49 protein-coding genes (1 of these 49 only partly in view) are annotated in these 56,886 nt (G+C 67.8%); 29 read left to right on the top strand and 20 right to left on the bottom strand.

From position 1 onward, the window contains the following. Positions 1-1,547: the 3' portion of an autotransporter outer membrane beta-barrel domain-containing protein gene (locus tag EDC25_RS01905; protein ID WP_132577185.1), read on the top strand. Its footprint begins 397 nt before the window's first position; the window shows 1,547 of its 1,944 coding nt (coding positions 398-1,944); the start codon falls outside the window, past its left edge; its stop codon occupies positions 1,545-1,547. 363 nt (positions 1,548-1,910) lie between these two features. Here EDC25_RS01905 and EDC25_RS01900 read toward each other — a convergent pair whose 3' ends face one another. Both EDC25_RS01900 and EDC25_RS01895 read right to left on the bottom strand, forming a co-directional pair. Beyond that, a complete protein-coding gene (locus EDC25_RS01900; protein ID WP_123520953.1) occupies positions 1,911-2,525 on the bottom strand; it encodes an ABC-type transport auxiliary lipoprotein family protein in 615 nt (204 codons plus the stop codon). Beyond that, entirely contained in the window at positions 2,522-3,469 is a 948-nt protein-coding gene (locus tag EDC25_RS01895) for an MlaD family protein (RefSeq protein ID WP_123520954.1), read from the bottom strand. Before EDC25_RS01895 ends, EDC25_RS01900 begins: the two co-directional genes overlap by 4 nt. A gap of 148 nt (positions 3,470-3,617) precedes the next feature. On the opposite strand from EDC25_RS01895, the gene dnaB reads away from it, so the two are divergent. The 6 genes from dnaB (at position 3,618) to EDC25_RS01865 (ending at position 10,929) form a co-directional block, all read left to right on the top strand. Next, the gene (dnaB, locus tag EDC25_RS01890; protein WP_123520955.1) at positions 3,618-5,012 is read left to right on the top strand and encodes a replicative DNA helicase; all 1,395 of its coding nucleotides are present in this window, start codon (positions 3,618-3,620) and stop codon (positions 5,010-5,012) included. Between the two features lie 137 nt (positions 5,013-5,149). Next, a complete protein-coding gene (alr, locus tag EDC25_RS01885; RefSeq protein WP_123520956.1) occupies positions 5,150-6,229 on the top strand; it encodes an alanine racemase in 1,080 nt (359 codons plus the stop codon). A 25-nt stretch (positions 6,230-6,254) separates the two neighbouring features. Beyond that, on the top strand, positions 6,255-7,031 hold the full coding sequence (locus tag EDC25_RS01880; RefSeq protein WP_377599936.1) for a HipA family kinase: 777 nt from the start codon (positions 6,255-6,257) through the stop codon (positions 7,029-7,031). Next, positions 7,018-7,425, top strand: coding sequence for a DUF3037 domain-containing protein (locus tag EDC25_RS01875; RefSeq protein ID WP_123520958.1), 408 nt, complete (start codon positions 7,018-7,020; stop codon positions 7,423-7,425). Before EDC25_RS01880 ends, EDC25_RS01875 begins: the two co-directional genes overlap by 14 nt. An 84-nt stretch (positions 7,426-7,509) precedes the next feature. Then, positions 7,510-8,724, top strand: coding sequence for a M12 family metallo-peptidase (locus EDC25_RS01870; RefSeq protein WP_240639575.1), 1,215 nt, complete (start codon positions 7,510-7,512; stop codon positions 8,722-8,724). 324 nt (positions 8,725-9,048) lie between these two features. Then, complete coding sequence (locus EDC25_RS01865) at positions 9,049-10,929, top strand: MFS transporter (protein ID WP_123520960.1); 1,881 nt, start codon at positions 9,049-9,051, stop codon at positions 10,927-10,929. A gap of 190 nt (positions 10,930-11,119) precedes the next feature. Here the strand turns inward: EDC25_RS01865 and EDC25_RS01860 are convergent, their stop codons facing one another. Further along, complete coding sequence (locus EDC25_RS01860) at positions 11,120-12,631, bottom strand: aminotransferase class III-fold pyridoxal phosphate-dependent enzyme (protein ID WP_123520961.1); 1,512 nt, start codon at positions 12,629-12,631, stop codon at positions 11,120-11,122. 705 nt (positions 12,632-13,336) lie between these two features. On the opposite strand from EDC25_RS01860, the gene EDC25_RS01855 reads away from it, so the two are divergent. The 5 genes from EDC25_RS01855 (at position 13,337) to EDC25_RS01835 (ending at position 17,866) form a co-directional block, all read left to right on the top strand. Then, positions 13,337-14,227, top strand: a complete 891-nt coding sequence (locus EDC25_RS01855) for an ABC transporter ATP-binding protein (protein WP_123520962.1) — start codon at positions 13,337-13,339, stop codon at positions 14,225-14,227. Next, positions 14,224-15,021 (top strand): ABC transporter permease, encoded by a 798-nt coding sequence (locus EDC25_RS01850; RefSeq protein WP_240639572.1) that lies wholly within the window; start codon positions 14,224-14,226, stop codon positions 15,019-15,021. Before EDC25_RS01855 ends, EDC25_RS01850 begins: the two co-directional genes overlap by 4 nt. A 19-nt stretch (positions 15,022-15,040) precedes the next feature. Further along, complete coding sequence (locus EDC25_RS01845; protein WP_123520963.1) at positions 15,041-16,216, top strand: sensor histidine kinase; 1,176 nt, start codon at positions 15,041-15,043, stop codon at positions 16,214-16,216. Next, positions 16,213-16,815 carry a response regulator transcription factor gene (locus tag EDC25_RS01840; protein WP_123520964.1) on the top strand — a complete coding sequence of 201 codons (603 nt, stop codon included), beginning with the start codon at positions 16,213-16,215 and terminating at the stop codon, positions 16,813-16,815. The genes EDC25_RS01845 and EDC25_RS01840 overlap by 4 nt, the downstream gene beginning before the upstream one ends. Positions 16,816-16,963: 148 nt before the next feature. After that, entirely contained in the window at positions 16,964-17,866 is a 903-nt protein-coding gene (locus EDC25_RS01835) for a phosphoglycerate mutase (protein WP_132577184.1), read from the top strand. 325 nt (positions 17,867-18,191) lie between these two features. Here the strand turns inward: EDC25_RS01835 and EDC25_RS01830 are convergent, their stop codons facing one another. Both EDC25_RS01830 and serA read right to left on the bottom strand, forming a co-directional pair. Further along, on the bottom strand, positions 18,192-18,707 hold the full coding sequence (locus EDC25_RS01830; RefSeq protein ID WP_123520966.1) for a hypothetical protein: 516 nt from the start codon (positions 18,705-18,707) through the stop codon (positions 18,192-18,194). A 1,069-nt stretch (positions 18,708-19,776) separates the two neighbouring features. Next, entirely contained in the window at positions 19,777-21,012 is a 1,236-nt protein-coding gene (gene serA / locus EDC25_RS01825; protein WP_123520967.1) for a phosphoglycerate dehydrogenase, read from the bottom strand. Positions 21,013-21,121: 109 nt separating this feature from the next. Between serA and EDC25_RS01820 the strand changes: the two genes are divergently transcribed. From EDC25_RS01820 to EDC25_RS01810, 3 genes are all read left to right on the top strand, one after another. Next, a complete protein-coding gene (locus EDC25_RS01820; RefSeq protein ID WP_132577183.1) occupies positions 21,122-22,516 on the top strand; it encodes an FAD-binding oxidoreductase in 1,395 nt (464 codons plus the stop codon). Between the two features lie 21 nt (positions 22,517-22,537). Next, a complete protein-coding gene (locus EDC25_RS01815; RefSeq protein ID WP_123520968.1) occupies positions 22,538-24,304 on the top strand; it encodes an SLC13 family permease in 1,767 nt (588 codons plus the stop codon). Positions 24,305-24,435: 131 nt separating this feature from the next. Beyond that, a complete protein-coding gene (locus EDC25_RS01810; RefSeq protein WP_123520969.1) occupies positions 24,436-26,982 on the top strand; it encodes an Ig-like domain-containing protein in 2,547 nt (848 codons plus the stop codon). Between the two features lie 43 nt (positions 26,983-27,025). Here EDC25_RS01810 and EDC25_RS01805 read toward each other — a convergent pair whose 3' ends face one another. The 4 genes from EDC25_RS01805 to EDC25_RS01790 form a co-directional block, all read right to left on the bottom strand. Beyond that, positions 27,026-28,462: an aldehyde dehydrogenase family protein gene (locus tag EDC25_RS01805; protein WP_123520970.1), complete on the bottom strand. Its 1,437-nt coding sequence runs from the start codon at positions 28,460-28,462 to the stop codon at positions 27,026-27,028. 228 nt (positions 28,463-28,690) lie between these two features. Beyond that, positions 28,691-29,938 carry an inorganic phosphate transporter gene (locus EDC25_RS01800; protein WP_123520971.1) on the bottom strand — a complete coding sequence of 416 codons (1,248 nt, stop codon included), beginning with the start codon at positions 29,936-29,938 and terminating at the stop codon, positions 28,691-28,693. Positions 29,939-29,981: 43 nt separating this feature from the next. Then, positions 29,982-30,659: a TIGR00153 family protein gene (locus tag EDC25_RS01795; protein WP_123520972.1), complete on the bottom strand. Its 678-nt coding sequence runs from the start codon at positions 30,657-30,659 to the stop codon at positions 29,982-29,984. Between the two features lie 416 nt (positions 30,660-31,075). Then, on the bottom strand, positions 31,076-31,486 hold the full coding sequence (locus EDC25_RS01790) for a hypothetical protein (RefSeq protein WP_123520973.1): 411 nt from the start codon (positions 31,484-31,486) through the stop codon (positions 31,076-31,078). Positions 31,487-31,691: 205 nt separating this feature from the next. On the opposite strand from EDC25_RS01790, the gene EDC25_RS01785 reads away from it, so the two are divergent. Together EDC25_RS01785 and EDC25_RS01780 are read left to right on the top strand one after the other, a co-directional pair. Next, the gene (locus tag EDC25_RS01785) at positions 31,692-32,048 is read left to right on the top strand and encodes an MGMT family protein (protein WP_123520974.1); all 357 of its coding nucleotides are present in this window, start codon (positions 31,692-31,694) and stop codon (positions 32,046-32,048) included. Between the two features lie 21 nt (positions 32,049-32,069). Next, on the top strand, positions 32,070-32,750 hold the full coding sequence (locus EDC25_RS01780) for a rhomboid family intramembrane serine protease (protein ID WP_123520998.1): 681 nt from the start codon (positions 32,070-32,072) through the stop codon (positions 32,748-32,750). Positions 32,751-32,753: 3 nt separating this feature from the next. On the opposite strand, the gene EDC25_RS01775 is transcribed toward EDC25_RS01780, so the two are convergent. Further along, a complete protein-coding gene (locus EDC25_RS01775) occupies positions 32,754-34,811 on the bottom strand; it encodes a M13 family metallopeptidase (protein ID WP_123520975.1) in 2,058 nt (685 codons plus the stop codon). A 126-nt stretch (positions 34,812-34,937) separates the two neighbouring features. Continuing rightward, positions 34,938-35,105, bottom strand: coding sequence for a hypothetical protein (locus EDC25_RS14625; RefSeq protein WP_164483898.1), 168 nt, complete (start codon positions 35,103-35,105; stop codon positions 34,938-34,940). Between the two features lie 194 nt (positions 35,106-35,299). Here EDC25_RS14625 and EDC25_RS01770 point away from each other — a divergent pair, with 194 nt between their 5' ends. Further along, positions 35,300-35,836 carry a hypothetical protein gene (locus tag EDC25_RS01770; RefSeq protein WP_123520976.1) on the top strand — a complete coding sequence of 179 codons (537 nt, stop codon included), beginning with the start codon at positions 35,300-35,302 and terminating at the stop codon, positions 35,834-35,836. 37 nt (positions 35,837-35,873) lie between these two features. On the opposite strand, the gene EDC25_RS14975 is transcribed toward EDC25_RS01770, so the two are convergent. Beyond that, complete coding sequence (locus EDC25_RS14975; RefSeq protein WP_240639573.1) at positions 35,874-36,122, bottom strand: EF-hand domain-containing protein; 249 nt, start codon at positions 36,120-36,122, stop codon at positions 35,874-35,876. 223 nt (positions 36,123-36,345) lie between these two features. Between EDC25_RS14975 and EDC25_RS01760 the strand changes: the two genes are divergently transcribed. Then, complete coding sequence (locus EDC25_RS01760; RefSeq protein WP_132577182.1) at positions 36,346-37,611, top strand: sialidase family protein; 1,266 nt, start codon at positions 36,346-36,348, stop codon at positions 37,609-37,611. Positions 37,612-37,754: 143 nt separating this feature from the next. After that, a complete protein-coding gene (gene pgi, locus EDC25_RS01755) occupies positions 37,755-39,395 on the top strand; it encodes a glucose-6-phosphate isomerase (protein ID WP_240639574.1) in 1,641 nt (546 codons plus the stop codon). A gap of 3 nt (positions 39,396-39,398) precedes the next feature. Here the strand turns inward: pgi and EDC25_RS01750 are convergent, their stop codons facing one another. Together EDC25_RS01750 and EDC25_RS01745 are read right to left on the bottom strand one after the other, a co-directional pair. Continuing rightward, on the bottom strand, positions 39,399-40,070 hold the full coding sequence (locus EDC25_RS01750) for a glutathione S-transferase family protein (protein WP_123520979.1): 672 nt from the start codon (positions 40,068-40,070) through the stop codon (positions 39,399-39,401). 124 nt (positions 40,071-40,194) lie between these two features. After that, positions 40,195-40,611, bottom strand: coding sequence for a DUF4124 domain-containing protein (locus tag EDC25_RS01745; protein ID WP_164483899.1), 417 nt, complete (start codon positions 40,609-40,611; stop codon positions 40,195-40,197). A gap of 206 nt (positions 40,612-40,817) precedes the next feature. Here EDC25_RS01745 and EDC25_RS01740 point away from each other — a divergent pair, with 206 nt between their 5' ends. The 3 genes from EDC25_RS01740 to rimI are packed head-to-tail and all read left to right on the top strand — an operon-like array spanning position 40,818 to position 42,467. Continuing rightward, positions 40,818-41,591, top strand: a complete 774-nt coding sequence (locus EDC25_RS01740) for a CDP-alcohol phosphatidyltransferase family protein (protein ID WP_123520981.1) — start codon at positions 40,818-40,820, stop codon at positions 41,589-41,591. Continuing rightward, positions 41,588-41,992 (top strand): hypothetical protein, encoded by a 405-nt coding sequence (locus tag EDC25_RS01735; RefSeq protein WP_123520982.1) that lies wholly within the window; start codon positions 41,588-41,590, stop codon positions 41,990-41,992. Before EDC25_RS01740 ends, EDC25_RS01735 begins: the two co-directional genes overlap by 4 nt. A gap of 1 nt (position 41,993) precedes the next feature. Next, positions 41,994-42,467 (top strand): ribosomal protein S18-alanine N-acetyltransferase, encoded by a 474-nt coding sequence (gene rimI / locus EDC25_RS01730; RefSeq protein WP_123520983.1) that lies wholly within the window; start codon positions 41,994-41,996, stop codon positions 42,465-42,467. A gap of 3 nt (positions 42,468-42,470) precedes the next feature. Here rimI and EDC25_RS01725 read toward each other — a convergent pair whose 3' ends face one another. The 5 genes from EDC25_RS01725 to gshB form a co-directional block, all read right to left on the bottom strand. After that, positions 42,471-43,397 carry an aspartate carbamoyltransferase catalytic subunit gene (locus EDC25_RS01725; protein WP_123520984.1) on the bottom strand — a complete coding sequence of 309 codons (927 nt, stop codon included), beginning with the start codon at positions 43,395-43,397 and terminating at the stop codon, positions 42,471-42,473. Then, positions 43,394-43,861, bottom strand: coding sequence for a Holliday junction resolvase RuvX (ruvX, locus tag EDC25_RS01720; RefSeq protein WP_123520985.1), 468 nt, complete (start codon positions 43,859-43,861; stop codon positions 43,394-43,396). Before ruvX ends, EDC25_RS01725 begins: the two co-directional genes overlap by 4 nt. A 3-nt stretch (positions 43,862-43,864) precedes the next feature. Next, positions 43,865-44,434 carry a YqgE/AlgH family protein gene (locus EDC25_RS01715; RefSeq protein WP_123520986.1) on the bottom strand — a complete coding sequence of 190 codons (570 nt, stop codon included), beginning with the start codon at positions 44,432-44,434 and terminating at the stop codon, positions 43,865-43,867. 63 nt (positions 44,435-44,497) lie between these two features. Further along, the gene (locus EDC25_RS01710; RefSeq protein WP_123520987.1) at positions 44,498-45,358 is read right to left on the bottom strand and encodes a TonB family protein; all 861 of its coding nucleotides are present in this window, start codon (positions 45,356-45,358) and stop codon (positions 44,498-44,500) included. Positions 45,359-45,407: 49 nt separating this feature from the next. After that, positions 45,408-46,379: a glutathione synthase gene (gshB, locus tag EDC25_RS01705; protein ID WP_123521000.1), complete on the bottom strand. Its 972-nt coding sequence runs from the start codon at positions 46,377-46,379 to the stop codon at positions 45,408-45,410. Between the two features lie 173 nt (positions 46,380-46,552). Between gshB and pilG the strand changes: the two genes are divergently transcribed. Genes pilG through EDC25_RS01675 form a run of 6 tightly spaced genes read left to right on the top strand, consistent with a single transcriptional unit; the run spans position 46,553 to position 56,536 of the window. Beyond that, entirely contained in the window at positions 46,553-46,945 is a 393-nt protein-coding gene (gene pilG, locus EDC25_RS01700; RefSeq protein WP_123520988.1) for a twitching motility response regulator PilG, read from the top strand. A gap of 35 nt (positions 46,946-46,980) precedes the next feature. Beyond that, complete coding sequence (locus tag EDC25_RS01695; protein WP_123520989.1) at positions 46,981-47,346, top strand: response regulator; 366 nt, start codon at positions 46,981-46,983, stop codon at positions 47,344-47,346. Positions 47,347-47,359: 13 nt separating this feature from the next. After that, positions 47,360-47,914, top strand: coding sequence for a chemotaxis protein CheW (locus tag EDC25_RS01690; RefSeq protein WP_123520990.1), 555 nt, complete (start codon positions 47,360-47,362; stop codon positions 47,912-47,914). A 36-nt stretch (positions 47,915-47,950) separates the two neighbouring features. Next, positions 47,951-50,074 (top strand): methyl-accepting chemotaxis protein, encoded by a 2,124-nt coding sequence (locus EDC25_RS01685; RefSeq protein ID WP_123520991.1) that lies wholly within the window; start codon positions 47,951-47,953, stop codon positions 50,072-50,074. A 27-nt stretch (positions 50,075-50,101) separates the two neighbouring features. Beyond that, positions 50,102-56,056 carry a FimL-related protein gene (locus EDC25_RS01680; protein ID WP_132577181.1) on the top strand — a complete coding sequence of 1,985 codons (5,955 nt, stop codon included), beginning with the start codon at positions 50,102-50,104 and terminating at the stop codon, positions 56,054-56,056. Between the two features lie 15 nt (positions 56,057-56,071). After that, complete coding sequence (locus EDC25_RS01675) at positions 56,072-56,536, top strand: chemotaxis protein CheW (protein WP_123520994.1); 465 nt, start codon at positions 56,072-56,074, stop codon at positions 56,534-56,536. 59 nt (positions 56,537-56,595) lie between these two features. Here the strand turns inward: EDC25_RS01675 and EDC25_RS01670 are convergent. After that, the coding region (locus tag EDC25_RS01670; protein ID WP_132577180.1) for a transposase domain-containing protein at positions 56,596-56,886 on the bottom strand (291 nt) is incomplete at its 5' end.

Raw genomic sequence — 56,886 nt, 5'->3', positions numbered from 1 at the left:
CCAATGGCGTGGCCACATCCGGTCGCCTGATCGACATCTGGGAGTCCTTAAACCCACCGGCGCTGATGCAGGTGACGCTGAAAAACCTGCGTATCCGTCGCGGCGGTGCTGGCGGCATCACGGTAGAAGGCCAACTCGGTCGACTGGCCGTATCGTTGGAGAATGTGACACTCCAGCTCAACAATTCCGCCACCCGTGGTGGCGGCATCTATGTCCGCGCCGTTGGCGCGACCATCAGCAACGCCACCACCGCGCCGCTGTTGACGGTGGACAACACCAGTATCCTGATCGACAACAGCAGCAGTTCGTTCGGCGGTGGCATCGCCTGCGAATCGACGCTGGACCCCACCTCGCGGACCATGGTGCGGGTCGGCTCGGCGTTGATCTTCCGCAACTCGGCACAGGACGGTGGCGGCCTGGCCAATCTTGGATGCCACAACATGTTTCTATACACCGGCTCGCCCATTGTCCTGATCCTTCCTTCGGGCGGCTTCTATCTCAACACCGCCAGCGGGAACGGCGGCGCCATCTATGCAGCCGGCGGCTCCACCCGCGTTCGCGGCGCCAGTTTCTTGGGCATGGGTGAGGTCAATCACGCCGCCATCCTCAGCGGCAACACTGCCGGCAACGGCGGTGCCGTCTATGCCACTGGCGCATCGACACAGGTCGAACTGATCAGCACCGTGGTCGTCGGCAACAGCGCCGACAACGATGGTGGTGGCGTGTTGCTGCTCGACGGTGCCGAGCTGGTGATGCGCCCGTTGTACGATGATGAGCCGGCCTGCCTGCCGGCACAGGTCGGTGGCGGCGTCTCCGCGCAGCCACGCTGCAGCGTCTTCCGCGACAACGAGGCCGGCGGCTTCGGTGGCGCGCTGCGCCTGCTCAATGGTGCCACCGCCAACGTGGTCCGAACCGCGTTCCATGACAACGCGGGCAACAGCTCGTGGGGCGGCGCCGCGGTCGCGGTCAACACCAACAACACCGTCGTGCAGGAGGCGTCGACTTTGAGTATCGAAGGTGCGCTCATCACCGGCAATGCCAGTACTGCCATCGTCTATGCCGGCAACCGGGCACGGGTGCAGCTGCGCTGGAGCACCATCGCCGGCAATACCGCCGATGTGATCGGCCGGATGTGGTCGCCGTCCGGTGTTACCGGGCGGTTCGATTTCCTGGGCAGCATCGTCTACGACAACGGCGGCGCCGAACTGATCGCCACCGACGGCGATGGTTCGATCGCCTACGCCGACTGTGTCATCGGGCCGCAACCCGTCGCCGAAACCGGATTGACCAGCAACAGTTACTACCGTTTCATCGATCCACTGTTTGTCAACGCCGCCGATGGCGACTACCGGCTGGCAGCGGGATCCCCGGGCATCGACTTCTGTGACGATGTGTACGGGCCGACCACCACCGACCTGGACGGCAACGAGCGCGGTGAGACCTGGACCGGTCCGCCTCCGGGCGCCAATCCCGACCTGGGGCCCTTCGACCTGGGCGCCTGGGAAGCGAAGTACAGCGACGTGATCTTCGCCAACGGCTTCGAGTAAGCCGCGGCACAGGCGTGGCAGCCCACAAAGGGCTGCCACGCCCCTGCAACGCAAAGAGCGGTCACCGCACAGTCACCGCCCCGTGCTCTTGCAGGCGGGTAGCTTGCTGCCCGCTGCGGCCGCCAGGCCGCTGTCGAACCCCCTGCACACTGCAACCCCGTCTTGCTCGCGCAGGCGGGCATCCAGCGACCCGCCGAAACCTTTCCGCAGCAGATGCGCGCCGGCCATGCCGCGAACCGCGCCGATCCCGCAACGCCACTGGATACCCGCCTGCGCGGGTGTGACGAGTGATGATGGCGCCGTCACCACATGCAACCCCGACAAAGAGCGTGTGCAGCAAGCCGCACATACGAACTATCCACGCTACGGGGTCGCCGTGCGTTCGCCTTCGCGGATTGTCCATGCCAGCAACTGCGTGCTGAGCTCGGCGGTGGCCGCTTCCAGCGCCTGCACCGCGGCCTGCGCCGAGTCGTCGCGCACCGCCACCCGCGACCGGAACGGTGCCTGGGCGAGGTTGCGCCGGCTGCCGGCGTCGACGAGTCGTGCCTGCACGGCGATCACCGCTTCGCTCTGGCTGCCGTGGTGTTCGATCTGGAAGGCCACCAGGTCGGTCGCCAGCACACGTTGCGCCAGCGTGCCGCTGGGATGGCGCACCACGACACCGATGCGACCGTCGGCTTCAAAGGTGCGCAACCACAGGTCCTGCAGCAGCGCCGGCGCGCTTTCATTCCAGCGCGCGCCGGCAAAGGCCAGGCGTTCGTTGGCATCGGGGGCCACCACCAGGCGGTCACTGGCGAGCAGGCCCAACGCATGCGGCTCGTCGATCGCCAGCTGCCAGTCGACAGGTGCCGCCGCCGCTGCCGTTTGTGCAGGCGGCGGATTGAGGGTGAATACGGTGAACTGGCTGCGCGGGCCGGTGATCGCCGAGCAGGCGCCCAGCAAGGTGCACAGCGTCGCGACGAGGGCAGGGCGGATCATTTCGGCGTGTACTCCCGGGGCCGTTCGCGGCCGAGCAGGTAACCGGAGGGGTTGTCGCGCAGTTCGCGGGTGATCGCCTGCAAGGTGACCAGCACCGCGCGCAGCTCCGCCATCACCTGCGTCAGCTCGCCCAGTCCGTTCTGCGCAAAGTTGTCGATGGCGCCGCGGTTGCCGGTCAACAGGGCTTCGAGTTCACTGGCGGCGCTGCCGAGCGAGGCCAGTGCCTCACGCGCCTCGCCGTCGATCAGGCCGCGGGTATCGGCAATCGTGCGCTCCAGGGTCTGCACGGTCGAGCGCACTTCGGCCAGCGTCTGTGCCAGCTCGGTGGCCGAGCGTGCGCCGTCGCGAAGCAACACACCGATGGCGTCACCTTCGGCGGCGACGGCGCTGGTGAACTGGTTCAGCCCTTCGATGGCGCCGGCGATGCGCTCGGCGTTTTCGTCGCTGAGGATGGACGACACCCGCTGCAGCACCTCGTTGACCGTCACCACGATGTCGGCGCCGGATTCGAACAGTTTGGCCAGGTCCGACGGCTGCGCGCGGATGACCGCGAACTGCCGGCCCGGTCGCGGCTGCAGGCGTGACGCCTCGACGGTGCCGCCGCTGAGCTGGATGAAGGCCACGCCGGTCACGCCAAGATAGCCCAGCTTGGCCTCGGTGTCGGTCTTGATCGGGCTGCCACCGCGGACGCGTATGCGGGCGATGACGCGGCCGGGATTGACGCGGCTGAGGCGCAGGCTCTGCACTTCACCGATCTGGATGCCGTTGTATTGCACCGGGCTGCCCTTGGCCAGTCCGGTGACGGCTTCCTGGAAATACACCTCGTAGAGGTCGAACTCGCGGTCCAGGCTGTGCTTGCCGAGCCAGAGCACGGCGAGCAGGGCGAGCGAGGCGATGCCCAGCACGAAGGCGCCGATCAGGACGTAGTGGCCGCGGGTTTCCATAGGATGGACACTCTAGCAGGGCACCGGCTGGCGACGGCAGCGGGCGGGCCTTCCACACAAGTTGTCCACAGGCTGGGCACAGGTTTGTTGAATGGCTTGAGACGGCCCGGGCGTATATCGTGGACGACCTGATCCGCCGCTCCCGACCATGCCAAGCTCGCTGTCCTACCACGCCGACCGTCCCGCGCCCGACAACGTCGAATCGCTGCGCGTCCCGCCCCATTCCATCGAAGCCGAGCAGGCCGTGCTCGGCGGCCTGATGCTGTCCGGCCAGGCCTGGGACCGCGTCGCCGACAAGCTGAGCGAGGAGGACTTCTACCGGCACGAGCACAAGCTCATCTTCCGTGCCATCGGCGAGCTGTCGGGCAAGAACATGCCCTGCGATGCCGTGACGCTGGGCGAGTGGTTCGAGCACAACGGCACCTCCGACCTGGTCGGCGGCGTCGCCTATGTGGTCGAGCTGGCCAATTCGACGCCCTCGGCCGCCAACATCGAGGCCTACGCGCAGATCGTCCGCGAGAAGTCGGTGCTGCGCCAGCTCATCGACGCCGGCACCGAGATCGCCGGCGACGGCTTCAATCCCAAGGGCCGGACCACGCCGGAACTGATCGAGTCGGCCGAACAGAAGGTCTTCCGCATCGCCGAATCCGGCAGCCGCGGCAGCCGCCAGTTCGTGCGCGTCAAGGATGCGGCCCGCGAGGCGGTGCAGCTGCTGCACGACCGCGCCGGCAGCGACAGCCCGATCACCGGCCTGGCCACCGGTTTCACCGATTTCGACCACATGACCTCCGGCCTGCAGCCGGGCGACCTGGTGATCCTTGCCGCGCGCCCGTCGATGGGCAAGACCGCGCTCTCGGTGAACATGGCCGAGTACGCAGCCATCCGCGAGAAGAAGGCGGTGGCGATCTTCTCGATGGAAATGTCGGCGGTGCAGCTGACTTTCCGCCTGCTGTCCTCGCTGGGCCGCATCAACCAGCAGAACCTGCGTTCGGGCAAGCTGGAGGAAGAGGAATGGCCGCGCGTCACCTCGGCGATCTCGCTGCTGGCCGACGCCAGGATCTTCATCGACGACACGCCCGGCCTGTCGCCGACGGAGCTGCGCGCGCGCGCGCGTCGCCTGAAGCGCAGCAACGACCTGGGCCTGATCGTCATCGACTACCTGCAGCTGATGACGGTACCGGGCAACAAGGAGAACCGCGCCACCGAGATCTCTGAGATCAGCCGTTCGCTGAAGGCGCTGGCGAAGGAACTGTCGGTGCCGGTGATCGCGCTGTCGCAGCTCAACCGTTCGCTGGAGCAGCGCCAGGACAAGCGTCCGCAGATGTCCGACCTGCGCGAATCCGGCGCAATCGAGCAGGACGCCGACCTGATCGTCTTCATCTACCGCGACGAGTACTACAACAAGGAATCGCCGGACAAGGGCGTGGCCGAAGTCATCATCGGCAAGCAGCGTAACGGTCCGACCGGCACAGTGAAACTGACCTTCCGCGGCCAGTACACCAAGTTCGAGAGCCACGTCGGCGAGGATGGTGGCTACTACTGACCGCCGCCGGTAGCGCCGTGCTCCCTGGAAAATTGCCCATGCGCGCCCGACCGGTGGACGCGGGACCGACGGGCGGGCCTGACACGCGCCGCCGTCATGCCCGACAATGACGCACCGCAACCGGGGCCTGCTCGCCGATGAGCCGTCGCGTCACCGCCACCATCCACCTTGATGCCCTGCGCCACAACCTGGCGCAGGTGCGTGCGCGGGTGCCGCATTCGAAGGTCATGGCCGTGGTCAAGGCCGACGGCTACGGGCATGGACTGGAACGCGTCGCGCGCGCGCTGTCCGACGCCGATGCCTTTGGCGTGGCCTCGATCGCCGACGGTGAACGCATCCGCGCCATTGGCCTGCCGCATCGCGTCGTCGTGCTGTCCGGCATCGATGAACCCGGCGACGTCGCGACCATGCACGCGCTGGCGCTGGAGCCGGTGATCCATCACGAAAGCCAGTTGCCGTGGCTGGAAGCCGACACCGATCCGCGGCCGATGCCGGTATGGCTGAAGGTCGACAGCGGCATGCACCGCCTCGGCTTCGAACCCTCGGACGCCGCCGCCGTGCATGCGCGGCTGTCGGCACTGCCGCATATCGCCGGCCGCATCCAGCTGCTCAGCCACTTCGCGCGTTCCGACGAGTTCGGGATCGACGCCACGGCGAAGCAGATCGAGACCTTCAGCAACGCGACGCGGCCGTTCGACGGCGAGCGCTCGCTGGCGAACTCGGCGGCGATCCTCGGCTGGCCGGCGGCGCATGCCGACTGGGTGCGCGCCGGCGGCGTGCTCTATGGCGTGTCCGCGGTCGCCGGCCGCAGCGGCAGCGAGTTCGGCTTTCGTCCGGCGATGACGCTGACGGCGCGGCTGATCTCGATCAAGACCGTCGCCCGAGGCGAAGCAATCGGCTATGGCGGCAGCTGGATCTGCCCGGAAGACATGCCGATCGGCATCGTCGCCATCGGTTACGGCGACGGCTACCCGAGGGTCGCAGAAGCCGGCACGCCGGTGCTGCTGCGCGGTCGTCGTGCCGGCACCGTGGGCCGGGTGTCGATGGACCTGATGAGCATCGACCTGCGTGCCCATCCCGATGCCCGGATCGGCGACGAAGTGACGCTCTGGGGACCGGAGTTGCCGGTCGAGGAAATCGGCGCGCGCGCCGGCACCATCGGCTACGAGCTGATCTGCGGCATGACCCGCCGCGTCGATTTCGTCGAACGCGGCTGAGCGCCGGTATGCTCGCGCCATGAGCCTGCGCCGCATCACCGTCGAACGCTATGTCACGCCGCTGCGCGAGGGCGGTTCGATGCCGGCCGTGGTCGAAGCCGACGACCTCGGGCTGTACGTGCTCAAGTTCCGCGGCGCGGGGCAGGGCGTGAAGGCGCTGATCGCCGAACTGGTGGCCGGTGAGCTGGCGCGCGCGCTGGAGCTGCCGGTGCCCGAGATCGTGCTCGCCGACCTCGACCCCGAACTGGCGCGGACCGAAGCCGATCCGGAAATCCAGGAACTGGTGCGCGCCAGTGGCGGCCTGAACCTGGCGCTCGACTACTTGCCCGGCGCCGCGAACTTCGACGCCGCCAGCACCATCGAGGTGCCGCCAGAGCTGGCTTCGCGCATCGTCTGGTTCGACGCCTTCGTCAGCAACGTCGATCGTAGCACGCGCAATCCCAACCTGATGCTGTGGCACCGGCGCCTGTGGCTGATCGACCACGGTGCCGCGCTGTACATCCACCACGGCTGGGACGGCTCCGCCGACAACGCCGGCCAGCCGTTCAAGCGCATCGCCGACCATGTCCTGCTGCGTTGGGCCGATGCCGTTGGCGAGGTCGATGCCGACATGGCCGCGCGCCTGACCCCGGCCGTCATCGAAGGCGTCCTCGCCCTGGTGCCCGATGCCTGGCTGGAGGCGGATACGACGCTGCCCGGTGCCGCCGGATGGCGGGCCGCCTATACCCGGTACCTGTGCGAACGGCTGCGCCTGCGCGCGGCATTCGTCGCCGAAGCGGAGCGCGCCCATGCTCTGCTATGACTACGCCATCGTGCGCGTCGTGCCGCGTGTCGAACGCGGCGAGTTCGTCAACGCCGGCGTGCTGTTGTCCACGCGCGACGGGGTTTACCTCGGTGCCCTGTTCGCACTTGACGAAGCGCGGTTGCGCGCCCTGGATCCGCAGGTCGACATCGAACTGGTACAGCGCCAGCTCGGGGCCGTCGAACGCATCGTCGCCGGCGAGGCGAATGCCGGCGAGATCGCCCGTTTGCCGCTGCGTGCCCGTTTCCACTGGTTGACCGCGCAACGCAGCGCGCTGATCCAGACGTCACCCGTGCACGGCGGACGCTGCAACGAGCCACGGCTCGCGCTGGAGCACCTGCTGCAACGCATGGTGCTGCCACCGATCCCCACGCGCGGCTGCCTGCCGGCGTGAGACAAGGCGAGAATGTGCGGTAGCGCGCATTGTTTGCTAGGCTTCCGGCGGAGCCATCCGGCCCAGGTGCAAACAGGGGTGAACATGAAGTTGCTGCGCGCCGCCTTCGTTGCCGCCGTTTCCCTGCCGGTACCGGCGCAGGCGTTCTGGATCCTGCAGGACAGCACGGACGGCGTCGCGCGGCTGCCTGCACCTGCGGCGGTTCCGCATGCGCTGATATTTCCTGGCGACCCCGGGTTCGTCGAAATGGCGACAATGGAACTGGCGTTGCCGGACGGGGTCGTGCAGTTTGTCCAGGCGCATGCCCGTCGGCGCGTCGACGGTGCAAGCTGGCACGGCCATGCCGGCGGACAACCGGAAGGCCAGGTCCACCTGACCTTGCACAAGGGCATGCTTGCCGGCCTGGTCTCGCTGCAGGAAGCGACTTACGAAGTGGTGCCCGTCGACGTCGGCCACTCGAGGCTCCAGCGGGTCGATCATGCGATGTACCCGCCCTGCAGCGGTGGCCTGCATGCCGGCGAAGATCTGGAGGCGTCGCCGGCACAGGCGGTCACCGGCAGCGATGCGGCGTTCCGTGATCGCCAGGATGACATCGACGTACTGATCGTCTACACGGCAGCGGCGCGTGAGGGTGCCGGTGGCACCGCGCAGATCGAGGCGACCGCTCAGGCAGCGGTGGACAACGCCAATGCTTCGTTCACCAACAGCCTGATGCTGCCCCGATTCAATCTGGTGGGTGCGTACGAAGTCGAGTACGAGGAAACCGGTTCCGGCAGCCCGGCGCTGGGCTGGCTGCGCGACAGCAAGGCCATCACCGCCTTGCGCGACAAGGTGTATGCCGACATGGTTTCGCTGTTCATCGAGACCGATCCGAACGGTTGCGGCGTCGGCTATGTCCTGAACAGCCTGAATCCGGCGTTTGAACGCAGTGCCGTCCAGGTCACCGTCCGCAGCTGTGCCGTCGGCAACCTGACCTACGCGCACGAGCACGGCCACAACATGGGCATGCTGCACAATCCGGAATCGGCAGGCAGCAGCAACCTGGCACCGGATGCCTATGGCCATTGGGACAACAGCGGTCCAACCACGACGGAGCGCTTCCGGACGGTACTCTCCTACGCCTGCCCGTCCGGTCCCAGCTGCTCGCGTCGCATGTATTTCTCCAATCCCGACGTCAGCTACATGGGACGCCCGACCGGCATCCCGGACGAGCGCAACAATGCCCGCGTCGGCAACTACACCTCGCAGCTGATCGCCAATTTCCGCATCAAGACCATCATGCGGCACGGCTTCGACTGACTGGCGAAAGTCCGGCCGCGGCGGACAGCGCGCCCGGATGTTCCTGTCATGCGTACTGGTCGGTGACGGCCGGCAACGCGCCTGTCGTACGGCGTCGGAAGCGGTGCGGTCTCCTCAGGGCGCCTGGTGATGGCCGTGTTCCGCATCGGCGCCTGCCGCGAACGAAGCGGGCTGTGGCGTCGCCGTTCCGATTGCAGGCCGACAGGATCGCGGCGGTCCGGGAATGGCGCGTACGGCCTGCCGGTCCCGCGACAGTGGTCACGGCCTCTGCCAAACTCCGCCGCTGGACGATCCGCTGGATAGCGAACAGGAGCGCGACGCGACGTGTCCAACCAGTTCAGCCTGCTGCGCAGCCGCCGCTTCCTGCCGTTCTTCCTGACGCAGGCGCTGGGCGCCTTCAACGACAACGTCTTCCGCAACGCGCTGGTCATCCTGATCGCCTTCCGGGTGACCGGCCTGGACGCCGCCGACGTTGATTTCTATTCCAACCTCGCGGCCGGCCTGTTCATCCTGCCGTTCTTCCTGCTGTCGGCGACAGCGGGGCAGTGGGCGGAACGCAGCGAGAAGTCGCGGGCCATCCGGCAGATCAAGCTGCTGGAGATCGGCATCATGGTGCTCGCCGCCTTCGCACTGTGGACCGGCTCGCTGCCGTTCCTGATGGCCGTGCTGTGCCTCAGCGGCGCGCAGAGCGCGCTGTTCGGGCCGGTGAAGTATTCCATCCTGCCGCAGGCACTGAGGCCGGAAGAACTGGTCGGCGGCAACGGCCTGATCGAGGCCAGTACCTTCCTCGCCATTCTGATCGGCTCGCTGTTCGGCGGCTGGCTGATGAATGCCTTCGACAACGGTGAGTGCTATGTCGCCGTCGCCGTGTTGGTCCTCGCCATCGCCGGCTGGCTGAGCGCGCGGGCGATTCCGGTCGCGGCGGCCACCGATCCGTCGCTGCGCATGGACTGGAACCCGGTACGCCAGACCTGGCGCGTGGTGATGGGATTGCGCGGCCATCGCGCCGTGCTCAACGCCGTGCTCGGCATCAGCTGGTTCTGGTTCTTCGGTTCGGTGGTGCTGGCGCAGCTGCCGAACTACACCAAGGTCTATCTGGGGGGTGACGCCAGCGTCGCGCCGCTGGTGCTGACGCTGTTCGCCTTCGGCATCGGCCTCGGTTCGCTGATGTGCGAAATGCTGTCGCGGCGCACGGTGGAGATCGGACTGGTGCCGCTTGGCGCGCTGGGCCTCACCGTGTTCGGCGTCGACCTCTACCTGGCGCGGCCGGAAGCGGCGCTGGTCGCCGGCCTGGACTGGCGCGCCTTCCTCGCCGTCGACGGCAACATCCGGCTGTGCATCGACCTGCTGCTGATCGGCCTGTCCGGCGGCTTCTTCATCGTGCCGCTGTTCGCGCTGGTGCAGCAGCGCGCACCGCGCGAACGGCTGTCGCAGGTCATCGCCGCCAACAACATCCTCAACGCGCTGTTCATGGTCGCAGCCGCCGTCCTTGCCATCGTGCTGCTGCAGGCCGGACTCAACATTCCCGAACTGCTGCTGGTCACCGCCGTCCTCAATGCCCTGGTGGCGATCTACATTTTCACGCTGGTGCCGGAATTCGTCGCCCGCTTCGTCAGCTGGCTGGCGATCAAGGCGCTGTACCGCATCGACATCCAGGGGCTGGAACACATTCCCGACGAAGGGCCGGCGCTGGTCGTCTGCAACCATGTCAGCTACATGGATGCGTTGCTGCTCATGGGCGCGGTGCCGCGGCCGATCCGCTTCGTCATGTACTACAGGATCTTCAACATCCCCGGCATGAAGCAGTTGTTCAAGGCCGCGCGTGCCATTCCCATCGCCGGCAGCAAGGAAGATCCGGACGTGATGGAACGCGCCTTCGCGCAGATCGACGCCGCCCTGGCGGCCGGCGAACTGGTCGGCATCTTCCCCGAAGGCGGGCTCACGACGGACGGCGAAATCGCCCCGTTCAAGCGCGGCGTCGAGCGCATCCTGGCCACGCGTCCCGTTCCCGTCGTGCCCATGGCCCTGCGCGGCATGTGGGCCAGCATGTGGAGCCGCCGCGATTCACGCCTGCACCGCGCCCGGCTGCCGCGCCGCTTCCGCGCCCGCATCGGCATCATCGCCGGCCCGCCGATCGCGCCCGAACAGGCCAGCGCCGCCTCGCTTGAAGCCGCGGTGCGCGCCCTGCGCGGCGACCGAGCCTGAAATGGTGTGCTGCACGAATAGGGGGTACGGCCAGTGCTTGCGGAAAGGTGGCGTCTGACGAAGCCGCCGCGGCGCGGGCTTCGTTGGTCCGGTGCGATCGACGTGCGCGCCTCGCCTATGTGGCGGCGAGGATGTCTTCTTCTGGAACAGGTGCCGGCCATTGCGGCCGGCACCGTCGATGCGGGAAGGCTCAGGCGGCCTGCTGCTGGCTGTTGCCGTCGTCCTGCTTGCGCGGGCCTTCGAGCAGGGCGTGGCGCACGCCGGAGACCAGCAGGTCCAGCTCGGCATCGGTGACGGCGAAGTGCGGCGTGAAGCGCAGCGAGTTGGCGCCGCCGTGGATGACGCCGAAGCCGTGTTCGCGCATGAACTCCTCGGTGCTGTTGGCGCCGTAGCACTTGAATACCGGCGACAGTTCGCAGGAGAAGAGCAGGCCGGTGCCCTGGACCTTGGTGATCAGTCCGCCCAGCTCGTCGGCCAGCGCCTTGAGCTTGGCGACGGCGGACCGACCGCGCTCGGAAATGTTCGCGCGCAGTTCCGGCTTGAGCTGGCCGAGCACGGTGCTGGCGACATCCAGTGCGCGCGGGTTGGCGGTCATGGTGTTGCCATAGGTGCCCTTGCGGTACAGCGCGGCGGCACGTTCGGTCGCGGCGACGACCGACATCGGGTACTGGCCGGCGTTGAGGGCCTTGGAGTAGGTCTCCAGGTCCGGTGCCTGCAGCGTTTCGAAGCCGGGATAGTCGACGACCGACAGCACGCCATGCGCTCGCAGGCCGGCCTGGATGGAGTCGATCAGCAGCAGCGTGCCGTGTTCCAGCGTCAGTTCGCGGGCGACGGAATAGAACTCCGGCGTCAGCGCCATGCCCGGATCGCCTTCGCCCATGACCGGCTCGATGAACATGGCTTCGAAGAACCAGCCTTCGCGCTCGGCCTCGGCGAACGCCTGGCGCAGGGCCTCGACGTCGTAGGGCGGGATGACGACCAGGTTGTCGGAACCGTCGTTCCAGCTGGCGAGGTTGTCGCGATACGCCTTGCGCGTGGAATCCGAGTAACGCGAGGGCAGTTCGGTGCGACCGTGGAAGCCACCCTTGACCGCCAGGCGCTTGATGGTCTTGCCGGCGTGGCGGCCGCCGGGACGGGTCTGCTCGCGGGCATTGACGTCGGCGATGCGGCCGGCCAGCGAGACCGACTCCGAACCGGAGTTCAGGCACATGAAGTGGCTGTACGGGCAGCCGTTGCCGCGGTGGCCGATCTCGGCGCGTAGCGCCTGCGTGAAGCGCAGCTGCGACACAGACGGCGTCATGATGTTGGCCATCGCCTGCGGCTTCGCCATCGCGTCGATCACCGGCGCAGGCGCGTGGCCCATGCCGAGCATGCCGTAGCCGCCGGCGTCATAGATCACCGCACCCTTGAGCGTGACGATCCACGGACCGCGCGCGGTCAGCGCGACGTACGGATTGACGGCGTCATCCGGATAGAAATTGACGAAGCCGGCCTGCAGGTGGCGCAGCTGCGCTTCCTCGTCCATGGCGACCAGGTCGGGATATTCGTTACACAGGCGTGTGAATGCTTCGACGGCGTCGGCGACGGCGGCGTTGAGGTCCGCATCGTCCTGGAACGCGCGCAGCGCCTCATCGGACAGGCCCGGCGTGCGGATGCTGCCGCCGGCGGAACGCAGGGGCTGGAGCTGGTTGAGGATGTGCATGATCGACCTCCGTAAAACGAAACGCGCCGATCACGCGGGATCGGCGGTGGAACGCGGGACGGGCTGCCGCTGGTGACGCGACCGGCGGGGCCAATCCGGCGCCAAGGCATTGATTTAAGGGCTGGGAGTATAGCACGGGCGGCCGCAGGGCCGGTCGGGTCGGGCCGTGGCCGGGTTCGTGGCCAGGCTCCGGAGCAGACCTCCCGGAGAGGCGCGGGCGACGGCGGGGGCGCGGCTTCAGGTCGGGCGACGCCGTGTCAGCGGCCGGAACGGGGGCACGGCGATCTGTTGGCCCTCTCGCGTTGTCGACCTCCGCGGCGGGTGGATCGGCGGGTTCCGACGTGGCCGCGTGTCAACGCAGCGTCCAAATGCTCGCCGGATCAGCGGTTTGCCGGCCTGTACGGGAGATCGCGCGAGGATGTCGAATGGCCGGGTATCGGGTTCGCGCCGTGGCTGCGTCGGTACATTTCGGTGTCCGGAGCAATGCCGAAGGGCCGAACGATCTATCAACTCGACGATCGACCAGACGGCGCACAGGCCGCGGTCGCCACCAAGGGTCACGGGCCGCCAAGGCCAGCACGCCCGATCCGCACAGGCGCCCGGCTGCGCGGCTGACAGCTGTCACCACCGCCGCCTGATCCTTGCCGCTGCCGCGCCCGCCCGCGGATCCGGACACTGCGTCCTGTTATCGGCGAGGTGGATGCAATGGATGAAAACGTGATCGTCAGCCTGGCGGGCATCCGCAAGCGTTACGGCGAGGTCGAAGCGCTGGCCGCCCTGGACCTGAGCCTGCGCCGCGGTGAAGTGCTGGCACTGCTCGGAAGCAATGGCGCCGGCAAGACGACGGCGGTGTCGATCATGCTCGGTCTGGTCCAGCCCGATGCCGGCGAGGCCAGCGTGTTCGGTCGCCCGCCCGGCGACCTCGGCGCGCGTCAGCATATCGGCGCCATGCTGCAGAGCGCCGGCGTGCCCGAGGCGCTTCGCGTGCACGAGGTGCTGCGCCTGTTCGCCAGCTATTACCCGGATGCGATGCCGGTGGCCGAAGCCGCGGAGCTGGCCGGCATCACCGGGCTGCTGCAGCGGGCCTACGGCAAGCTGTCCGGCGGCCAGCAGCGGCGCGTGCAGTTCGCGCTGGCGCTGGTCGGTCGTCCCTCCGTACTGTTCCTGGATGAACCCACGGTCGGCCTGGACGTGCAGTCGCGGCAGGCGTTCTGGCAGGTGATCCGCGCGCAGGTGGCATCCGGTTGCGCGGTGCTGCTGACCACGCATTACCTGGAGGAAGCCGAGGCGCTGGCCGACCGCGTTGCGGTGATCGGCCGCGGTCGCGTGATCGAGGAAGGCGCCGTCGAAGCGCTGCGTGCGCGCAGCGGCCAGCGCCGCATCCGCTGCCGCACGACATTCGCGCCTGACCTGCTGGCGAGCTGGCCGGGCGTGCTGCAGGTGCGCGAACAGTCCGGTCTGGTCGATCTGGAATGCGACCACGCCGAAGACGTCCTGCGCCGCCTGCTCGCACAGGATCCGGCGGTCAGCGATCTGGAAGTCATCCGCGGCGGCCTGGCCGAACGTTTCATCGAACTGACGGAGACGATGGCATGAACACGACGACACTCACCGCGATGGAACAGGGCAGGGCAAGGCAGCCGGGCGTGTTCTGGCGCAGCCTTGGCCTGGAAGTGCGCTACGAATTCCTGTCGCTGCTGCGCACCTTGTCGTTCTCGCTGCCGACGCTGCTGTTCCCGCCGATGTTCTACGTGCTGTTCGCCGTGCTGATGCCGATGGGTCGTTCCGGCAGCTGGCAGGCCGGCGCGTACCTGCTGTCCAGCTATACGGTGTTCGGCATCATGGGGCCGGCGCTGTTCGGCTTCGGCGTCAATGTTGCGATGGATCGCGAGACCGGCTGGCTGCGCATCAAGCGGGTGGTGCCGGCACCGGCGGTGATCTACCTGCTGTCCAAGCTGGCGATGGCGATGCTGTTCGCGACGCTGATCTACGTCGTCATGTGCCTGATCGCGGTGACCGCCGCCGGCGTTCGCATGCCGGCCGCCGGCTGGCTCGGACTGGCTGTGGTCGCCATCTTCGGCGTGCTGCCGTTCTGCGCGCTGGGCCTGTGGATCGGCACGCTGGCGAGCGGCCGTTCGGCGCCGGCCATCGTCAATGTCATCTACCTGCCGATGGGTTTCCTGGCCGGACTGTGGTTCCCGCTGGCGATGCTGCCGGCCTTCGTGCAGGGCATCGCGCCGCTGTGGCCGGCGTATCATCTGGGCCGAATCGGACTGATGGCGATCGGCCAGGCGCCGGCTGATGGACTGCTCGGGCATGTCGCCGTGCTGGCGGCCGTCACCGCGGTGTTCTTCGTGCTGGCGGTTCGCCGGCTGAACCGGCCGCTGTAAGGAACAGGAACGGAAGCAGATGGCGTTGAACCTGCGCACCCTGAAAACGCTGGCGCTGCGCTGGCGGGACCGGCTCGTGCCGCCGTCGAGCGGGCTGGGCTGGGCGCCGATCCTGTGGCTGGGCTACCTCAGCTTCACGCTGCTGCCGATGTTCGCGGGCTGGCTGGGTCCGGCCGGCGTCGCCGCCACGTGGCTGTCGATGGCGCCGTTCCTGGTCGTGTATTTCCTCGCGTTCCGGCAGTCCGGCCTGCGGTTGCTGCTGGCGGTGCTGGCCATCGCCGGGATCGGCTTCGCGCTGACGCCGTTCAATCCGTTCGGCAATGCCTACCTCATCTATGCGGCCGGCTTCCTGCCCGGACTGACGCGCACGCTGCCGCGCGCCATCGCCATGCTGCTGCTGCTGGTCGGCCTGTATGCGCTGCAGACCTGGTGGCTTGGCGGACACTGGCTGTCGCCAGCCATCGCCCTGCTGGTCGGCACGTCCAGCTGCGTCGGCAACTACTACATGATGCAGAAGATGCGCAAGGACGCCGAGCTGCGCCTGTCCGTCGACGAGGTGCGGCGACTGGCGCAGGTCGCCGAGCGCGAACGCATCGGTCGCGACCTGCATGACCTGCTCGGCCATACGCTGTCGCTGGTCGCGCTGAAGTCGGAACTGGCGCGCCGGCTGGTGGAGCGCGATCCGCTGGCCGCGCAGGTGGAAATCGGCGAGGTCGAGCGCGTCGCGCGCGAAGCGCTGGCGCAGGTGCGCCGCGCCGTCACCGGCATCCGCGCCGCGGCACTGAAGCCCGAACTGGCGTCCGCGCGGCTGCTGCTCGACGGTGCCGGCGTCGGACTGACTTACAGTCTCACCGGGCTGGAACTCATGCCGGCGCAGGAAACCGCGCTGGCACTGGCCGTGCGCGAGGCGGTCACCAACATCCATCGCCACGCGCGTGCACGCGCCGTCGAGATCAGCCTGCGCTGTGAAGACGGTGTCGCCCTGCTGACGGTCGTCGATGACGGTTGCGGTGGTGCCGGCGAACCCGGCAACGGGCTGCGTGGCATGGCCGAACGCATCGAGGCGCTGGGCGGCTCGCTGGCCGTCCATTCTCCGCGAGGCGAGGGCACGCGCATCGTCGTGCGCCTGCCGCTGCCGCCGTCTGACGAGGAGGTCGGCGGCAACGTCACGCCGCTGCGGCGGAGCGCGGCATGATCCGTTTCGTGCTTGCCGAAGACCAGGGCCTGGTGCGCGGCGCGCTGGCCGCGCTGCTGCGGCTGGAGACCGACCTGCAGCTGGTCGGCGAAGCCAGCGATGGCGAACAGGCCTGGCGGCTGCTGCGCGACCTCAAACCCGACCTGCTGGTCACCGATATCGAAATGCCCGGCCTGACCGGGCTGGAACTGGCGCAACGCGTTCAGCGGCACGGCCTTGCCACACGCGTCGTCATCGTCACCACCTTCGGACGCGCCGGTTACCTGCGTCGTGCGCTCGATGCCGGTGTCAGCGGCTACCTGCTGAAGGATGCCCCCGCCGAACGGCTGGCCGATGCGCTGCGCACCGTGCATCGCGGCGGCCGCGCCATCGATCCGGAGCTGGCAGTCGAAGCGTGGGGTGAATCCGATCCGCTCACCGATCGCGAGCGCCAGGTGTTGCGCCTGGCCGGCGAAGGACTCGGCGCCCAGGAAATCGCCGAGCAGCTGAACCTGTCGCACGGCACCGTGCGCAATTACCTCAGCGAGGCGATCGGCAAGCTCGGCGTCGGCAATCGCATCGAGGCCTACCGGCTGGCGCACCAGAAGGGCTGGCTGTAGGCATTGCCGTGCGCATCTCCGTGACCGGCTCGCGCGCCTGAAGGGCTGGCTTCAGCACCGCAGGACGCGCCGCCACCCCCGCCGTGGTTGACCGGCGAATCCCGCGCCGACCACCATTCGCCCAGGCTGTCCCAAGGAGATGGATCCGATGAGCGGATCGCGACTGATCGTGCTGGCGCCGTCGAAACCCGATGCGGCATTGGCGCAGCGCATTGCCGCCGTGCTGGCGCGTGCCGACCACTGGCCGGCGGCGGCCGACGGCGGCGCGCGGGTGTACGACGACCTGTTTGCGATCACGCCTACCGGCTGGCCGGAAGCAGCGCTGACACGACAGATCGACGCCGGCGATGCCGAGGACCGTCACTGGCTGCGCGCCGATCCCGCGCATTTCCGCGCGGAGATGGCGAACGTGCGCCTGATGGGCTGTGGCGCGCAGACCCTGCGCCTGGACCTCGATGAGGCGCAGGCGCTGGTCGCGGCGCTGGCACCCGTCTTCGGCGACGAGGGCTTCGAGCTGAGTGCGCCCGTGCCCGGACGTTGGTACCTGCGCGCCTTCGCCAGCAACGCGGTGCCGGATTTTCCGGTGATGGCCCCGCCCGACGACGCCATCGGTCGCGACATCTTCGAGCTGTGGCCGGAAGATCCCATCGGCCGGCGCTGGCGGCGGCTGTTCTCGGAAGCACAGATCGTGCTGGCGCAGCATCCGCTCAATCGCCGCCGGGAACAGGCGAAGCTGCCGGCGATCAACGGCCTGTGGTTCCACGGCGCCGGCCGCCTTCCACGGCGGGTCGACAGCCCGCTGTCAGCCGTGTCGACGCCCGATCCGCTGCTGCGCGCACTCGCCCAGCAGGCCGGCATCGCGCTTATCGACGCCGCCGGGGCGGCGGACCGCAATGGGCACCTCCTGTTCGACCTGCGCAACGACGCGACGCCACTGCCGTCGCTGCTCGACGCCTGGGACAGCGGTCGCGTTACCGAACTGGAATGGCGTTCGCCCGCCGGCCGCTGGCTGCGCAAACGCTGGCACCGCTGGCGCTTCTGGCGCCGCTGACCTCGCGAGCATCGCTGACAGCCACTACAAAGCGAGCCCAATTGGCAGGCTCGCGAAATGTCCCTGCCACGTTTCACGCGCCCTGGTAGCGGGCTCGCGTGCGCTCACCGCGCCGTGCTCGCTCGTCACACCCGCGCAGGCGGGTGTCCAGTGGCGTGGCGGGAACGTCGCCATTTCCGGATTGGCCGGTGCGCATCGAGTGCGGACTCATCACGACCATTCACTGGATGCCCGCCTTCGCGGGCATGACGGAGTCGGGGCTGTGAGGAATGCGCGAAATGTCCCTGCCACCGATTCACGCGGCACTGTTACACGCGGTCAGGTGCTAGCGAAGCCTTACCAGCCGACGCACCAACTCCCAGCCGCGACGCAACAGCGATGCCTCCCAAGCCATTAGTCGAGCAGCCCACTCAGGCATGCCGGCGTCCTGGGCTGCCGAAAGGGGAGGGTTGGCGCCGCTGCTTGAGAATGCTGCCCGATAAATGGCCACGACCAGTTTGAGCTCGATGACCAGCAGGACGGCGAGTCCGACGTACCGAGCGAAGCCAACCGTGCTGATGAGCTCGTGGTGCTGGTCCGGGACGATATGACCGGCGACCCAGATGCCGAGGCAGCTCAGGGCAGCCGCCTTGAGAAGCGCAGCGCGGCCACGTTTCCTGTAGCACCACCAGTAGAGTGCGGGCAGCACGATTGCCAGATCAAAGAGCAGGCCGGCCTCAAGCAGCGCCGGATCCGACCACGAGTCGGCCAGCGCCAGGACGAGATCACCTCCGACCACCAGCATGGCGACCGGAAGAAACCAGTGGGCCTTGAGCACGATCTTGCTTTTCTCCACGATCATGGGGCGGTGCCTCCTGGCACCTAACGCCGCAGTCAAGCGGCATTCGGGCCGCGCCCGGTATGTTACAAGATCGGGAACATGCAGGGTGCGGCCCCAAACCGCTTGACTGATTGGTTAGCGCATGCCGCGCTACTTGCTGGGAGACAGCTCCGGCTATCGACGCCGCCGATAGTGAGCCGATGCCAGATACCCAATCGGCGACCGAGCCCCAATTTGCGACCAGTTGATAGAGAAGCCCAACGGTTGAGTTGAGCGGCGCGCACGCCGGTGTATGGGCTTGGCACTTTATCGTCCCCGCGTCCGCTCGAACGAGGTGTTAGGCGGCAATGCCCTAGATCGTGCGTCATGAATTTGCCTCGGCCTTTGCCAAGACGCGCTGCATCACCAGCGTAGCGATGCGTTGCCATTCAGCGCCCGTGATCGGACGACGCCCAGAGGCATGCCACTGATTCCGCCACTCAGCATAGACCGCCTGGCGCAGATCCGGCCTTGCGTCGTTGTACCCAAAGTGAATTCCACAGGAAGGACAGATCTCGTGCGAAGAGATGCCGTCTGGCCAAGGCTCAAAACCGAGGGCGGACTCACATACTGGGCACGACGTCTCAGACACGGTCTGCCGCCTAACTAATGTTCGACCCCGAAACGGGGTGTAGCGCCTGTTGTAGTGGCTTCGGCAGGAGGCGTCAATCGCAAAATCCCCAAGGGAATCAATACCCGTCGACGATGCTGGCCGCGCGGCCTTGCCGCACGCCGCCTGGATTATCCGGCAAGCGTGCAGTGTTATGCGTTATCACGGCGACGGCGCGGGCATGACAGACTCAGCCCCTTCACGCCGGTGGCTGGCGAATGTGAAAGGAATCATTGGGTTGGTTGACTTTGCACCGCATCCTGATCCGCAGGATTGGCGGCAAAGGGCTGCGCCGTCCGGCTCGCGGGCCGGACCACTGGTGGTCATCGTTATGATCAGCGACCAGCCCGGATTTCCATTTCAAGGTCCGGATGCCCGAGCTCCGGAGAAGGTGCCGCGCCGCGCCTGGATGGCGCGGTGTGCATGCGATGGGCGGTTAGCTCAGTACAACGCGCGACAGCGCAGGGTGCCGGGGATCGCCGCCAGCGCGACCTTGAGCTGGTCCGCCTGCTCGCGGGTGGCCGAGACATCGACCACGACGTAGCCGATGGTCGGATTGGTCTGCAGGTACTGGCCGTCGATGTTGACGCCGGCCTTTGAGAACACGTCGTTGATCTGCGAGAGGATGCCCGGCTGGTTGCGGTGGATGTGCAGCAGGCGGCGGCTGGACGGATGTTCCGGCAGGTTGACCTCGGGGAAGTTGACCGCCGACAGCGTCGAGCCGTTGTCGCTGTAGCGCACCAGCTTGGCGGCGACTTCGCGGCCGATGTTGTCCTGGGCTTCCAGGGTGCTGCCACCGACATGCGGTGTCAGGATGACGTTGTCCATGCCGGCCAGCGGCGAGACGAAGGGATCGTCGTTGCCCTGCGGTTCGACCGGGAACACATCGATGGCGGCGCCGGCGAGGTGGCCGCTGCGCAGTGCCTCGGCGAGCGCGTCGATATCCACCACCGTGCCGCGCGAGGCATTGATCAGGACTGAGCCCTTGCGCATGCGCGCGAGTTGTTCGGCGCCGATCAGGTCGCGCGTCTGCGGCGTTTCCGGGACGTGCAGCGTGACGATGTCAGCACGCTCCAGCAGGTCGTCCAGGCCGTCGCTGGGACGCGCGTTGCCGAGCGCCAGCTTGGTGATCACGTCATGGAAGATCACGCGCATGCCAACCGCTTCGGCAAGCAGGCCGATCTGTGTGCCGATGTGGCCGTAACCGACCACGCCGAGCACCTTGTCGCGCACTTCGAAACTGCCGGCGGCCGACTTCGACCAGCCGCCGCGGTGGCATTGCGCGTTCTTCTCCGGGATGCGGCGCATCAGCATGATGGCTTCGGCCAGCACCAGCTCGGCGACGCTGCGCGTGTTGGAGTAGGGCGCGTTGAACACCGGGATGCCGGCCGCCTGCGCGGCGGCCAGGTCCACCTGGTTGGTGCCGATGCAGAAGCAGCCGATCGCGATCAGGCGGCGTGCATGCGCGAGCACGTCGGCGCTGAGCTGGGTGCGCGAGCGGATGCCGATGATGTGCGCCTCGGCGATGCGCTGCTTGAGCTCGTCGTCGGGCAGTGACTTGGTGTGGTAGTCGATCGATTCGTAGCCGGCGGCCCGGAAGGTCTCGACCGCATTGGCGCTGACGCCTTCCAGCAGCAGGACGCGGATATCGGACTTGGGAAACGAGGTCGTTGCCATGACGGGTGCAGGCGGCAGTGGAGCGGGGGCGGACACTATGCCAGAAGCGCGTACTTGATGCCGCACCGCAGCACTGGCAGGCTGCGTGTTTTCAGCCGGTTCTCACGACATGAGCGATTACCGTTTGCAGGCGCTGGCGCGGCTGGCGCGGCTGGCGCCCGGTCTGGTGCTGAAGACCGATCCCGCCGACCTGGAACATTACGGACGGGACTGGACGCGGCGCTGGACGCCGGCACCGCTGGCCGTCGCCTTGCCGGCCTCGGTCGAGGACGTCCAGGCGGTGCTGCGTTGGGCCTGTGCCGATGGCGTGGCCGTGGTGCCCTCGGGTGGCCGAACCGGCCTGTCCGGTGGCGCCGTGGCCGCGAAAGGCGAGCTGGTGCTGAGCCTGGAGCGCATGAACAGGGCGCTGGACTTCGACCCGGTGGACCGACTGCTGACGGTGCAGGCCGGCATGCCGCTGGAAGCCGTGCAGCGCACCGCTGCCGACCACGGCCTGCTGTATCCGGTGGATTTCGCCGCCCGCGGCTCCTGTGCGATCGGCGGCAACATCGCCACCAATGCCGGCGGCATCCGGGTGATCCGTTACGGCAATACCCGCGAATGGGTCGCCGGGCTGAAGGTCGTGACGGCGCAAGGCGAGGTGCTGGAACTCAACCGCGGACTGGTCAAGAACGCCAGCGGCTACGACCTGCGCCACCTGTTCATCGGCTCGGAAGGCACGCTGGGCGTGATCGTCGAGGCGACGCTGCGCCTGACCGATCCGCCGCCACCGTCGCAGGTCATGCTGCTGGCGGTGCCGGAACTGGATGCGCTGATGCGCGTGTTCGGTGCCTTCCGCAGCCATCTGCGCCTGCAGGCCTTCGAATTCCTCAACGATCGCGGCGCCACGCATGTGGTCGCCCACGGAGCGCAGCCGCCATTTGCCGAAGTCTCGCCGTACTACGTGGTCACCGAGTTCGATGCCGCCAGTGACGACGACCAGAACGCCGCGCTGGCGGTGTTCGAACAGTGCCTGGAGCAGGGCTGGGTCAGCGACGGCGTGATCGCCCAGAGCCAGGCGCAGGCCGCTGCGCTGTGGCGGTTGCGCGAGGGCATCACCGAAGCGCTGGCGCCGCGCAAGCCGTACAAGAACGACATTTCCGTGCGCATCAGTGCCATTCCGGCCTTCATGCACGCGATGCAGGACCTGTTCGAGCGCGACTACCCAGGTTTCGACGTGGTCTGGTTCGGCCACATCGGCGACGGCAACCTGCACATCAACGTGCTGGCGCCGGACGGCATGGCGCAGGACGCGTTCATCGCCCGCTGCGAGCAGGTGACGAAGGCGCTGTCGGAGGCGCTGGTGCGCGTCGGCGGCAGCATCTCCGCAGAGCACGGCATCGGGCTGGTCAAGAAGCCGTATCTGTCCGGCACGCGCAGCGACGCCGAGATCGCGCTGATGCGGGCGGTACGCGCCGCGCTCGATCCTGCGGGTATCCTCAATCCCGGCAAGCTGTTCGACTGATAACGGACCGGAGGGCGAGGCATGACCCTGGATATCGCCCTGGTACTGGCCATCGCCCTGGGCGCGGTGGTGCTGTTCGCCACCGAGAAGCTGCGCATGGACGCGGTGGCCCTGCTGGTGCTGGGCAGCCTCGCGCTGCTGGGCCTGGTCAGCACCAACGAGGCGGTCAGCGGCTTCAGCAGCCATGCCACCATCACCGTCGCAGCCATGTTCGTGCTCGCCGCGGGCCTGCAGAACAGCGGCGCACTGGCCGGCATCGGCTGGCTGTTCAGTCGCGTGAAGTCGCCGACGCTGTTCCTGTTGACCCTGTTCGGCGTCCTGGCCGTGGTGGCGCCCTTCGTCAACAACACCGCCGTGGTCGCCGTGTTCCTGCCCATCGTCATGACGGCAACGGCAGCCAATGGCATGGCGCCGTCGAAGGCGCTGATTCCGCTGTCCTACGTCTCGCAGATGGCCGGTGTCTGCACGCTGGTCGGCACCTCGACCAATCTGCTCGTGAACTCGATCGCCCGGGATCTGGGGCATCCCGGCTTCGGCCTGTTCGAGTTCACTTCGCTCGGGGTGATCTGTTTCGCGGCGGGCAGTCTCTACCTGCTGACGGTCGGCCGCTGGCTGCTGCCGGAGATCCGCTCCGAAGGCCTCGTCGAGGACTACCAGCTGGGCAAGTACATCACCGAGCTGCGGGTCATGTCGGAGTCGTCTCTGATCGGCACCAGCGTGGGTGAATCGAAACTGGGCGAGAAGTTCGGCGTCTTCGTCCTCGAGCTGCTGCGTGGCGAGCAGAAGGTGTGGTCGCCCCGGGCCCAGGTGTTGCAGGAAGGTGACGTCCTGCTGGCACGCGGCGACTGGAGCCGCCTGGACGAGCTGAGGAAAAAGGCGGGCCTGGAGATCGACCCGGAGTTCAAGCTGAAGGCAAGGCAGTTCCGCGAGGTCGACCAGGTCCTCACCGAAGTGATGGTGGCGCCGGCCTCACGCGTCGTCGGCAGCACCCTGGCGACCCTGGACCGGCGCTGGCACCACGACGCCACGGTGCTGGCCATCCACCGGCGCGGCCAGATCCTGCGCGAGAAGATCAAGGATGTCAGCCTGGACGTCGGCGACATCCTGCTGATGCTGACGCCCGAGCGTGAAATGCCGGCGCTGCGCGCGGACCCCAACCTGATCGTGCTGACCGAACGCGAAGCGGAACGACCGCGTGGCTGGCGCGCGCCGTTTGCGCTGGCGACCATGGTGGTGGTGATCACGGTGGCGGCGCTGGGCTGGGCACCGATCGTCATCACCTCGCTGATGGGCGCACTGGCGATGGTGCTGGCGGGCTGCCTCGATGCCGACGAGGCCTACGAATCCGTGGACTGGCGCATCATCATCCTGCTCGCGGCGCTGATGCCCTTGGGCATCGCCATGACCGGTACGGGTGCAGCCGCGTTCCTGGTGGACAATACGCTCGGTCTGGTGGCCGGGTTCGGGCCGTGGGTGGTCCTGGCGGTCCTCTATCTGCTGGCCCTGCTGCTCACCGAGTTCATGAGCAACGCGGCGGCCGCCGTGCTGCTGACGCCGCTGGGTATGTCCACGGCGACCATGCTGGGCGTCGATGCGACGCCGTTCCTGATCGCCGTCACTTTCGCGGCATCGACCAGCTTCACCACGCCCGTGGGCTACCAGACCAACACCATGGTCTACAGTGCCGGCGGATACCGCTTCATGGATTTCGTGAAGGTCGGCCTGCCGCTGAACCTGATCTTCTGGGTCCTTGGCGTCCTGCTGATCCCGCGCTTCTGGCCGTTCTGAGACGTGATTGAGCCACTGCTGATCGAATCCTGATCCTCTGCTGAGATTCGATTCGCCACCGCAGGTACCGGTACAGGCCGGGCCGACGCTATGCTCGGGGCCGGTTTCCGCTTTCGCACAGGGGGTGCGGAATGAAGCGATTGACGGTTCTTGCCTGTCTGTTCCTGTTTGCCGCGCCTCTTCTGGCGGGCATGCACATCATCGGGCAGGGTGACGTCACCCATACGGCGGTGGCGGATGGCAACTGGTTCGACCCGGCGACCTGGCAGCCGGGGGTTCCCGGAGACGGCGCCGTGGCGCTGGTGCCCGCCGGCCGCAGCGTGACCTATGCGGGCCATGGTGACGCCCGCCTGCGTGGCCTGCTGGTCGATGGTCGCCTGGCCTTCAGTCCGCAGCAGTCCAGCACGCTGAAGGTGGACACCTTCGAGGTCGGCATGGCCGGCGAGCTGGTGGTCGGCACCGTCGCCACGCCGGTGGACCCTGATGCGCAGGTGCGCATCGTCTTCACGTCCGGCAGCGACATCGACATCGGCTGGGATCCCGACCTGCTCGGCCGCGGCCTGGTGGCGCACGGCCGCGTGCACATCCATGGTGCGCGCAAGACGGTGCACGGCAAGGTCGCCAGCGATCCGCTGGCCGGCCAGACCAGCCTGGTGATGGCGGAACCGCCGCAGGGCTGGCGGGTGGGCGACACGCTGGTGCTGGCCGGCACGCGCTACTCGGGCTGGAAGTGGGACAACTCGATCTCCGCAGTGCGCTATTTCGGCACCCAGGACGAGGTGCTGACCATCACCTCGATCAATGGCGCGACCGTCGGTTTCACGCCGGCGCTGCAGCACGACCACCGTTCGCCGCGGCCGGACCTCAAGGCCTCGGTGGCGAACTTCAGCCGCAACGTGCGTTTCGAGACCGAGAACGGCGAAACCGCGCCCGTGCATCGCCGTGGCCATGTGATGCTGATGCACCACACCGATTACGACGTACGCTACGCGCAGTTCCACTACCTGGGGCGGACGGACAAGTCGGTGCCGAGCTTCGATCCGGACCAGCTGCCCGGCTTGACGCCAACCAGCAACATCCGCACGCGTTATCCGATGCACCTGCACTTCACCGGCCTGGATCCGGCCGAGCCGCCGGCCATCGTGATCGGCAATTCGGTGTTCCACAGCCCGGGCTGGGGATACGTGCACCACGCCAGCAACGCGATCTTCCACGACAACGCCAGCTACGACACGCACGGTGCCGGTTTCGTCGCCGAGACCGGTGACGAGATCGGCTCGTGGACGCGGAACATCGCCATCAAGGCCAAGGGCAACTCGTCCTTCAATCCGAAGAACGGCGTCGATGTCGAGTCCTACGACATCGGCCGGACCGGCGCCGGCTTCTGGTTCCAGGGTCGCATGGTCCGCAACGTCGGCAACGTCGCGGCCAGCGTCAACCAGGGTTACGTGTACCTGCACCGCGGCACGCGCGTGCGTCACTTCCCGTATCGGCTGTTCCCGATGGGCGATGCGCTGCGCCGTGACCGGCAGAACTCGCCGGACCATCCGCCCATCCTCAATTTCCACGACAACGAGGCTTTCGCCAGCACGGTCGGCCTGTATGTCGTGAAGGCGAACCCCAACCAGGGCCATGACATCCACACGCACATCACCGACTTCCGGGCCTGGGAAGTGCGTGCCGGCGCGGCGATGGAGTACACCTCGCATTACCTGCTGCAGGGCGTGGACATCATTGGCAATACCCCGGAACCGTTCCGCTCCCCCGCCTTCGGCATCGAGTTCGGCACCAACGCCACCGACATGGTGGTGAATGGCGCCCACATCGCCAACGTGCCTGTCGGCGTGATCCTCAGCAAGGAGTTCACGACCAACGATCCGGTGTCGAAGAAGCAGTACGTCACCATCGACGTGACCTTCGACAACGTACCCCAGCATTACGAACACCTGGACCCGGAATTCGACCGGATCCTGACCGGAGCCGACCTGGTGCCGGGACGCTTCGACATCGACATCAACAACGGCCAGATGCTGGAGTACACCGACTCGGGCACCGCCGCGGGTGTTTCGATGCCGTTTTCCGGTACCAAGACGGACGCCATCGGTGAGCAGCCGATTCCGGCCGGCACCGAATGGACCGGCGTCACGCCGCCGGTGATGATCCACATCGTCTCCAACGATGGCTATTACCGCACCGCCGACGGCGTGCCCTACGCGATCGTGCCGCAGTACTTCACCAGCCGCGCCGACGGTGTCATCAGCAAGTACGGGTTGATCGTCCGCCTGGGTCCGGCTGTCGAGGCACTGCTGGGCAATCCGTGGCACGCATGGCGCGACGCCTTCCAGCGCGGCGTCCTCGATCTTTCAAGCCAGCGGCCATCGGCGGCGGACGACGTCGCGTCGGTGGCGGTGAACGGCACGACCCTCGTCGACGTGCTCGCCAATGACAGCGATCCGGATGGAGACGCGCTGGAGATCGACGGATTCGTGCCGCCGCTGTATGGGCTGGCCTGGGTCACGGAAGACGGCCGCATCGGCTACCGGCCGGATCCCGATTACAGCGGCGAAGACCGTATCCGATACTGGGTCACCGACCGGCAGGGACACTTCGTGCCGGCGACGGTGTATGTGGGTGTGGGTGGTGAGTGGATTTTCCGCAACGGTTTCGAAACGCCGTGAGCCATCGGAGTGCGCGTGGCTGGCGCGCGCACGCCATTTTTTTTCAGGACTTGTCGCGGACCACCAGCAGGCGGGTTTCGGTCATGTCGCGGATGGCGTAGCGCACGCCTTCGCGACCCAGGCCCGAATCCTTGACGCCGCCATAGGGCATGTTGTCGACGCGCCATGACGGCACGTCGCCGACGATGACGCCGCCGACATCCAGCTCGTCCCAGGCTTTCATGGCGTGCGCGAGGGAATCGGTGAACACGCCGGCCTGCAGCCCGTAGCGGCTGTCGTTCACTTCGTGCAGCGCTGAATCGAAGTCGTCGAAGGGCTCGATCATCGCGACCGGGCCGAACACTTCCTCGCGATACAGCCTGGCATCGCGTGGCACGTTGTCCAGCAGCGTCGCCTGCAGCATGGCACCGTCGCGCTCGCCGCCCGTCAGGATGCGCGCGCCACCCTGGGTCGCTTCCTCGATCCAGCCGGCGATGCGTTCGGCTTCGCCGCTGTCGATCACCGGGCCGATGAAGGTGTCCTCGTCGCGAGGATTGCCCGACTTGAGTGCCGCGACGGCGGCAACCAGGCGCTCGCGCAGCGCTTCGTACAGCGAGCGGTGGGCGAGGATGCGCTGGACGCTGATGCAGCTCTGGCCGGACTGGTAGTAGGCGCCGAACACCAGCCGGTCGATGACGGAGTCGAGGCGGTCGCGCTGGTCGGCGTCGATGATGCAGGCGGCATTGCCGCCGAGTTCGAGCACGACCTTCTTCTTGCCCGCGCGCGTCTTGAGTTCCCAGCCGACGTCCGGCGAGCCGGTGAACGACAGCAGCTTGAGGCGCGGGTCGGTGGTGAACAGGTCGGCGCCGTCGCGATGGCAGGGCAACACCGAGAAGGCGCCGGCCGGCAGGTCGGTTTCGGCCAGCACCTCGGCGATCACCAGCGCGCCGATCGGCGTGCGGCTGGCGGGCTTCAGCACGAAGGGACAGCCCGCGGCGATCGCCGGCGCGATCTTGTGCGCGGCCAGGTTGAGCGGGAAGTTGAAGGGCGAGATGAACGAGCAGGCGCCAACCGGCACCTGGCGCGTGAATCCGCGATAGGCCTGCGTGCGCTGGCCGATGGCCAGCGTCGGCACTTCGCCGTCGATGCGCGTTGCCTCTTCGGCGGCGATCTTGAAGGTTTCGATCAGGCGGGTGACTTCGCCGCGGGCGTCGCGGATCGGCTTGCCGGCCTCGATGCACAAGGCCAGCGCCAGTTCTTCGGCGCGTTCACGGAAGCGCGTGACGCAGTGTTCCAGCACCTGCTGCCGTCGCCAGGCGGGCAGTTCCCGCATCGGCCGCTCGGCTTCCACCGCGGCGGCGATGGCGCGGTCGATGTCCGCCGGCGACGCCATCGCCACGCGCGTGGCGACCTCGCCGGTGAACTTGTCGGTGACCTCGAGATCGGTGTTCGGCTTTTCCGGCCGGTTGGCGAGATAGAACGGATAGCGTTCTGCAAGCATGGCGGCGCTCCGGGAGTCGGTCTTCCGGCATTGTCACGCAAGGCTGCGTGCAGGTGTGCGCGCCGCGCCGCCGCGTCAGGCGGCGGTCAGGCTGGAGACGCGCGGTGTATGCGAAGAAGGGGCGCCTGTTCGAACGGCGCGTTGTGGCTGACCAGCGCCGGTCCGGCCGAAGCGGGGGCTGCGGCCCTGGCGCAGGCGGGATGCGCGCTGCGCCGGCCGCAGGCCGCGTCAGAGGATTTCGCGGAAGATGAAGAAGATGATGATCGACAGCGTCGCGCCGATCGGCAACGTGATGATCCAGGACACGAAGATGTTGCGGACGACGCCGAGGTTGATGGCGGCGATGCCGCGCGCGAAGCCGACGCCGAGCACGGCGCCGACCAGCGTGTGCGTGGTCGAGATCGGCATGCCGGTGCCGGAGGCGATCACCGTCGTTGCCGCGGCGGCCATTTCCGCGGCGAAGCCGCGGCTCGGTGTCAGCGCGGTGATGCCTTCGCCGACGGTCTGCATGACCTTGCGGCCATAGGTGGCAAGGCCGACGACGATGCCGGCGCCACCCAGCAGCAGCACCCACGGCGGAATGCCGGCGCTCTGCATCACTTCGCCGGTGGAGGCGACGGAGATCACCGCGGCGACCGGACCGACCGCGTTGGAGACGTCGTTGGAACCGTGTGCGAAGGCCATGGAGCAGGCCGTCACGATCATCAGCATGCCGAACACGCGTTCCACCGTGGCGTAGTTGCTGGCGCGGTCGGCGGTGGGGTCGGGCTTGATGCGGCGGATGACCGCCCAGCCGCCGAGCGACACCAGCAGACCGATCACCACGGCGCCGGCATAGGTCAGCGGCAGGCTGATGTCGAGGCCGACATGCTTGAGCCCTTTCAGCATCGTGATCAGCGTGATGTTGAACGCGGCGAAGAACATGTACACCGGCACCCAGCGCTTGGCCTGGCGGAGCGGGTTCTCGTCGTCGAGGATCAGGTACTGCACGGTGCGGAACAGCAGGTAGGCGAGGGCGCCCGCCACCATTGGCGATATCACCCAGCTCATCGCGATCGAGCCGACCTTGCCCCAGTGCACGGCATCCAGGCCGAGGCCGACCGCGGAGAAGCCGACGATGGCGCCGACCAGCGTATGCGTGGTGGATACCGGCCAGCCGTTGCGCGAGGCAACGGTCAGCCAGATCGCGCCCGCCAGCAGCGCCGACAGCATGCCGCAGATGAGCAGGCGCGGATCATGCGCGACCACGCTGGCATCGACGATGCCGCTGCGGATGGTGGCGGTGACTTCGCCACCGGCCAGCACGGCGCCGGCGAACTCGAAGATCGCGGCGATCAGGAAGGCCTGCTTCATCGAGATCGCCTTGGCACCGGTGGAGGTTGCCATGGCATTGGCGACGTCGTTGGCGCCGATGCCCCAGGCCATGTAAAGGCCGAAGATGCCCGCCAGGGCGATGTACAGCGTCATGCTGTCCATGTGTGATCCGGAAAAGTTGGGAAGGGAAACCGGGGCTGCGGAATCAGCGGGCGATCACGCGCTGCAGCAGGCCGCCGACGCGATGCGACTGGTCGCCCAGGTCGCCCAGCCATTCGATGGCCTTGTAAAGGAAGATGACGCTGACCGGCGGAAGGGTTTCTTCCATCGCGAACACGCCGGTGCGCAGCTCGGAGGCGATCTGGTCGGTCTCGTCCTCGATCGCGTCCAGTTCGGTGATCATGCGTTCGACCAGCGTGACCTCGCTGCCGCGGAAGCCGACGGTGAACAGGTCTTCCAGTTCGCCGACGCTTTTCTCGGCCTGGATGACGGCATCGACGCTGCGACGGGCCAGCAGGCGGTACTGGTCGGCCAGCGCGGCCGGCGGCAGCAGCTTGCGATGGAACATCAGGCCGGCGATGTCCTTGGCGCGGTTGGCGATCTTGTCCTGGGTGGTGACGAGGTCGAGGACGTCGCCGCGGTCCACCGGCATCAGCAGGGTGCTCGGCAGGCGGATGCGCAGGTCGGCCTTCTGCTTGTCGGCCTCGTGCTCCAGCTCCTGGATCCGCTTGCGTACGGCAGCGGCCCGTTCCCAGTCGGCGTCGAGCGCGGCATCGATGAACCCCAGCAGTTCGCGCGCGGCCTGGGCGGCGGTGCCCATATGGGCTTTCAGCGGCTGGACGGGCGAGCGCCCGAAGAGGCTGGAGAACAGGCTGGTTGCCATGGGGAGGAAGACCGTTCGGGTGGCGTTTCGAAGGTGGACGGACACCGCGTCCGGCGTCCTTTCGTCTTTCACAGGGGGGCAATGTTACTGAAAGACACCGACCGCCGTCAGGGATTGATTTCAGCGGCGGACGCGGCGGCGGCCGCAATCCAGGCGGGGCGCGGACAGATCGAAGGGCCCGGGCGCCGGAACGCGGCTCCGGCGCGGCGCAGACAGCCGCCCCCTGTGTCCGGTATCGACGGATCATGCGAGCTGCGCGACCCGCGAGGGGTCGCGCCAGCGCACTGCAGGATCGGCGCGCTGCAGCCGGTCAGGTGGGGCTCAATGCCGGCGATCTCCCTGCCAGGCGGGTCGCCGCCAACGTCGCGGCGTGCTTCGTCCCGGCACCCCGCGGCCCCTGTCGCCGGGTCGCGCTGTTATTGCGCTTCCGCCAGGCGGGCCGCGATGACCTGCGCGATGCGATCGGCCAGTGCGCCCAGTTCGGTGATCACACGGTCCAGCTCGCCGGCATCGAGCGCGTTGTAGGGACGGTTCTCGCAGAGTTGCAGGTAGGCGACGCCATCCAGGTCGTTGGCAGCCAGGTAACCCACGCGCTGTTCCCAGTTGAACCGCAGGGCGCGCAGCGGATCGGCGCCGGCCAGCGGTGCGACCGGCGCGGACACGCGCACGCAGCGGCGGCCGTCCTCGATCTCCAGCTCCGAGAGGAACAGGCTCTGGCTGCGCACGCCGTCGGCGACCGGCAGGTCGAAACTGATCAGGTAGGGATCATCGTCCTTGAGCGACCAGCGACTCTGGCAGTGAGCGCGGATGTCTTCGAACGTCTTCATGGCGGATCTCCTCGTGCGGCCAGTGTAGCCATCATTGTCCGAAGGGCCCATACGCCCGATCAGGGCGCCCTGTGCCATCGGCGCTCGGCCGCATCGCGGATCCGGCCTGCAGGGGCCGGGCCGGTATCAGGGTGGCGCGGCCCGCGTTTCCGCGGCGCCGTTACACTCGGGTCAATGAACCCGGCCTCTTTCCCGAGCTGAAAACATGGGCGACGACTCTTCCCGGTCTGCCGTTCCTGCGACGTTTCCCCGTATCTGGGCGGTGATCGCGGCGATTCCGGCCGGCACGGTGCTCAGCTACGGCGAAGTGGCCCGGCGCGCGGGCCTGCCGCGGCGCGCGCGGCTGGTCGCACAGGCGCTGCGTGCCGTGCCCGACGCCATGCCGTTGCCCTGGCACCGGGTGCTGCGTTCGGACGGCCGCATCGCTTTCCCGGCCGACAGCCTCGGGTTCCGCGAGCAGTGCAATCGCCTGCGCAGCGAAGGCGTCGAAGTCTCGGCGACCGGCCGCGTCCGCCTTGCCGCTGCGGCGATGTCGCTGGACGAGCTGCTCTGGCGACCCTGATCCCTTTCCATGGAAACCGACATGCACCCACCGCGTCCCGTTGTCTCCCAGGCCCTGCTCGTCGTGATGGCGATCGTCTTCGGACTGCAGCAGCTGTGGCCGGAACAGATGCTGGCCTGGTTCGGCCTGTGGCCGGATGTCGGGCCGATCCGCGTCGGCTTCGTCGATGGCGTGCCGATATTCGCGCAGTTCGAGACCTGGCAGTACCTCACGCATGGCTTCCTGCACGGCGGGGCCGCGCACCTGCTGATGAACGGACTGGCGCTGTACATGTTCGGCAGCCTGCTGGAGCTGGCATGGGGTGGCACGCGCTACCTGGTGTTCTTCCTGGCCTGCGTGGTCGGCGGTGGCCTGATGCAGGCGTGGTGGATCGGTGTTCCCACCGGCAATGAAGTGAGCGTCACGCTGGGCGCATCCGGCGGGGCTTTCGGCATCCTCGCCGCCTTCGCGCTGCTGTTTCCACGCCACAAGGTGCTGTTGCTGATTCCGCCCGTGCCGATGCCGGCATGGCTGCTGGTCACGCTGTTCGCAATGGCAAGCACGGTGATGGGCATCACCGGCCTGATGCCCGGCATCGCCCACTTCGCGCATCTGGGCGGGCTGCTTGCGGGATTGCTGTTGTACGTGCTGGTGGCGCGGAACTGGTGGCAGCCCGGCCAGGTTCCGGCCGCGCGGCGGATGCCGACGCGGCCGGAGGACTGAGGCTTACCAGATGTGCACGCGGGTCTCGGCCGGCGCGACCATCGGATCGCCGGCCTTGCAGCTGAAGGCGGCCTGGAAGGCGTCAAGGTTGGACAGCGGGCCGTTGACACGGAACTTGGCCGGCGCATGCACGTCGGTGCTGAGGCGCAGCTTCAGTTCTTCCTCGCGGTAGTTGCGGCGCCACACCTGCGCCCACGACAGGAAGAAGCGCTGGTCGGCGCTGAGGCCGTCGATCGGCGCCGGTTCCTGGCCGCCGTTCGCCCGCTGCATCGCCGCGTAGGCGACGGTCAGGCCGCCGAGGTCGGCGATGTTCTCGCCCAGCGTCAATGCACCATCGACGGTCAGGTTCGCCGTGCTGCCGTCCTGGAAGTTGCGCAGGGCGACGTAGTTGCTGGCCTGCTGCACCAGCCTGCCGGTGCGTTCCTCGAAACGCGCGCGATCTTCGGCGGTCCACCACATGCGGTAGTTGCCGTTGGCGTCGAACTTGCTGCCTTGGTCGTCGAAACCGTGCAGCAGCTCGTGGCCGATCACGCCGCCGATGGCGCCGTAGTTCACGGCGTTGTCGGCCTCGGGATCGAAGTACGGCGGCTGCAGGATGGCGGCCGGGAAGGCGATCTCGTTGCGCTGCGGGTTGTAGTAGGCATTGACCTGCTGCGGCGGCATGCCCCATTCGCCCTTGTCCACCGGCTGGCCGGCCTTGGACATCTGGCGACGGTGTTCGAACGCGGATGCGGCGCGCACGTTGTCGTAGTAATGGCCGCGACCGATCTCCAGCGAGGCGTAGTCGCGCCAGCTGTCCGGATAGCCGATCTTCGGCGTGAAGCTGGCGAACTTCTCCAGCGCCTGCGCCTTGGTTTCCTCGCCCATCCATTCCAGTTCCTGCAGGCGCACCTTCAGCGCGGCCTGCAGGTTGTTCACCAGCTCCAGCGCCTTGGCCTTGGCTTCCGGCGGGAAGGTGCGCTCGACGTAGAGCTGGCCGACCGCTTCGCCCATGGATGCGGAAATGGTGTCCAGCACGCGCTGCCAGCGCGGACGCTGTTCGTTCTGGCCGCGCAGGGTGCGGTTGTAGAAATCGAAGTGTGCATCGACGAACGCCTTCGCCAGGTACGGCGCAGCGTCGTCGGCGGTATGGAACGCCAGGTAGGCGCGCCAGTGCTCGACCGGCACTTCCTTGAGCATGAACTCCAGCTCGGCGAAGTAGCCCGGGCTGGCATAGGACACCTTCTCGACATGGTCGAGGCCCTGCGCCGCGAGGTATTCGCGCCAGCCCAGGCTGGGCGACAGCGATTCCAGCGCGTCGATGTCGAGCGGGCGGTAGTAGTTGCCGGCATCGCGACGCTGCAGTCGCGTCATCGACACGCGGGCGAGGCGGTCTTCGATGTCATAGACCTGGCCCGCCTGTTCGGTGGCCTTGTCCTCCGGCACGCCGACCAGCTGCAGCACGCGCGCGATGTGGGCGCGATAGGCGTCCTGCTTGGCGCGCGAATCATCGTCGGTGCGCGTGTAGTAGTCGCGGTCCGGCAGGCCCAGGCCGGTGCCCATCACGTAGGCCATGGTCATTTCGGAGTTCTTCATGTCGCCGAGCACCGCCACGCCATACAGGTGGCTGCTGCCGGTGGCGGCGGTTTCGCGCACGTAGGCGACGACGTCCTGGCCGGAAGACAGGGCGGCGATCCGTTCCAGGTCGCCCTTGATCGGCTCGAAGCCGGCACGCTCGATGGCGCGCTCGTCCATGCCGGAGGCCCAGAAGTCGCCCAGCTGCTGGCGGACCGAACCCTTGGCAGCGCGCGCCGAGGCCGCTTCCTGCAGGATCTCGTGCTGCACGTTGCGGCTGCGTTCCTGCAGCTCGTCGAACAGGCCCCACAGGCTGCGGTCGGCCGGCACCGGATTGGTCGCCAGCCAGCCGCCGTTGGCGTACTGGTAGAAGTCCTGGCAGGCATCCGCACTGGTGTCGAAATTGCGCGGGTCGATGCCGCGCTCGTTGCTGTAGGCGAACACAGTGGTGGAGGCGGCAAGCCCGATGGCGAACACCAGCGGGCGAAGGCGCGGGAAGCGACGCATGGAAAATCCTCGGTATCTGGGAGAAAAAACGACAGGCCGGCCAAGGCTCCCGCCGCGGCCGGCATGGTGACAGTGTCTTAGGTCATGCCCTGTCGGCGTTCTGCGCCGGACGGGCGGCCACGCAGGTCAAAGCGTTTTCGAGAACACGCCGACCAGCAGGGTTCCGAACGCGGCCAGCAGGCACCAGAAGGCGTTGACGCTGAGCAGCGGAATCGTCACGAAGACGGACAGCACGGCCGCCGCCGCGAGCAGCAGCGAGACGATCAGGGCGGGCCAGGTCGGGGGCGTCAGCATGAAGGCATCCTCGTTGATGGGGCGGCGGGCATCTTCCCACAGGCGGGCGCGGCGGGCACTCGAGCGCGCAGAGGCTGTGATGCAGATCGCGTCACAATTGCAAACAATCGTCGTGCTGCACTTGCCGGGTGGCCAACGCACTTGTCACCACGCCTGCCTTGCGTTAATCATTCAGGTTGAGGGGAGGCTTGGCAATGATCGTTACATCCACCGTTCTGGTGAAGACCGAGGTCGGCCGCGAAGCGCTGGCCAAACGCAGCCATGGACTGACGCCCAGGCAACGCGCCCTGCTGATTTCCATCAACGGTGAGCTGGATGTCGCCCAGCTCCGCGCCCGCTTCGCCGGGGGTTCGCCGGAGGAAATGGATGCGGCCATCGAGAAGTTCCTCGACGCCGGGCTGATCGAACCCGTCGGTGAACCTGTCGCGCCTGCGGTCGGCGCCGAAGTCGCCACGCCGGTGCCGCGCAGCCCGGCCAGACCGGCGGCCGCCGATCGCGCTGCGCCCGCCGGGGCCGCCATCGTCGGCGACTGGCGCCGCATCCAGTCGCGCGCCACCGACCTGTTGCGCGAGGTGATGGGCGCGGACGCCGACCTGCTGGCGATGCGACTGGAACGGGCACGCACCGAACAGGAGTTCCTGTCGCACCTGGAGCGCAGTTTCCAGGTGGTGGACACCGCGCGCGGTGCGGATGCGCTGGCCCAGTATCGCGCCAACCTGATCGCGCGCTGATACCCGCTGTTTGCGCCTGCGGCCGGGCGGGTGCCGGTCAGCGCGGCGGTGCCGCCAGTTCGGCGGCATCGAGCCAGCCATCGCCATTGCGGTCCTGGCGCGCGAAGGCTTCCGCCAGCCGTTCCAGATGATCGGCCAGTCGCAGAGGGCGTGCGCCCGGGTCGGGCAGTTCTGCGCCCTGCAGTATCCCGTTGCCATCGAGGTCGCGACTGCGGAAACCGCGACTCATGTAATCGCGGAACTCGGCCAGCGAGACGCGGTTGTCACCATCCAGATCCATTCGCATGACGTAGTCGTCCGGCGTGCCAGGCAGGTCGGATGCCGACGTCGCGGCGACGAAACCCGCCAGGAGCGCTACGGCTGCGAGCAGCGGGGCGGCAGCCGGCCTGGGTGAACCTGTCCGGGGATTGTGGTGATCCATTGCGACGGTCGACAGGCCGTGCGCGGGCGGATGCACGGGTTGATGCCCGCAGGCGTGTCCAGCAGGGTTCGCGTCTATGATCGCTGTCATGTCCCGCATCCTACACACCGTGCTGGCGCTCTGCCTTGCGGCGCCGCTGCCGGCATGTCCGCTGGTCGAAGTCGCCGTGCTTGATGCCGATCCGGGCCTGCAGGGCGCTGAATCCTCCCTGGCGCGAATGGATGACGGCTTCGTGTTGACCTGGCAGTCGCGGCTGGGTGGCAACGAGGCCGCATTGCGCTTCCGGCATCTGTCGCCGGAAGGTCGCAACCGGGCATCCGGAGAAATCGCCCGCGGCAGCGGCTGGTTCCTCAACGGGGCCGACTTCCCGTCGCTGCAGGTCCTCGACAATGGCGACTGGATCGCACACTGGCTGGAGCGGACCGGGGCGGGGCGATACAGCTACGACATCCGGACGACGCGTTCGCAGGACCGGGGCGAAAGCTGGTCGGCGCCGGTTACGCTGCACGACGATGGCACGGCTTCGGAGCACGGCTTCGTGGCCTGGGTGCCGGCGGGTGAGGATGGTGCCTGGGCGACATGGCTTGATGGTCGGGAAACGGTGGTGGCGGAAAGCCGGGCCGGTGAGGGCGGACATGCGCACGGCCACGGCGCCGCCGGCGGCGCGATGACGCTGCGCGTGGCTCGCCTTTCACGCGATGGCGTCATCGGCGGCGAACTGCTCGATGACCGCGTCTGCGACTGCTGCCAGACCGCGGCGGCGCGCGCCGGTACCTCGACGCTCGTGGTGTACCGCGACCGCAGCGACGACGAAGTCCGCGATATCCATCTGCGTCGCCACGACGGTCGCCGCTGGTTGCCGGCGCAGCCGCTGTTCGCCGAGGGCTGGCGGATCGCCGGTTGTCCGGTGAACGGCCCTGCGTTGGCCGCGCGTGGCCGCCATGCCGTGGCGGCCGCCTACAGCGAGGCGGGTGGCACGCCGGCCGTGCGCCTGCGTCGAAGCAGCGATGCGGGCGCCAGCTGGTCCGAAGCCGTCGATGTGGTCGTTGGCGACACGCTGGGCCGCCTGCACCTGGCCGTGTTCGACGACGGTCGTGCGCTGCTGTCGCGCATCGACACCGACGGTGGCGACGCGATCCTCAGGCTGAGCCTGCACGGCCGGCATGGCGAGGTCCTGTCGCAATGCGATGTCGCACGGCGCAAGGCGTCACAACTTGCCGGCTTCCCGCGTATGGCGGTGGGAGGACAGGGCGGAATGCTGTCCTGGACCGAAGCGGTCGGCGGGCAACCCCAGGTCCGCGTGGCGACGCTGCGCGTGCCTGCGGATGGATCTGAAGCGCAGGAGTCGCCCTGACGCGCCGGCACAGGCGGGAAAATTCTTCACTCGAAGGATGCCTGGCTGGCAGAGCGGTTGAAGGGCGCGGTATCGTCCCGGCGACATCCGGCAGCCCGATGGGCCGGTTGGCGGAAAACAGAGGGTCTCCAGGGAATGATGCGGTGAGCACGGAATTCGACAGCAGCGTACTGGCCAGTCATGCCGCCCGCCTTGCCGGCGTGCGACTGGTCGGCCTGTTCGAGCAGGAGCCGACGCGTTTCGCGCGCTTCAGCCGTCGGCTCGGGCCGCTGCTGGTCGATGTGTCCAAGCAGGCCATCGACGGCGACGCATGGCAGGCGTTGCTGCAGCATGCCGCTTCCTGCGCGGTTCCCTTGCGCCGCGATGCCCTGTTCGCCGGCGAGCCGGTCAATGCGTCGGAGCAGCGTCCGGCGCTGCACATGGCCTTGCGCGCGGCCCGCGATGACGAGGGCACGCCGGCCTGGTGCGAAGCCCGCGACCAGGCGCAGGCCTGCCTGGAGCGCATGGCCGCACTGGTCGATGCGGTGCGCAAGGCGCCCGGGGTCATCGGCCTGCCGAAGATCACCGATGTGGTCAGCGTCGGCATTGGCGGATCCGATTTCGGGCCCCGCCTGGCCTGCGCCGCGCTGGCCGGGCAGGGCGGCAGCGGCCCGGCCGTGCATTTCCTCGCCAACGTCGATGGCGGCCGCCTCGACGAGCTGATGAGGCGACTGGATCCGGAACACACGCTGGTGGTGCTGGTGTCGAAGAGTTTCGGCACGCAGGAAACGCTGCTCAACGGCGGCGTGCTTTACGAATGGCTGTGTCGCGCGCTGGGCAGCGAGCAGGCGCATCGGCGCCTGTTTGCCGTCACCGCCAATGCCGAAGCGGCGCGCGCGGCCTTCGCACTCGACGATGCACGCATCCTGCCGATGTGGGATTTCGTCGGGGGTCGCTACTCGTTGTGGTCGGCCGTCGGTTTTCCGGTCGCGCTCGCACTGGGCATGGACGGCTTCCGCCGCCTGCTTGCCGGTGCGCGCCAGGTCGACAGGCATTTCCGCGAAGCACCGCTGGAGGAGAACCTGCCGGTGTGGCTGGCGTTGGTGTCGTGGTGGAACCGCGCATGGCTGGGCCGCGCCAGCCACTGCATCGTGCCCTACGACGACCGCCTCGAAGGGCTGCCCGGCTATCTGCAGCAGCTGGAGATGGAATCCAACGGCAAGCGCGTCCGCAGCGATGGCGAACCGGTTGCGCTGCCGACCGTACCGGTGGTGTGGGGCAGTGTCGGCAGCAACGCGCAGCACGCGTACTTCCAGGCGTTGCACCAGGGCACCGACGTGGTGCCGGTGGATTTCATCGGCGTGGTGAAACCGGACCATGCGCTGGATGAAAACCATCGCGCTCTGCTGGCCAACCTGCTGGCACAGAGCGCGGCACTGATGCGTGGGCGCGACGAGGCGGCGACCTGGGCCACGCTGGCCGGAGTCGCCGATCCGGCGCTGCGGCGCAGCCTGGCGGCGCAGAAGGCGTTTCCCGGCAACCGGCCATCGACGACCATCCTGCTTGATCGCCTCGATCCGGAATCACTCGGGGCGTTGCTGGCGCTCTACGAGCACAAGACCTTCGTCCATGCGACGCTGTGCGGCATCAATCCCTTCGACCAGTGGGGCGTGGAACTGGGCAAGTCGCTGGCCTCGCGGATCGAGCCGGGCCTGCGCGGTGAAACCGCCGTGGTGCCCGATGCCTCGACCGCCGGATTGCTGGCGCATATACGGGCGCTGCGCAAGGCGGCGCCGGAGGCCTGAGCCTCAGCTCAGCAGGTCGAAGGGACCGCCGCGCTCCAGCGCACGCCGGTAGGCCGGACGCGCCTCGATCCTTTGCAGGAAGGCCTGCAGGCGCGGGTATCGTTCCAGGCCAAGGCGCGCACGGGCGGCCTGGACAGGAAAGCTCATCTGGATGTCGGCGATGGTCATCCGGTCACCGGCGAACCATTCCGCGCGGCCCAGCTCGGCTTCCAGGAACCCCAGGTGCGTGGAAAGTTGCGGTTGCACGAATCCGGCGTCGACCTTGTCGGCGATGCGGCGCGCGATCGGGCGCACGAAAAACGGTGCCCTGGCGTTGCGGATGCGTGAAACCACCAGGCTGAGCAGCAGCGGCGGCATCAGTGATCCTTCCGCGTAATGCAGCCAGTAGCGCTCACGGTCGCGCTGCGGCCCTGCTGCCGGGGCCGACAGGTCGTGGTCTCGGTCGTAGCGTTCGGCGAGGTGTTCGATGATCGCGCCGGACTCGGCGAGGACCGCGTCGCCATCAACGACGACCGGCGCCTTCCCCAGTGGATGCACGGCCTTAAGCTCGGGCGGCGCCAGCATCGTCTTCGGGTCGCGTTCGTAGCGCACCAGCTCGTACGTCAGGCCCAGCTCCTCCAGCAGCCACAGCACCCGCTGCGAACGCGAATGGTTGAGGTGATGGACGGTGATCATGGGCGACGCTCCTGTTCGCGATGACCGCGGCTGCGGTCAGGGCGGCAAAAAGGCCCGGCGACAGCCGGGCCCGCAGTGGCCGGTCAAGGAGGCCGGTCAAGGATCCCGGCCATCCGAGGCCGGTTCAGTCCGGATCGACGCAGAGCAGGGCGATCTGTGCGTCGGCGCGCTCGATCTCGGCGGCCTTCTCGTCGTCGGTGAGTTCTTCCGGCGTGCCGTCGCCGTCCTTGTCCTTCATCACCACCGGCATGTTGCGCAGCGTGGTGCGGTTGGCGCGCGCCTGCTCACAGGCGTTCTGGCGCTGTTCCGGCGTATACAGCAGGTCGATCTCGTCGCGGCTCATGCCGCGCTGTTCGACTTCGGTGATCGTCGAGGAGACGTTGCCACGCAGGACGACGCGCTCGGCCTTGACCTTTTCGTCGGGCGGAGAATCGGTGAAATGGACGGTGCCGTCCTCGTCCACCCACTTGTAGACCTGCTGGGCGGCGACGGGCGAACACAAGCCGATGGCGATCAGGACGGCAAGACTGCGGTAGAGCATGTTGGTATTCCCCCTGGTTCTGCCCATAGCATGGCGCAAATCGCCGTGTCAGGCCAACTTCCCGCGAAGGCCGGGGCAGCGGCGGTCGGGATGGGGTCGTCCGCCCCTGCCGGGCCGTGGCGGCGCTGCCCGCGGCAGGTATCCGGGGTACACTGCCACCGTGCCATTTCCGGCGCGCCACACCGGCCCTTGTCGGCCAGGCCTGAATGCGACGCGGCGTCTATCTCCTCCCCAATCTGTTCACCACCGGCGGCCTGTTCGCGGGCTTCTACGCCATTATTTCCGCCGTCCACGGCCGACCCGTGGTCGCCGCGATCGCCATCATGGTCGCCGGCCTGCTGGACGGGCTGGACGGGCGCATCGCGCGCCTGACCAATACCCAGTCGGAGTTCGGCAGCCAGTACGACTCGCTGTCCGACCTGGTCAGTTTCGGCCTGGCCCCGGCGCTGCTGATCTACACCTGGTCGCTGTCGTCCCTGCGCGACTACGGCGGCATCGTCGCCAAGCTCGGGTTCGCCGCCGCGTTCCTGTATGCGGCCTGCGCCGCCCTGCGCCTGGCGCGCTTCAACACCCAGATCGGCGTGGCCGACAAGCGCTTCTTCCAGGGGCTGGCCAGTCCGGCCGCCGCCGGCCTGGTGGTCAGCTATGTCTGGACCTGCCGCGAGTTCGGCCTGGCCGGCGCCGATGTCGCCTGGGTGTCGCTGGGCGTGGCCACGGTCGCGGCCCTGCTGATGGTCAGCAATTTCCGTTACTACAGCTTCAAGACGCTGAAGGTGAACGACCGCGTGCCGTTCTTCTGGGCGCTGGTGCTGCTCGGCCTGTTCGTGCTGCTCGCCATCGACCTGCCACGCCACCTGTTGCTCCTGCTGCTGGTCTACACGGCCTCAGGGCCGATCTACACGCTGTGGGGACTGCGCAACCGTCGTCAACTGCGTGAAGCGGCGCGCCATCAGCCGGCGCCGACGGAGCCGGAGGGATGAATCCGCGTCGCGCCCGGATCCTGGGCGAGCTGGGCCTGGTCCGCTATCGCCTGCGTGCGGTGCCGTCGCCGGCAGCGGTCACGGTGACGGTCAGCACGACGGCGCCTGCTGCGGTCGTCGCGGTTGAGCAGGCTGGCGTCGTCGGGCCCTTGCCGGTGCAGCGGGCGCTTTCGGTCCACGTGCCGGATGTCGGCGTTGCCCTGCCGCGCGATGGGGTGGCGGCGACGATCTGGCGCCAGGTGCTGCAGTGGCTGCGACTCGACGGTGACGACGTCGAGTGGGCGGCAGCGCCGGGCGCCCATGTCGTGTCCTTGCCGCCGAGCAGCGAATGGTCGACGCCGGCCGGCAAGCGCGCATTGTGGACCGCACTCAAGTCCTTCGCATCGAAGCGGATGCAATGACATGGTCGCCGCGCTCGCCGATGCTCCAAGCCTGCGGCCCATGCGGCCGGAAGACCTCGACGCGGTGCTGGCGATCGAGCTGGCGTCCTATCCCTTCCCGTGGACACGCGGGATCTTCGAGGACTGCCTGCGCTGCGGCTACAACGCCTGGGTGGCGGAACGCCAGGGCGTGCCGTGTGGCTACGGCCTGCTGTCGATGGGTGCCGGCGAGGCGCACGTCCTGAACCTGTGCGTCGCCGCTTCGGCGCGGCGCCTCGGACTTGGGCGGCTGCTGCTGCAGCGCCTGCTGCAGGATGCGCGCGAAGCCTCGGCCGAACGCGTGTTCCTCGAAGTGCGGCCCAGCAATGCCGAAGCGGTGGCGCTGTATCACGACACCGGGTTCCACCTGATTACCCGGCGGCCGAACTACTACCCTACCCACGACGGCCGCGAAGACGCCTTGGTGATGGCGATGGAACTGCTGCCGCCGGAATAAGGCTCAGGCGGCGCCGAGTACGGTTTCCAGGACCGCCATGCGGATGGCGACGCCATTGCCGACCTGTTCGAGGATCACCGATTGCGGTCCGTCGGCGACCGCCCCGTCGATCTCGGTGCCGCGGTTCATGGGGCCAGGGTGCATGACGATCGCGTCCGGTTTCGCCAGCGCGAGCCGCTCCGGCGTCAATCCCCATTGGCGGAAATAGTGTTCGCCATCGGGAATGTTGGCGCCCTGCATGCGTTCCTTCTGCAGGCGGAGCGTCATCACGACGTCGCAGCCTTCCAGCGCCGGGCCCAAGGCATCGAAGTGGACAATGTCCGGATCGGAAAGGTCGGCGGCACGCAGCGAGGGCGGTGCCGCGGTACGCAGCTCGCCGACGCCGAGCAGGCGCAGCAGCTTGATGTTGGACCGCGCCACCCGCGAATGCCGGATGTCACCGACGATCAGCACGCGCAGCCCGGACCAGTCGCCCTTGTGGTGGCGGATGGTCATGGCGTCGAGCAGCGCCTGCGTGGGATGCGCACTGGCGCCGCTGCCGGCATTGACGATCGCGACTTCGGGACCGGCGACCTTCGCCAGTTCCGCCACGGCATCGTCGCTGCCATGGCGGATCACGTAGGCATGGCAGCCCATGGCATCCAGCGTCCGCCAGGTGTCGACCAGGCTTTCCCCTTTCGCGGTGGACGAGGTGTGGGCGTTGAAGTCGATGACCTCCGCGCCCAGCCGCCGCGCCGCCAGCGAGAACGAAGTGCGCGTGCGCGTCGAGTTCTCGAAGAACAGGTTGACCACGGTTCTGCCGGCAAGGCGGTCCAGTGCCGGCGCGCGCGCGGTGGCGTGCCCGTGCAGGGCATCGGCCCGGTCGAGCAGCGCCAGCGCGCCGGCGCGGTCGAGGACGTCGATATCGGTGAGTTGCCGCAGGTCGGTCATGGCGGGCAGGGCAGGTGGTTCCCGGGGGCGTCGTAGTAGCGGTCGATGAGGATGGCGGCGGCATCGGCGTCGAGCAGGTCGGCATCGCTGCGTCGCCGGCGGCCGTCGCGACGGGCCTCGGCGAAACGGCGTGCCGCCAGCTGCGAGGTCGAGCGCTCGTCCACCTCGATCACCGGCAGGCCGAAATGGCGCTGCATCGCGCGGGCGAGGCCGCGCGCGCGTTCGCTGGCCGGCTGTTCTTTGCCGTCGAGCGTCAGCGGACGGCCGACAAGCAACGCCTGCGGACGCCACTGTTCAATGAGCGGCGCAATCGCCGCCAGTGCGCGCGCGTGCGAATCGGCGTTGACGACGGTCAGCGGGCGGCCGTCACCGGTCAGGCGCTGGCCCACCGCGACGCCGATGCGACGGCTGCCGACGTCGAAGGCCAGCACCGATTCCGCCACGGGAAAAGGCCCTTCGTTCATCGCTCAGGCGCGCCCGCCATAGCTGGTCAGCCGGGAGGGATCGACACCGATCGACGCCGCCGCCGCGTGCCAGCGCTGCTCGGGCGGCACGTCGAAAAGCAGGGCGCGGTCGGCCGGCGCGGTCAGCCAGGCGTTCTCGCGCAGCTCCTGTTCCAGCTGGCCGGCCGCCCAGCCGGCATAGCCCAGGGCGAACAGGAAGCGCGGAGGCGCCTGGCCCAGCGCAATGGCGGCGAGGATGTCGCGTGAGGTCGTCAGCATCAGGTCCGCGGCCGGCTGGATGCTGGAATCCCAGTTGCGTCCGTCGACGCTGTGCAGGACGAAACCACGCTCGACGCTTACCGGCCCGCCCAGCAGCACCGGCCTGTCGCCGAGCGTGCCCGGCGCGGTGTCCAGTTCCAGCTCGGAGACGATCTCGCCAAGCGAAAACGAGGCGGTCCGGTTGATGACCACCGCCATGGCGCCGTCGGCATCGTGCTGGCACACGTAGGCCACGGTGCGTGCGAAATGCGGATCATCCAGCGCCGGCATCGCGATCAGCAGCTGGTTGGTCAGGTGGGTGCCGTCCTCGGACATGGCGGCATTGTAGGCGATGCGGGGGCAGGCGGCGCCGGAAGCGCCGCAGCCGGACAGCGCGATTCAGCGGTGGCGCAGGGTGTTGCCGGGCAGGAACTGCCAGGTGCGCGTGACGTGCAGGATGTCCACGCGTTCGTTCGGATCGTTGGGGATCGCGTTGTAGGGCGCCGACATGCGCGCGATCTGCACGGCGGCGTCGTCGAGGACGCGATGGCCGCTGGATTTCACGATGTCGATGCTGGCCAGGCTGCCGTCGCGGTTGATGCCGATGGTCAGGATGAGGTCGCCGTGGATCTGCCGGCGCCGCGCTTCCTCGGGATAGTTCAGGTTGCCGATGCGCTGCAGGCGCGTATCGAGGTAGTGGATGTAGGACGCGTATACGTACTCGCGCGCCTGGCCGGAAATGAACTTCCGGCGTGGACGCTCGGCATAGCTCTGGTGCGCCATGTCGCGTTCGGCGGTCAGGCGCGCCTGCTCCTCGCGCAGCTCGTTGAGGTCCACCGCTTCCGGCAACGACTGCTGCGCGCGTTCGACGGGCGCCTGCGGGCTGGTCAGGTCCCTGCTGGGGGCGCGGCTGGCCAGCAGCGGCGACGCGGTTTCCTCGCGCTGGCGCGGGGCGCCCACGGGCCGGGGCGACGGCGAGTTGCCGTCAACGGGGTGCAGGATGTCGGAACTGACGGGCGCCGTCGGTCGCTCGGCGTGGTCGAGCTCACCGCCACCGGCCTGGTTCGCCTGCGCCAGGTAACGGGCCTCCTTCGGCGCCTCGTGCGTCGCCGATGCGACAAGGATGACGTCGAGGCTGGGCATGGCCGGCACCGGCGTCGGTGCCGCGAAGCCGATGCCGAGCAGCGCGGCACCATGCACCAGGGCCGAGAAGACCACGGTGAGGACAATGCGTTCGTTGCCGGTATCGGCGCGGTTCATGGCAAGACGGAACCCGGGAAAAGACGGACGTGTGGGCTGCGGCAGCCGGTCATGTTGCCCGAGCGCCGCGTCCGGCGTCGAGCCGGGCGGCGACCGCGTCCCACAGCAGCCCCGCCACGTTGAGGCCGCACTGGGCGTCGAGCTCGCGCACGCCGGTCGGACTGGTGACGTTGACTTCCGTCAGCCACTCGCCGATCACATCCAGGCCGACGAACAGCAGGCCACGGCGGCGCAGTTCCGGCCCGACCTGCGAGGCGATCCAGCGGTCGCGGTCGCTCAGCGGGCGGGCTTCGCCGCGCCCACCACGCGCCAGGTTGCCGCGGAAGTCGTGGCCCTGCGGAATGCGCGCGAGGGCATAAGGCACCGGCTCGCCGTCGATCATCAGGATGCGCTTGTCGCCGTCGACGATCTCGGGCAGGTAGCGCTGCACCATCGCCAGCGTGCGTCCGCCATTGGTCAGGGTTTCCAGGATGACGTTGAGGTTGGGGTCGTCGGCGTTGGCCTGGAACACGCCACGGCCGCCCATGCCGTCCAAGGGCTTCAGGACCGCACGGCCCTCGCGCTCGACGAAACCACGCAAAAGGGCGGCGTCGCGCGCAACCAGGGTCGGCGGGCAGCACTGCGGGAAGTGCAGGGCGAACAGCTTCTCGTTGGCATCGCGCAGGGATTTCGGATCGTTGACGACCAGTACGCCTTCGCGCTGCGCCAGTTCGGCCAGCTGGGTGTCATACAGGTATTCATTGTCGAACGGCGGGTCCTTGCGCAGCAGCAGGACGTCCATGGTCACCAGGTCGCGCCATTCCGGGGTGCCGATGGAAAACCAGTCGGCCGGGTCGTCGCGGACGGTGAGCGGTGCCATGCGTGCCCGGGCGCGGGCACCGTCGGCGGCCAGGCCGGAGTGCTCGACATAGAAAAGGCGGTGCCGGCGGCGCTGCGCTTCCAGCAGCAGGGCCAGGGTGGTGTCCTTGGCGGGCTTGATGGCGCCGATGGGATCCATCAGCACGGCGACGGCTAGACTCATGGGCAGTTCGGTTTCCAGGCCAGTGCTGGCGGACGGCGAGGATACCATCCGCCCAGTTTGCGGTTGTTTGCTTGACAGCACGTGTCGCGGACCATTAAACAGCCCGTGTCGTCGCGGAAATGCGGTGATCGACAGGGGGTTCAACCGTGGAGCAGGGGTCGGCAGCAGCAAGTATGGACAATACCGGCAGCATTTCAGGTTTGAAGGTCATGGTCATCGACGATTCCCGGACGATCCGGCGGTCGGCGGAGACACTGCTCAAGAACGAGGGTTGTGAGGTCATCACGGCAAACGACGGCTTCGAAGCCCTGGCCAAGATCACCGACTACCAGCCCAACATCATTTTCGTGGACATCATGATGCCGCGTCTGGACGGCTACCAGACCTGCGCGCTGATCAAGAACAACCAGCTGTACAAGTCGACGCCGGTGGTCATGCTGTCGTCGAAGGACGGCCTGTTCGACAAGGCGCGCGGTCGGGTTGTGGGGTCCGACGAGTATCTGACCAAGCCATTCACCCGTGACGAACTGTTGAGCGCGATCCGTCGCCACATCGACCGTGGCTGATGGACTCGTTATTCAAGAGCATGGAGGAGCTCTAAGTGGCACACATCCTGATCATTGACGATTCCCCGACCGAAACCCAGATCTACCGCGGCATCCTCGAGAAGCACGGGCACCGGGTGACGTCGGAATCGGTGGCCGAGCAGGGCATCGCGACGGCCAAGCGCGAGCAGCCGGACCTGATCCTCATGGACGTGGTCATGCCCGGCATGAACGGCTTCCAGGCCACGCGCAGCCTCAGCAAGGACCCGGCCACCTCGACGATCCCGGTCATCATCCTCAGCTCGAAGAGCATGGAGACCGATCGCATCTGGGGCCTGCGCCAGGGCGCGCGCGACTACCTGGTGAAGCCGGCACGGGAAAGCGACCTGATCGAGCGCGTCAACGCGGCGCTCGGCACCTGACCTTGGAGGCGCCATGAGCGGCGAGGTCACAACAACCGCGTATGCGCTGCTGCTCGACTTCGAGCGCCGCGCCGTAGGACACCGTGCGGAAGCACCGGAGGCGCAGACCGGCCCGGCCATGTGGCGCGGCCTGTGTTACGGCGTTTCCGGGGTCGAGGCGGTGTCGTCGATCGGCGAGATCGCCGAAATCCTCGTGCCGCCGGCGCTCACCTACGTGCCCGGCGCACGCCCCTGGCTGCTCGGCATCGCCAACCTGCGCGGCACGCTGCTGACGGTGGTCGATCTGGGCCAGTTCCTGTTCGGGCGCCCGACGGTTCGCGAGGACCGCAACCGCGTGCTGGTGGTCCGCCAGCGCGGCGCGGCGGCGACCGGCCTGCTGGTGGATTCCGTGCTCGGCCAGCGCGGCTTCGAGGAAGGCGCCGCCATCGAAGCGGAGGGCGTGGTGGACAACGACATGCTGCCCTACGTGCCGTTCGCTTTCAGCGACGCCGCCGGAGAACAGTTCTGGCCGGTGCTTTCGCTGCCGACTCTGCTCAGGGCACAGACATTTCTGGATGCGGCGGCGTAAGCCGCGCACGGTACAAGTTTCGGGAGGACAATCTAAATGGCTAGTACCACCGCACGGACGCCGGGTTCTGGTTCGCGGGGATTCAACTTCTGGTTGATCCTGCTGATCGCCTCTCTGGGTATCTTCGTTGCCAACTTCTTCCTCGGCCAGCAGCTGACGGCGACGGTGTCGGAAGCCACCGCGAACGCCAGCCGCCTGCAGGTGACCGCCCTGCGCGTCGCGGGCTATGCCGACCGCGCCGCCCGCGGCAACGACGTCGCCTTCGAGGAGCTGAGCAGGGCACTTGAAACCGGCGGCAACATCCTCGGCGAACTCGACGCGGTGAAGGGCTCGGGTGACGGCCAGGTCCTGCAGAGCCAGGAAACGCTGGCCGCCGCCTGGGGTGCGCTGAACAACGCCGCCCGCCAGGTGCTGGATCGCCGCCAGCCCGTCATTGACGCCACCCAGGCCGCGCAGGCGCTGCAGGAACGCCTGCCGCGCGTCCAGGCGCTGATGGACGACGTGGTCCGCGCGCTGACCGAGCGTGGCGCCTCCGCCTCGCAGGTGTTCGTGGCCTCCCGCCAGTTGCTGCTCGCCGACCGCATGCTGCGCCGCGTCGGTGATGTCCAGAACGCCAGCAGCGGCGTCGACGCCGCGGCTGAAGGTATCGTCCGCGACGGTGGCCTGTTCGGACAGGTGCTGGATGCGCTGCTCGAAGGCAATGCCGAACTCGGCATCCGCGTGGTCGATGTCGCCAGCGCCCGCCAGGCGCTGACCGAAGTGGCCCTGATCTGGAACGAGCTGGATTCGACCTTCCAGGGACTCGCGGCCACGCGCGGCGAAGGCGAGGCCATGCGCACCAATGCCTCGGAAGTCGCTTCCGCGCGCGCCGCCGCCGAACGCGCCCGGCTGGAAAGCGAAAGCATGCTGCTCGCCGGCAACCAGCATGGCCGGGTCTGGGAAGAGTCCGCCGCCCGCCGCGTCTTCCCGAACCTCTGGTGGGGCCTGGCATCCGGCTTCCTCGCCATCCTCTCGCTGCTGGCCCTGGTGCTGGCGCAGTGGGCGAACGAGCGTCGCCGCTACAACGAGACGGCGGAAACCAACCAGCGTAACCAGGAATCGATTCTGCGCCTGCTCGACGAGATGGGCTCGCTGGCAGACGGTGACCTGACCGTGCAGGCAACGGTGACCGAGGACATCACCGGCGCCATCGCCGACTCCATGAACTATACCGTGGAACAGCTGCGCAGCCTGGTGGGTACGCTGACCAACACCTCGGTGCAGGTCGCCGAGTCGTCGCAGGAAACCATGGAAACCGCCGCGCGCCTGGCACAGTCGGCGGAACAGCAGGCGCGCGAGGTCGGCGCGGCAACGCAGTCGGTCACCGACATGGCCCAGTCCATCGCCGCCGTGTCCGAAAACGCCGCCCGTTCCGCGGACGTGGCGCAGCGCTCGGTGTCGATCGCATCGGAAGGTGCCCAGGTCGTGCGCGAAACCATCGCCGGCATGGACGCAATCCGCGAGCAGATCCAGGAAACCTCGAAGCGCATCAAGCGACTGGGCGAATCGTCGCAGGAGATCGGCGCGATCGTGGAACTGATCAACGACATCTCCGAGCAGACGAACATCCTCGCCTTGAATGCAGCCATCCAGGCGGCCTCCGCCGGTGAAGCGGGACGTGGTTTCGCGGTCGTTGCCGACGAAGTGCAGCGACTGGCCGAACGCGCCGGTAACGCGACCCGTCGAATCGAAACACTGGTGCAGACCATTCAGTCCGACACCAACGAAGCGGTCGGCTCGATGGAACAGACGACCGCCGGCGTGGTGAGCGGCGCCCGACTCGCGGAGAACGCGGGTCGCGCCCTGAGCCAGATCGAAAGCGTGTCGCAGGAACTGGCGCAACTCATCGCCGGCATCTCCGAAGCATCGCAGCAGCAGTCGCGCGGTGCATCCGAAATCGCCGGCACCATGGACGCGATCCGCGGCTTCACCGGCGACACCGCGACGGGTGCCGCCAGTACCGCGCGTTCGGTCGGCAAGCTCGCCGAGCTGGCCGCCGAACTGCGCCGTTCGGTCGCGGACTTCAAGCTGCCGAGCAACGTGACGGATACCTACGACGAAACACACTCGGGTGTCGAAGGGATCGTGCTGTCAGACGACCAGTACGACAACATCGCCTGACGTCGGCCGAACCAGAGAGACTGCGTGATGCGTCCAGACAGCGGAATCGACCAGACCAGCCTGGCTTGGCTCAAGCCGGAAATTGACGCCAGCCTGACCCGTGCCGGTGAGGCCCTGGAGCGCTATGCCGAGGAGAACTTCAGCGGCGATGGTGCCGGCGTCGCGCTGGCGGCCCTGCACGAAGTGCTCGGTGGCCTGCGCATGCTGGAGCTCTACGGCGCCGCCCTGGTCGCCGAGGAGATGGAGCGGCTGGTCACCGACCTGACCGAGGGCAAGGTGCAGCGCGTCGAGGACGCGTTGACCAGCCTGCTGCGCGCCATCCTGCAGCTCCCGGACTACCTGGATCGCCTGCAGAGCGGTTACCGCGACATTCCGATCGTACTGCTGCCGCTGCTCAACGACCTGCGCTCCTGCCGCGGCGAGAAGCTCCTCAGCGAGAGCGTGCTGCTTATTCCGGCGACCGATCCGGAGCTGCCTTCCGACCTGCCGCGGCCGGAAGCGCGCGTGTCCGGTTCGGAGCTGGAGAAGCAGCTCACCGCGTTGCGCCGTGACTGGCAGTTCGCGCTGCTGCAGTGGTTCCGCGGCCAGGACAACCACGCCGCGCTGGGCAAGCTGACCGGCATCTGCGACCGCCTGCTCGAGGTGATCTCGGTGCGCCAGGCGCGCCAGTTGTGGTGGGTCGCCGGGGCCATCTGCGACGCCATGCGTGCGCACGGGCTCGATGCCAGCATTTCGACGAAGCTGCTGTACGGTCGCCTGGATCGCGAGATCAAGCGCCTGATTGACCAGGGCGAGGTGCTCTACGGCCAGAATCCGCCCAGCGAACTGCTGCGCAACCTGCTGTATTACGCCGCCCAGGCCGGCGCCGGCGACCGTATCGGCCGCGTGCAGGAAGTGTTCGGCCTCACCGACCTGGTACCGAGCGAACAGGAAGTCGATGATGCACGCGGCGCGATGTCCGGCCGCAACAGCAGCCTGCTGGGCAGCGTCGTCGGTGCGCTCGAAGAAGAGCTGATGCGGGTCAAGGACGCGCTTGACCTCTACCTGCGTGGCAGCCGAAGCGATGGCGATTCGTTGCAGCCGGAGCTGGAAGTCCTCGACCGCGTCGCCGACACGCTCGGCATGGTCGGCATGGGCATCGAGCGCAGCCAGGTGCAGGCACAACGCGCCGCACTGGCGCAGATCGCCGCCGGTGGCGAAGCCAGCGAACAGGTGCTGCTGGATATCGCTGGCGGCCTGCTCAAGGTTGAAAGCTCGCTGCAGATGCACCGCGAACAGATGGGTGCGCAAGGCGGTGGTGGCGCCGCTGCCGGCAGCGACGGCGAGCGTCGCCGGCTGGTCCAGGCGGTGCTGCGTGAAGCCGCCAACAACCTGCAGCAGTCCAAGGAACTGTTCCTCGCGCACCTGACTTCGCCGCCGGGCAGCACGCACAAGCAGGCCGCCGTGGTGCAGCTGCGCGATGTCGCCGGCGCACTGCGCCTGCTGGAGTTCTCGTCCGCCGCCGACCGCATCCTGGCCATCGCCGGTTACCTGCACGGCGAGCTGGATCCGGCAACGCTGGCCGCCGAGGAAGTCGACGCCTTCGCCGACGCGCTCAGCGGCCTGGAGTACTACCTCGAACTCGTCGCCGACCACCAGGGTCATGGCGAGGATCGCCTGCAGGCGGTCACGGACGCCCTGTCGCGCCTGGGCCATTGGCCGTCGCGCATCAGCCTGCACGAACTGTTCAACGACGACGGCGAGGGTGCCCTCACGGCCAAGGCCGCCGATGCCGTCGCGACCGCGCGGCCGGAGACGCCGAGCCAGCCCACCGAAGTGGCGGCACAGGAACCAACGGCGCCGGCAGCGACCGCCGACAGCGGTTCGGCACCGGCCGATCCGACGCTGCAGCGGTTCAGCGAAATGGTGGCGACGCTCGGCTACTCGTTCGACGAAGCCTCCGGCATGGACGAGGAAATCCGCGGTACCTTCCTCGACGAGCTGACGGAGGAAATGGCCAGCCTCGACCAGAACCTGCCGTTCTGGCGCGCCAACATCGAAGACCTCGAGCGGCTTCGCACCATCCGTCGCTCGTACCACACGATCAAGGGCAGCGGCCGCATGGTCGGTGCGCGCCTGCTTGGCGAGTTCGCCTGGCTGATCGAGAACCTGCTCAACCGCGTGCTCAACGGCAATCGCCCCGCGTCGCTGCCGATCCTCGAGGTGGTCGAGCAGGCCACTGCGGCATTGCCGGAATTCCACGCCGCGCTGTGCGGCGACATCACGCCGCGCCGCAATATCGCGCTGATCATGGCCAATGCGGAACTGCTGGCCGACGGCGGCGCGCCGCTTTCCGCCGCGGCGGCCGCCGCAGCGGTGGCCACGACGCCCGTCGCGTCGCCGGTCGAGACCGAGGCGGCGCCGGTGGAGACGCCCGAAGTCGCGGCACCGGTCGAGGTTGAAGCGGCCGTGCCCGAGACGGTCGACGTTGCACCCGCGCAGGACGCCGTCGAAGAAGCCGCCAGCGGGCCGGTGGCCGCGGATTCCGCTTCCGATGGCATCGAATGGTCGGTGCCGGAGACCGTCATCGAGACCCCTGCGCAGGAAGCCGGCGAAGAGCTGTCGTTCGCGACCGCCGCTGACGGCGAACTGGCGGGTGACGAGCTGCCGGCCATCGAAACCGGTGAGTGGACCCTTGACTCGACTGGTGACCTCTCCGGCGACGTTACATCGCAGGCGCCCGCGTTTGCCGGGTCGGTCGCTGATGCGGCCGACGACGACGGGACGACGGCGGTCCCGCCCGCTTTCGAAACAATCGATGGCACGATTGACGATGCCGCCATCGAGCCGGCGCGTGAGGCGACCGATGCGGGTTCCGCGGACGACGGCGAGTTCCCGCCGCTGGATCCGGTGCTGCTCGACATCCTCCGCAGTGAAGTCGCCGGCCACCTCGGCGTCATTGAAACCTATCTGCATGACTCGCGCAGCAACAGTGCACTGGCCATCGTGCCGGAGCATCTCGTGCGCGCGGTGCACACCCTCAATGGCGCTTTCGGTGCCGTCGACCTGCCGCAGGTCACCGAGCTGACCTCCGTGCTAGAAGGCTATGTCAGCCGCCTGCGTGGCCTGCGCATCGCGCCGATCACCGACGGCCACGACGCCATTGCCGCCTCCAGCCGCTGGCTGGCCGCGGCCATGCAGCACCTTGAGCGGGGCACGGCGATTCCGTCCGCCGGTGAACTGGGTGAACGCCTGGCGCAGCTGACCGGCGAACTGCGCGAACTGCGGCCCGGCGAGGAATGGTTCCACGGCGACACCGCCGCAACGGAAACGGAAAGCGTTCCCAGCGGCCTGGAAGACGTGCCGGAGCTGGAACCGCTGGTCGTGTCCGAGACACCGGAAGAGGTTCCGGCCAGCAGCTATTCGGCGGAAATCCCGTCGCTGGTGCGAGCCGAGCCGGAAGCACCGGCCACGGTCGAGCCGCCGGCGCCTGCGGCGACAACGGTCGTTGCTGCGATTCCCGACGATTCGGCGCAGAACGACATCGCGCCGGGCAGCGCCGATCGCAATGCGCTGCGCGCGATGCTGGCCGTCATGGCCGACGTCCATGCCTTGAACGAGGTCGATCCGGACCTGGCCGAACTGTTCCGCGAGGAAGCACGCGAAATCCTCGATCGCTGCGAGCAGCACCTGGCCGGTCGTGAACGCATGGGTGCCGCCGCCCTGTCGCAGGAACTGGCGCGCGAACTGCACACGCTGAAGGGCGGTGCGCGCATGGCCGGCTTCACCGATGCCGGGGAACTCGGCCACGCGATGGAGTCTCTGCTCGAGTCGGCCAACAACGACATGCGCCAGCTTGGCGACGCCGACATCGCGCTGCTGGGCCGTTGCCTCGACCAGCTCAACTACCTGATCTTCCCCGGTGTCGAGAAGCCTTCGATGCTGGGCTTCACGATGGAAGTCGAAGCGGAGGCCGCTCCGGCGCAGGCCGAAGAAGCCGCCGCGCCGATCGACACGCCACAGGTGGAGCAGGAAGCCCCGGTCGTTGCCAAGGCGCCTGCCGAACCGGTGGTGGACCTGTCCCCGCACATCACTCGGCATCGGCCGGCGCAGATCAACATCCATACCGAAGCCAAGCCCGAAGCGGCTGTCCCGGAAGCCCAGGTCACCGAATTCGTGCGCGTGCGCGCGGACCAGCTCGACTCCCTGGTCAACCTCGCCGGCGAGGTAGGCATCATCCGCACCCGCCTCGAGCAGCAGGTCGGCGCCTTCCGCTTCAGCCTGGAAGAATTCGAACAGACCGTCCTGCGTCTGCGCGAGCAGCTGCGAAAGCTGGAGATCGAGGCGGAAACGCAGATCCTCTCGCGTGAAGTCCGCGTCCAGGAGCAGAGCAGCAGCAGCGGATTCGACCCGCTGGAGCTGGACCGCTTCTCGCAGCTGCAGCAGCTGTCACGCGCCCTCGCCGAGTCGATGTCTGACTTGCAGTCGATCCAGGGCCTGCTCGACGAACACACGCGCCTGGCCGAATCGCTGCTCCTGCAGCAGTCGCGCGCCGGTGCCGAGTTGCAGGAAGGCCTCATGCGGGCGCGAATGGTGCCCTTCGAGAGCCTGTTGCCGCGCCTGCGCCGCCTGGTGCGCCAGGAAGCCGACGCGCTGGGCAAGCGCGTGCGCCTGGAGGTTGACGGCGCACAGGGCGAGCTCGACCGTGGCGTGCTGGAGCGCATGGCCGCACCGTTCGAGCACATGCTGCGCAACGCGCTGGTCCACGGCCTGGAGACGCCGGAACAGCGTCGCGCCGGCAACAAGGCCGAGGAAGGCCAGATCCGCATCCGCGTCGCCCGCGAGGCGACCGAAGTGCTGATCGAGGTTTCCGACGACGGTCGCGGCATCGATCCGCAGCGCGTGCGCAAGACCGCCGTGGAGCGTGGCCTGCTCAGTGCCGAATCCGACCTCAGCGATCGCGACCTCTATGGCTTCATCCTCGAGGCCGGTTTCTCCACGGCCAGCGAGCTGACCCAGTACGCCGGCCGCGGCGTCGGCATGGACGTGGTCGCCAGTGAAATCAAGCAGCTCGGCGGCAGCCTGACGATCGAATCGACGGTCGGCAAGGGTGCGCTGTTCCGGGTCCGCCTGCCGTACACGCTGGCGGTGAGCCAGGCGGTGCTGGTGAAGGTCACCGACCACACCTTCGCCATCCCGATGACCGGCGTCCAGGGCATCGTCCGTCTGTCCGGTGCCAACTACAAGGAGCGGGTACAGGATCCCCGTCCTAAGGTGGATTACGCGGGCGAGGACTACGAGATCTACGAGCTCGACAACGTCCTGAACATGACCGCCGGGGCCACCGACGACACGGCACAGGTCCCGCTGTTGATGATCCGCGCCGGTGACCTGCGCGTCGCCTTGCGCGTCGATGCGCTGCTGGGCGGTCGCGAAATCGTCGTGAAGCCGGTCGGACCGCAACTGGCCCGCATTCCGGGCGTGTTTGGCGCGACTATCCTCGGCGACGGTGCGGTGGTCGTGATCCTCGACGTCGCCGCGCTGCTCCGTCGCGCCGCCGCACTGCGCGAAAAGGGCGATGCGCCGGTACAGATCGTGCCGCAGCCGGTGGTCCGCCAGCGTCCGGTCGTCATGGTGGTCGACGACTCGATCACGATGCGAAAGGTCAGCGCCCGCGTGCTCGAGCGCGAAGGCTACGAGGTGGCGACGGCGAAGGACGGCATGGACGCGCTGGAGCAGGTCAACGAGCGCGTGCCGGACGTGATCCTGCTCGACCTCGAGATGCCGCGCATGGACGGTTACGAGTTTGCCGGCTATATGCGCGCGGACGACCGCTTCAAGTCCGTGCCGATCATCGTCATCACCTCGCGCATGGGCGAGAAGCATCGCGCCCGCGCGTTCGAGATCGGCGTCAACCGCTACCTGGGCAAGCCGTACCAGGAGGCCGACATGCTCAAGGCCGTGGCGGAACTCCTCGAAGAACGGCGCGTGGCACAAGCCTAACCGGACGGACCAACCATGGATGAGATACGTTCCGACCTACGAGGCGTGCTGATTCCGATCACGGAAACACGCCTGCTGCTCCCGAATGCGGTGATCGCCGAAGTGATCACCTTCGTGAGCCCGGACCCGGTGGCCAGCAAGGCGACCTGGCTGCTTGGAAAGGTCAACTGGCGCAACTACAAGCTGCCGCTGATATCGATGGCGGCTTATGCTGGCTTCGCCGGGCGCGAAAGCCTGCTCAACGTCAAGATCGCGATCCTCAAGGGTCTCAGCGGTGACGCCAGCATTCCGTACGTCGCGGTGCTGACGCAGGGTTTCCCGAAGCTCACCGTCATCGGCCCGGAAACATTGCAGATCGATACCGTCGCCGAAAAGCGTCCGGGCATCGCGATGAGCGTGCGCATGACTGTCGACGAATCCGACGCCCACATTCCCGACCTCGACGCCATCGAGGCGAGCATCGCCCAGGAGCTGTCCTGAGCCATCGACCGCGGTGCATCGTAAGCGTCCGGCGGTGACACCTTGTTGCGGCGAATCGATCAGTGTTGTCGCAGCGGGAGCAGCGAGTCGATGTCGCGATCGAGCGTGGTGGGCAGACGCGTGAGGGTGTCGGTGAGCCAGGCATGCGGGTCGATGTCGCGATCGAGCGTGGTGGGCAGACGCGTGAGGGTGTCGGTGAGCCAGGCATGCGGGTCGATGTCGTTGGCCTTGGCGGTGGCCAGCAGGCTCATGATCGCTGCGGCCCGGCAGCCGGCTTGCTCTGAGCCGGCGAACAGCCAGTTCTTGCGGCCCAACGCGACGGGCCGGATGGCGTTCTCGGCCGCGTTGTT

It is taken from the genome of Pseudofulvimonas gallinarii (assembly GCF_004343305.1).
GTDB classification, from domain to species: Bacteria; Pseudomonadota; Gammaproteobacteria; order Xanthomonadales; family UBA2363; genus Pseudofulvimonas; species Pseudofulvimonas gallinarii.
The sequence above is the reverse complement of the archived record's forward strand: the minus strand, read 5'-3'. Positions and strand labels throughout refer to the sequence as shown.

What these genes read in the sequence shown, in the direction of transcription:
- EDC25_RS01900 (WP_123520953.1), bottom strand. Translation starts at nt 2,525, where the DNA reads ATGATCCGCCCTGCCCTCGTCGCGACGCTGTGCACCTTGCTGGGCGCC.
- EDC25_RS01895 (WP_123520954.1), bottom strand. Translation starts at nt 3,469, where the DNA reads ATGGAAACCCGCGGCCACTACGTCCTGATCGGCGCCTTCGTGCTGGGC.
- dnaB (WP_123520955.1), top strand. Translation starts at nt 3,618, where the DNA reads ATGCCAAGCTCGCTGTCCTACCACGCCGACCGTCCCGCGCCCGACAAC.
- alr (WP_123520956.1), top strand. Translation starts at nt 5,150, where the DNA reads ATGAGCCGTCGCGTCACCGCCACCATCCACCTTGATGCCCTGCGCCAC.
- EDC25_RS01875 (WP_123520958.1), top strand. Translation starts at nt 7,018, where the DNA reads ATGCTCTGCTATGACTACGCCATCGTGCGCGTCGTGCCGCGTGTCGAA.
- EDC25_RS01870 (WP_240639575.1), top strand. Translation starts at nt 7,510, where the DNA reads ATGAAGTTGCTGCGCGCCGCCTTCGTTGCCGCCGTTTCCCTGCCGGTA.
- EDC25_RS01860 (WP_123520961.1), bottom strand. Translation starts at nt 12,631, where the DNA reads ATGCACATCCTCAACCAGCTCCAGCCCCTGCGTTCCGCCGGCGGCAGC.
- EDC25_RS01855 (WP_123520962.1), top strand. Translation starts at nt 13,337, where the DNA reads ATGGATGAAAACGTGATCGTCAGCCTGGCGGGCATCCGCAAGCGTTAC.
- EDC25_RS01850 (WP_240639572.1), top strand. Translation starts at nt 14,224, where the DNA reads ATGAACACGACGACACTCACCGCGATGGAACAGGGCAGGGCAAGGCAG.
- EDC25_RS01845 (WP_123520963.1), top strand. Translation starts at nt 15,041, where the DNA reads ATGGCGTTGAACCTGCGCACCCTGAAAACGCTGGCGCTGCGCTGGCGG.
- EDC25_RS01840 (WP_123520964.1), top strand. Translation starts at nt 16,213, where the DNA reads ATGATCCGTTTCGTGCTTGCCGAAGACCAGGGCCTGGTGCGCGGCGCG.
- EDC25_RS01835 (WP_132577184.1), top strand. Translation starts at nt 16,964, where the DNA reads ATGAGCGGATCGCGACTGATCGTGCTGGCGCCGTCGAAACCCGATGCG.
- EDC25_RS01830 (WP_123520966.1), bottom strand. Translation starts at nt 18,707, where the DNA reads ATGATCGTGGAGAAAAGCAAGATCGTGCTCAAGGCCCACTGGTTTCTT.
- serA (WP_123520967.1), bottom strand. Translation starts at nt 21,012, where the DNA reads ATGGCAACGACCTCGTTTCCCAAGTCCGATATCCGCGTCCTGCTGCTG.
- EDC25_RS01820 (WP_132577183.1), top strand. Translation starts at nt 21,122, where the DNA reads ATGAGCGATTACCGTTTGCAGGCGCTGGCGCGGCTGGCGCGGCTGGCG.
- EDC25_RS01815 (WP_123520968.1), top strand. Translation starts at nt 22,538, where the DNA reads ATGACCCTGGATATCGCCCTGGTACTGGCCATCGCCCTGGGCGCGGTG.
- EDC25_RS01810 (WP_123520969.1), top strand. Translation starts at nt 24,436, where the DNA reads ATGAAGCGATTGACGGTTCTTGCCTGTCTGTTCCTGTTTGCCGCGCCT.
- EDC25_RS01805 (WP_123520970.1), bottom strand. Translation starts at nt 28,462, where the DNA reads ATGCTTGCAGAACGCTATCCGTTCTATCTCGCCAACCGGCCGGAAAAG.
- EDC25_RS01800 (WP_123520971.1), bottom strand. Translation starts at nt 29,938, where the DNA reads ATGGACAGCATGACGCTGTACATCGCCCTGGCGGGCATCTTCGGCCTT.
- EDC25_RS01795 (WP_123520972.1), bottom strand. Translation starts at nt 30,659, where the DNA reads ATGGCAACCAGCCTGTTCTCCAGCCTCTTCGGGCGCTCGCCCGTCCAG.
- EDC25_RS01790 (WP_123520973.1), bottom strand. Translation starts at nt 31,486, where the DNA reads ATGAAGACGTTCGAAGACATCCGCGCTCACTGCCAGAGTCGCTGGTCG.
- EDC25_RS01785 (WP_123520974.1), top strand. Translation starts at nt 31,692, where the DNA reads ATGGGCGACGACTCTTCCCGGTCTGCCGTTCCTGCGACGTTTCCCCGT.
- EDC25_RS01780 (WP_123520998.1), top strand. Translation starts at nt 32,070, where the DNA reads ATGCACCCACCGCGTCCCGTTGTCTCCCAGGCCCTGCTCGTCGTGATG.
- EDC25_RS01775 (WP_123520975.1), bottom strand. Translation starts at nt 34,811, where the DNA reads ATGCGTCGCTTCCCGCGCCTTCGCCCGCTGGTGTTCGCCATCGGGCTT.
- EDC25_RS14625 (WP_164483898.1), bottom strand. Translation starts at nt 35,105, where the DNA reads ATGCTGACGCCCCCGACCTGGCCCGCCCTGATCGTCTCGCTGCTGCTC.
- EDC25_RS01770 (WP_123520976.1), top strand. Translation starts at nt 35,300, where the DNA reads ATGATCGTTACATCCACCGTTCTGGTGAAGACCGAGGTCGGCCGCGAA.
- EDC25_RS14975 (WP_240639573.1), bottom strand. Translation starts at nt 36,122, where the DNA reads ATGCGAATGGATCTGGATGGTGACAACCGCGTCTCGCTGGCCGAGTTC.
- EDC25_RS01760 (WP_132577182.1), top strand. Translation starts at nt 36,346, where the DNA reads ATGTCCCGCATCCTACACACCGTGCTGGCGCTCTGCCTTGCGGCGCCG.
- EDC25_RS01750 (WP_123520979.1), bottom strand. Translation starts at nt 40,070, where the DNA reads ATGATCACCGTCCATCACCTCAACCATTCGCGTTCGCAGCGGGTGCTG.
- EDC25_RS01745 (WP_164483899.1), bottom strand. Translation starts at nt 40,611, where the DNA reads ATGCTCTACCGCAGTCTTGCCGTCCTGATCGCCATCGGCTTGTGTTCG.
- EDC25_RS01740 (WP_123520981.1), top strand. Translation starts at nt 40,818, where the DNA reads ATGCGACGCGGCGTCTATCTCCTCCCCAATCTGTTCACCACCGGCGGC.
- EDC25_RS01735 (WP_123520982.1), top strand. Translation starts at nt 41,588, where the DNA reads ATGAATCCGCGTCGCGCCCGGATCCTGGGCGAGCTGGGCCTGGTCCGC.
- rimI (WP_123520983.1), top strand. Translation starts at nt 41,994, where the DNA reads ATGGTCGCCGCGCTCGCCGATGCTCCAAGCCTGCGGCCCATGCGGCCG.
- EDC25_RS01725 (WP_123520984.1), bottom strand. Translation starts at nt 43,397, where the DNA reads ATGACCGACCTGCGGCAACTCACCGATATCGACGTCCTCGACCGCGCC.
- ruvX (WP_123520985.1), bottom strand. Translation starts at nt 43,861, where the DNA reads ATGAACGAAGGGCCTTTTCCCGTGGCGGAATCGGTGCTGGCCTTCGAC.
- EDC25_RS01715 (WP_123520986.1), bottom strand. Translation starts at nt 44,434, where the DNA reads ATGTCCGAGGACGGCACCCACCTGACCAACCAGCTGCTGATCGCGATG.
- EDC25_RS01710 (WP_123520987.1), bottom strand. Translation starts at nt 45,358, where the DNA reads ATGAACCGCGCCGATACCGGCAACGAACGCATTGTCCTCACCGTGGTC.
- gshB (WP_123521000.1), bottom strand. Translation starts at nt 46,379, where the DNA reads ATGAGTCTAGCCGTCGCCGTGCTGATGGATCCCATCGGCGCCATCAAG.
- pilG (WP_123520988.1), top strand. Translation starts at nt 46,553, where the DNA reads ATGGACAATACCGGCAGCATTTCAGGTTTGAAGGTCATGGTCATCGAC.
- EDC25_RS01690 (WP_123520990.1), top strand. Translation starts at nt 47,360, where the DNA reads ATGAGCGGCGAGGTCACAACAACCGCGTATGCGCTGCTGCTCGACTTC.
- EDC25_RS01685 (WP_123520991.1), top strand. Translation starts at nt 47,951, where the DNA reads ATGGCTAGTACCACCGCACGGACGCCGGGTTCTGGTTCGCGGGGATTC.
- EDC25_RS01680 (WP_132577181.1), top strand. Translation starts at nt 50,102, where the DNA reads ATGCGTCCAGACAGCGGAATCGACCAGACCAGCCTGGCTTGGCTCAAG.
- EDC25_RS01675 (WP_123520994.1), top strand. Translation starts at nt 56,072, where the DNA reads ATGGATGAGATACGTTCCGACCTACGAGGCGTGCTGATTCCGATCACG.